Source organism: Aquimarina sp. 433, from assembly GCF_054054605.1.
In genome coordinates, this window is record NZ_JBSWZK010000003.1 from 173,015 (window position 1) to 230,685 (window position 57,671).

Annotated in this window: 8 protein-coding genes (1 of these 8 cut by a window edge); all 8 read left to right on the top strand. The window is 33.5% G+C overall.

The genetic code is table 11. The features are described 5' to 3' along the window. Positions 1-142: 142 nt before the first annotated feature. Positions 143-12,424 (top strand): SDR family NAD(P)-dependent oxidoreductase, encoded by a 12,282-nt coding sequence (locus ACWNT5_RS07615; protein ID WP_456517016.1) that lies wholly within the window; start codon positions 143-145, stop codon positions 12,422-12,424. A gap of 63 nt (positions 12,425-12,487) precedes the next feature. Next, positions 12,488-27,403 (top strand): SDR family NAD(P)-dependent oxidoreductase, encoded by a 14,916-nt coding sequence (locus ACWNT5_RS07620; RefSeq protein WP_456517017.1) that lies wholly within the window; start codon positions 12,488-12,490, stop codon positions 27,401-27,403. 72 nt (positions 27,404-27,475) lie between these two features. Beyond that, entirely contained in the window at positions 27,476-38,062 is a 10,587-nt protein-coding gene (locus ACWNT5_RS07625; protein ID WP_456517018.1) for an SDR family NAD(P)-dependent oxidoreductase, read from the top strand. Between the two features lies 1 nt (position 38,063). Then, positions 38,064-51,512 carry an SDR family NAD(P)-dependent oxidoreductase gene (locus tag ACWNT5_RS07630; protein ID WP_456517019.1) on the top strand — a complete coding sequence of 4,483 codons (13,449 nt, stop codon included), beginning with the start codon at positions 38,064-38,066 and terminating at the stop codon, positions 51,510-51,512. Between the two features lie 49 nt (positions 51,513-51,561). Beyond that, on the top strand, positions 51,562-53,058 hold the full coding sequence (locus ACWNT5_RS07635) for a trehalose-6-phosphate synthase (protein WP_299608345.1): 1,497 nt from the start codon (positions 51,562-51,564) through the stop codon (positions 53,056-53,058). 214 nt (positions 53,059-53,272) lie between these two features. After that, positions 53,273-54,181, top strand: coding sequence for a DUF6734 family protein (locus tag ACWNT5_RS07640; RefSeq protein WP_299608343.1), 909 nt, complete (start codon positions 53,273-53,275; stop codon positions 54,179-54,181). Between the two features lie 65 nt (positions 54,182-54,246). Then, entirely contained in the window at positions 54,247-55,527 is a 1,281-nt protein-coding gene (locus ACWNT5_RS07645; RefSeq protein ID WP_456517020.1) for an MFS transporter, read from the top strand. 30 nt (positions 55,528-55,557) lie between these two features. Further along, positions 55,558-57,671, top strand: the 5' portion of a protein-coding gene (fabD, locus tag ACWNT5_RS07650) for an ACP S-malonyltransferase (protein ID WP_299608339.1). 178 nt of this gene lie beyond the right edge of the window; the window shows 2,114 of its 2,292 coding nt (coding positions 1-2,114); the start codon lies at positions 55,558-55,560; the stop codon falls past the right edge of the window.

Here is a 57,671-nt window from a genome sequence, read left to right on the forward strand (position 1 = left end):
TTAGTTTTATTGAAGTATTATTATTATTTCGAATGTTTGAAAATATATTTTTTAAAAATTCAAGAAAATTCAAATTTTAAGGTAACATTATTCCCCGTTGCGTAACTAAGTAATACGGAACTTATATTTAAATTCTACTTAGATGCTAAAACTATTGAACTCTTGGAGTCATGGCTATGTTGTTATTCCTGTAATTTGCGCTTTACAAAAAAGAGGTTTTTTTAAGTCAGTAAATAAGATTGATTTTTCTTTGGAAGAATTGTCTGAAATTATATCGTTCAATTCCGGATACATGAAAGCCACCTTAAGAATTCTATTATCTATGGGGTGGTTTAAGATCACTGAAAATGGTAAGTATCAATTGGTAAGCCAAAAAACGGAAGACGTTCCAATCTCCTTGTTAGAACTAATTAAAAAAGATTGTTTTAGTAAGGAGTCACCAATTGAAGATGTACAACTGTATTCGGATATACTAGATGACTTGAAAAAAGGATGGAATTGTAAGGACCCTTTTTTAATATCTATGCTCGATGGTATTACATTAATACCAATAATGCTGAAATTAAGAGCATGTTCTGAAAATTATAAGTATCAATTCGATAAAGAAATATTTCACGGGAAAATACAGTCTAAAATTGTTGCTTTATTTTTTGAAAGAGGATGGCTGATGAAAGAAGGTGATAATATCAGTTTTTCCGATTTTGGTAATACACTAATTGACAAAGCAATGAATTTCGGAACAGTAGTTTCCTATACGTCGTTGCTTTACAACATGGAATCGTTACTTTTTGGAAATCCAAAAGAACTTTTTGAATATTCTGATGAAGGTCATGAAGTACACGTCGATCGAAGCTTAAATGTCATTTCTAGCGGTTTTCAGCATCAAAGATATTTTAAAGAAGTTGACGATATTATTATAGATATCTTTAATAAACAACCTTTTGATAATCAACCGTCTTACGTTGCTGATATGGGATGTGGCGACGGTACCTTTTTGAAGAGAATTTATCAAACAATTACAGAAAATACTGAGCGGGGTAAGGTACTTGATAAGTACCCACTAAGATTAATAGGAATTGATTTTAACAAAAAAGCACTTTTAGAGACAGAAAAAACATTAGGAGAGATTCCTAATTTGCTGATTACAGGAGATATCGGAGATCCGGAAGCTTTATACGAATCACTATCTGAACGAATTGATGACCCTGAAAATGTATTACATATAAGATCATTTTTAGATCATGACAGACCATATATTCCTGCAAAAGAGGAATTTCCTTATGTAGATTCTGAAAGTTTTAGTATTGATAAAAATGGTCAACTAATAGATGAAAAGTTAGCTTTTGGAAGTTTAGTAGAACACTTTGATAGATGGGCAAAGTTGAAGTCCAGATTTGGTATTATTATCTTAGAAGTACATTCTTTGCCTTTCTCCATGGTGAATAGGTTTTTGAATGAATCCGAAAACTTACATTTTGATGCATATCATGCCTTTTCTCACCAGCATTTAGTCGAAGCATCGACATTTTTGTTAGCAACTGCAAATGTTGGGTTATTTCCTGATGAAAATTTTTCTAAAAAATTTCCAAGTCAATTACCTTATTCTAGAATTACCTTAAATTATTTCAAAAAAGAAAACTACGCTATACGAACTGCATCCGAAAAGGACCTTGATGAACTGTATCAGTTAGAAAAAGATTGTTGGCCTAAAAACCTTAGAAAAAGCCAGCGTATAATAAAAGAGAGAATTAAAAAAAAACCTACGAATCATTTTGTGATCCAATTTGAAGGGAAAATAGTAGGTGCAGTTTATACACAGTATATCGAAAGTGTCGAGGTTCTAAAGAATGCTAAGTTTGAAGATATCGATCAACTGAATCAGTCCAGCTCTGATATTATTCAATTATTAAATCTGAATATAACCCCTTCCTGCCAGCATATGGGTTTAGGAGATAAGCTATTGAAGTTTCTAGTAACACATTTGAAATTAAAGGGTGTTGTAAAACGAATTGTTGGAGTAAGTCGTTGCAGAGATTTTATTGAGGAGTCAGGCATTACCTATGAAGAATATGTACGAACAGAAGACCAAAGAGGGCTTCCACTTGACCCTATTTTAAGATTTCATGGCTTACACGGCGCAACAGTTTCGGATATTTTGTTTGGATATCGAAAAAGGGATAAAGAAAATTTAGGAAATGGAGTCCTTATAAGCTATGACTTGTTAAACGAATCTAAAAGTTCTCAAAATAGAAATGAAGAAAAGAAATTTTCGGGAGATAAAATGTTGGAAGGAATTAAAAATGATATCTATCAAAAAATAAATAAACTATTACGTTCTTCTTCTGATTTTGATTTTGATGTTCCTTTAATGGAAATGGGACTTGATTCTGCTGATTTAATGGAATTAGGCGTTTTAATAGATAATACATATCAAATTAAAACACCATCCACATTTTTTTTCCAATTTAACACACCTAAGGCTATTGTAAATAGGTTATTGGAGCTATCTCCTGAAACCATACTTGATAAAGAGGAAAAGCATACACGATCAAGCGATTCTCAACAATTGAATGAAGAAGGGATTAAGGATACGTCTGATAGCAATGAGGTAGCCATTGTTGGGTATAGTTTCAGACTTCCAGGTGCTTCTACAAATAAAGCACTCTGGGATATTTTAGAAAAAGGAAAGACGGTAATAAGCGACACACCAAAAGATAGATGGATCTGGCCAGAATGGATTGATATATATGAAGAGCATAAGGGTATAAACCTGGGAGGATATGTTGAAGATATAGATAAATTTGATGCTTCTTTTTTTAGAATAACACCAAGAGAAGCTGAATTAATGGATCCTCAACAAAGATTATCGCTGGAGTTAGTATGGGAGTTATTAGAGAATTCGGGTTATAAGCCTTCCAAAATAAAAGGGAGTAATACTGGAGTATATGTAGGAGTAAGCGGGAGTGATTATGAATTGTTGTTAAGAGATAATAAAGTAGAAGAAACCTTATCAGGAACAGGAACTTCTACAGCAATAATCGCCAATAGACTTTCTTATTTCTATGATATTGAGGGACCGAGTATACAGATCGATACCGCTTGTTCATCTTCTCTTGTAGCTTTAAATGAGGCTGTTAAATCAATAAAAACTGGAGAAAGCGATCAAGCAATCGTAGGAGGTATAAATATCATATGTCATCCCTCTCGCAGTATTTCTTATTATAAGTCCAAAATGTTGAGTAAAGATGGACGGTGCTTTACTTTTGATGAAAAAGCAAATGGATTTGTAAGGGGAGAAGGAGCGGTATATATGTTGCTTAAACCTTTAAAAACAGCTCTAAAGGAAGGAGACAAAATACATGCTGTTATAAAATCTACTGCGGTAAATCACGGTGGTCAATCAGGTGGTCTCACTGTTCCAAATCCGGAAAAACAACAGAAACTTATTGAAAAAGCATATATAAACGCCAAGGTGCCAATTGAATCCGTGGACTATATAGAAGCACACGGAACTGGAACGGCATTGGGAGATCCAATAGAAATTTCTGGGTTATCCGAAGCATTTAAAAACCTCATACATGCTAAATCAAACAACTCCTATGCTAGTAAAAACACTAAACACAGAATAGAAATAGAACCTTGGTGCGCATTAGGTTCGATTAAAACAAATGTAGGTCATTTAGAAGCTGCATCTGGAATAACTGGATTGCTAAAAGTGCTATTGTCAATAGAAAAAAAGAGCCTACCCTCTTCTTTAAATTTTGATGTATTAAACTCTAAAATAGTATTAGACAATACACCTTTTTATATTCAGAATGAAACAAGTAATTGGATAAGCAAGAACGATAATAATATTTTAAGAGCTGGTATAAGTAGTTTTGGACTGGGAGGCGCTAATAGTCATGTAGTTATAGAATCTTATCCGGGTCAAACGAAAATACAAGACACCATAAAAAACCAACCTTATCTTTTCATTTTATCAGCAAAAAATGCAGATAGATTGAATGAATATATAGATAAAGTTATATTTCATTTGAAGGAAAACCCACTTATCAATCCTCTAGATCTTTCGTATACTTCACAAGTAACAAAAGAGGATTTGGCCAATAGAGTAGCTATAATTTACAAAGACTTGGCAGGTTTAACTCAGAAATTAATTGATTATAGAAATCACAAAGAATCAGAAAAAATTTATAGAAACACTGGTCTAAGGGAAGAAAATCCAGTTTCGATGCCAGATGGTTTTAGAATGAATTCTGATGAAGATAATTTAGTTAAAATTGCTGAATATTGGTGTAATGGGGCTATAATTGATTGGAGTCGATTGTATTCGAACTATAGACCAAATAAAATTGAATTTCCCTCCTATCCTTTTGAAAAATTACGTTGTTGGATTCAGAAGGATGACTCTTTGGAAGAAAACAAAAAAGAAATCCATTCCTTAATACACATTACCAAATCCGATAGAGAACAACCAGGGTATAGCAGCGAATTTAATGGGAACGAATATTTTTTTACCGATCACATAGTTTCTGAAGAAAAAGTATTTCCTGGAGTTGCCTATTTGGCGATCGCAAAAGAAGCGGGTAAAAGAAGCTTTCACAAAAGGGTTACCGCTTTAGAAAATGTTAATTGGTTTCAACCAATATCGGTGTCGAAAGATCATCAAAAAGTAAGTGTCAAAACTCACATCAATAAAGAAGGTTCTTACGAAATTATAACGGAATATGATGGAACCAAAGTGCTACATGGATCTGGGAATATTCAAACTACCGTTTCTAGGTTGGAAAATAGGTTTTTTGATCTAAATGCAATCAAAGGAAGATTGCTAAACTCAAAAAATAGAGAAGAATGTTATCGTTTGTTAGCTAAAAACGGTCTTCGTTATGGTCAAAGCTTTAAGGGGATTAAAGGGTTTTATTACAATGAAAAAGAAGCGTTGTCTAAAATAGAATTGCCTAGTAAAAATGATCCTACTTTACTAGGAATTATGGATTCGGCATTTCAGACTTGTGTATTGCAAAATATGATGATGGATGATGCACCTCGGGTTCTTATGCCGTTTAGTCTTAAGCAACTAAATATACTTAGAGACCTACCTGAAACTGTATGGTGTTATGTTCGAAATCACTCAAACAAACAACTGAAAAAGAACGTATCTACTTTCGAGATAGATCTTTTTAATCAAGAAGGTGAGGTTATTTTTAATTTTAAAGAATTAATACTACTACCACAACCACAGAATAAGAAATTAGTAAATACTATTGGAAACGATAACGGAGTAACGTTATCGAACAATAACCTCTTATACGTTCCTGTTTGGGAAAAAGCTAAAGCACTTCAAATTGAAAAAGGAATTAGTGACGGGGTCCATACGCTGGTAACAGATGGTAGATCAACCAGTTTATCAGAAGCGATAGGTAATTATTTAAGTGATCGGGGATGTCAGTTTGAAGAAGTTGCTTCTTTTGATCAAATTAATACAAGAACAACAAATGTATACTTCTTATCAGGATGGTACGATGAAAATATCCAATATAACAATGTGGATATTTATGATGGAACTGAGCTGTCAATATTTGAATCCATTAAATCCTTGCTACGTTCGGATTGCGATATTCATAACCTTAATATTACCGTTTTTACCAAAAATACAAAGCAAATCTTTGAAAAAGATTTAGCTACTCATCGAGGAGGAGGAGTCAATGGATTAATGAGTTCGTTGGCAAAAGAAATACCTTCTGTGAACATTAGAATTATTGATTTTGAAAATAAAGAGTTCGACCATAAAGAAATAGAAAAAATATTACGTGCTCCTTATATCAATGATGTAGTTGGTTATCGAAACGGTAATTTTTATAAAAGAAAATTATCTAATATCACACTAAACCAAAGAACCGGTACCAGACTAAAAGCTAATCGAGTTTATGTGATTTTAGGTGGTGCGGGTGGAATTGGCAAAATAACAACACACTATTTGGCAGAAAAATACAATGCTCAAGTAATATGGTTAGGTCGTAGAGAATTAGATAAGGATATTCAGAAATCACAAGACGAAATTGAACAAGTAGGACCTAAACCGCTCTATATTCAATGTAATGCAAATAATAAACTTGAGCTGTTACAAGCTTATGATAAAATCAAAAAGTTATATCGATCTATAAATGGTTTGTTTCACTCTGCATTGGTACTCAATGATATGAGTTTGATGAATATGAAAAAAGAAGATTTTATTAGTTCTTTTTCAATAAAAGCAATAGCAAGCCATAATTTAGTAAGTACCTTTAAAAAAGAGCCATTAGACTTTATTTGTTTTTATTCTTCCATTCAATCTTACTGGAATGCACCAGGTCAAGCTAATTACTCTGCAGGTTGTACCTACAAGGATTCCCTATGCAACAGTTTAAGAAATACCCTGAGTATACCTATATACACTATTAATTGGGGGTATTGGGGAGAAGTAGGTGTTGTCGCTTCGGAAATCTATGCAGAGAAAATGAAACAAATGGGGATGGATAGTATTTCTCCAAAAGAAGGAATGGAAGTCTTGGAAAAAGTTTTATCCGGGAAGCAAACCGAGATTATCGCTATGAAACTTAACAGTCAGCGATCCGCAATAGTTCAAAACAAACTAATGGATAAAATGATGATTGATCTAAAGGATAGCTCGGCTCTTTCCCTTGTTACTCCAGAGATTGATGCATATAATAAAAACCAGATGGCTGATACAGAACTTAAACTTGTTTGTAGCAAAGGAATATTACAAGTGTTAATAGAGATGGGGCTTATGGAGTTCACTCAAAGTGAAAGAAATGAGCAATTAACGGATGATATATGTCAGTTTCTGAACATAGTTCCAAAATACAATAAGCTATTTGATGAAATTCTTAAATATCTAGAAGAGTTAGATTACATCCAAATATTAGCAAATGACATTTCAATCGATGAAAAACTCAGGGAAGAACTTAGAGATTATGATATTTCAAGTGAATTCGAAAGAATCAGATTGGAATATAAAGATTTAGCATCTTATATAAATCTTTTAGAAAGATGCTTTACTTCTTATTCAGAAATATTAAGAGGAAATAATCATGCGGTAGATATTATTTTTCCCAATGGAGATTTGAACTATGTTGAAGGTATTTATAAAGGGAATTACAGGTTCGATTATTTTAACCAAACGTTAGCTAAGACTGTAAAAGAGATTGTAAAAAATGGCATAGAAAATAATGGTATCAATAATAAGATAAGAATTCTGGAAGTAGGAGCGGGAACTGGTGCCACAAGTGAAGCTCTTTTTAAGGAATTATCTCAATATAAGGACAATGTTATTTACTATTACACAGATGTTTCGAATCGATTTTTGATATATGCTCGTGATCAATATTCGGATCAGACACCATACATCAGGACCGCTATACTTGATATAGAGGACGAAGAAGTACATAAATCCTTAGATATTGGGTCCTTTGATATCATTATCGGCTCAAATGTTATACATGCAACCAAAAGCATATCTAGTTCATTACTCAATATTAAAAGGCTACTAAAAAAGAATGGGATTTTGGTATTGAATGAGCTGAAAAAGAAAGACATATTTTTCACACTTACTTTTGGATTGTTAGATGGATGGTGGGGATACCAGGATCAAGAATTAAGAATAAAAGGGAGCCCTATACTATCAGAAGAAAGTTGGAAAAATGTACTTGAAGAAGCTGGATTTGATGACTTTATTTCATTAGAGAATAAAGAAGATATACCTCAACAACTTATTTTGGGTAAGAGTAATGGCCAAGTACTTATTCCTGCAGAAAGAGAAAAAACAGACATTACAGAGTTAAATACCTCTCAGTTAACCGAAAAACAATCAAATTCAGCAGAATTAAATTTACAAGAATATGCAGAATCATATCTAAAAAGAGTTTTTTATAAAGTGTTAAAACTTGAAGAAAAATCAATAGATGTTTACGCTTCTTTTGAGTCTTTAGGAATTGATTCTATATTAATAGGGTTACTGTCTAAAGAACTTTCTAGGAAATTTGACAAATTCCAAACTACGGTATTTTTTGAATTCAAAAATTTAAAACAACTTTCAGAATATTTTGTTCAGCAATATGGAGAGAGCTTAAGAAGAGAGATTAATGGAAAGGACAATGATTTACAAAATAGCTTTAGAAACAATTATTTGGATCATGAAGTACTCGAAAAAAAGAATACGCTTTCAGATGAGTCAAAGTTCTATGTAGAAAAAGAGAAGTTTTTACAAGAAGAGATAGCCATAATTGGATTGAGTGGTAGGTATCCCGGTGCAGATAATATGGAAGAGTTTTGGGAAAACCTAAAAACAGGAACAAACAGTGTTACCCAAATACCAAAATCCAGGTGGGATATTGATCCATTTTATGATGTTAAAAAAGGGAAAGAAGGAAAGATAAATTGTAAATACGGAGGCTTTATTAACGGGGTAGAAGAATTTGATCCTCTTTTCTTTAATATCTCGCCAAAAGAAGCAGTGAAGATGGATCCACAAGAAAGGTTGTTTCTTCAGACAACCTGGGAAGCGATCGAAGATGCGGGTTATAAGGCAAGTGAATTATCAAAAGAGTTTTCTGAAGGAAAGAAAACAGGGGTTTATGTAGGCGTAATGTATGAAGAATATAGTTTTTTTGGAATAGAGAAAACTATAGAAGGAAAACCCACTACACTAGGTGGTACTACATCTGGAATTGCTAACAGAGTTTCGCATCATTTGGATTTTGATGGACCAAGCATGGTAGTTAATACAATGTGCTCTTCTTCCTTAACTGCAATTCATTTAGCTTGTAACGATTTGATTTTAGGAGCTTCAGATGTAGCTATCGCAGGAGGTGTAAATATCTCAATTCATCCCAATAAATATCTTATGCTTAGCCAGGGAACCTTTTTATCTAATAGAGGTAAGTGCGAAAGTTTTGGAAGTCAGGGAGAAGGTTTTGTTCCTGCCGAGGGCGTGGGAGCGTTACTTCTCAAAAGACGGGCAGAAGCAGAAAGAGATGGTGATAGAATCTATGGTATAATTAAAGGAACAGCAATTAATCATGGAGGAAAAACAAATGGATATACAGTTCCAAATCCAACAGCTCAATCATCTGTGATCAAAACTGCTATTAAAAATGCTAGAATAAAAGCCGAAAATATCAGCTATATCGAAGCACACGGAACTGGAACCAGTTTGGGCGATCCTGTAGAAATAGCAGGCCTAACAAAAGCTTTTGGAACTCAAAAGAAGCAATATTGTAGCATTGGATCTATAAAGTCCAATATCGGACATTGCGAGTCTGCTGCCGGAATTGCAGGCATTACAAAAGTACTTTTACAGCTTAAATACAAAAAACTAGTCCCTTCATTACACGCATCTCAGCTTAATTCTAATATTGATTTTGACACCACTCCATTCAGGGTTCAGCAACATTTAGAAAATTGGAACGGCAAAAACGATATTCCCAGAATAGCAGGAGTTAGTGGCTTTGGAGCAGGAGGAAGCAATGCCCATATTATCATTGAAGAATATCAATCAAAACAGTCATATCAATCAAAACAGTCTGATAAAGGGAAATTCAATATCCCGGTAATTATTGTTCTTTCTGCAAAAAGAACGGATAGACTGAGACAGTATGTACTAAATTTAAAAACGCATCTAGAAAACTATCCAAACGAAAATCTTTATGATATAGCAGGTACACTGCAAATGGGTAGAGAAGAAATGTCTAAAAGATTGGCATTTACTGCTCACAATATCGAAGAGATAATTGAAAAATTAATAAAATACTTAAGTAACGATACTAACAATATATCTATAGGTAGCGTTAAAAAGAATACTCTTAACTATCCACAAGATTCCAAAAACCTTGATTTCATTGCGGATGCTATTAGGAATAAGAAATATGATGAGATTTCAAGAAGTTGGGTAGAAGGCGTATTTATTGATTGGTCATTACTTTATACAGATTTTCGTCCAAGAAAAATTAGTCTACCAACATATCCATTCGCAAAGGAACATTATTGGATACAAGATAATTTTGATTCGAATATTGTTTTTCCAGAAAAATCATTAGAAGTTGAAGAGTTAAGTGCCTTAATGCCAACCAATGTTTCGCTGATTCAACAACAGGTAGTTGATAAAATATGTGACCTAATTCATAAACTATTAAAAATTGATAAGGCACATATTGAAATTGATGAGGATTTAGGAGATTATGGTTTCGATTCGGTAACATTAACAAAATTTTCTATAAGTCTAAATGAATTTTATGATTTAGATCTTAAACCAACGATTTTTTATAATTATTCTACAATTGAACTTTTAGTTGATTTTTTAATCGAAAATTACTTAGCGAAAGTAAAAATTGTACATGGTGATAGCTTAAATGAAAATAGTCTTCATGCTAAAGAAGATTTATCCAAGGTTAAATCATCTTCAATTGATCTGGCTAACATTGCAGAAAATAGTGTTCCTCTAGATCATAATTTTAAAAAATCATACAAGTATTTAGCTGATTCTTCCCATAAATCATCAGCAGTTGCGGTGGTAGGTATAAGTGGTCGTTTTCCAGGTTCTCCAGATGTAAATACTTTCTGGGACCACATAAAAAATAACCAAGACTTAATCACTGAAGTTCCGGAATCCAGATGGAAATGGGAAAAATATTATGGGAATCCTTATCTGGATAAAAATAAAACGAAATCAAAATGGGGAGGGTTTATCGATGACATTGATAAATTTGATCCAATGTTTTTTGGGATTTCACCAAGAGAAGCAGAACTTATGGATCCTCAGCAAAGAATTACTTTAGAAGCAGTTTATGGTGCTTTTGAAGATGCTTCGATCCCTATTAGCAAAATAAAAGGAAGTAATACAGGAGTATTTATAGGCTGCTCAAGTTCAGATTATTCAACACTACTTAATAAAAATGAATACGCCGCGAGTCAGGCTCAATTTTCTACAGGTATTGCACATTCTATTTTAGCTAATAGAATATCATATTTATTTGATCTCCACGGGCCAAGTGAACCTATTGATACCGCATGTTCAAGTTCATTAATTTCGATTCATAGAGCGGTTGAATGCATAAGACATGGGCAATGCGATATGGCTATAGCAGGAGGTGTAAATGCCTTACTGTCTCCAGAGCTAACTCTTTCGTTTAGTCAAGCAGGGATGTTAAGTGAAGATGGTAGGTGTAAAACTTTTGATGATAGCGCTAATGGTTATGTTAGAGGTGAAGGAGTTGGAATTGTAATCCTTAAGCCATTACATCAAGCTCAGAAAGATGGGGATCAAATTTATGGGGTGATAAAAGGTTCTTCCGAGAATCACGGAGGAAAAGCCAATACCTTGACATCACCAAACATGAATGCCCAAAAACAACTATTATTAGATGCTTATCGTAATTCGAAGGTAGATGTAAGGAATATCGGGTATATAGAAGCCCACGGAACCGGAACCGCCTTGGGGGATCCAATAGAAATAGATGGTCTAAAGGCGGCATTTGATGATTTGTTTGAAGAACAAAATATCGCTAAACCTGAAAAACCTTACTGTGGAGTAGGAAGTGTAAAAACCAATATAGGACATTTAGAAGCGGCAGCAGGAGTAGCTGGGTTTTTAAAAGTATTACTATCCTTAAAACATAAATTAATACCTGGGAATCCTCAGTTAAAACAACCAAATAAATACTTAGATCTAGCGAAAAGCCCCTTTTATTTACAAAAAAGCACAACACATTGGGAAGTCAAAGATCATCAATTGAGAGTAGCAGGGATAAGTAGTTTTGGTGCAGGAGGAAGTAACGCCCATCTAGTGGTTGAAGAATATGGTTCTGATCATCCAAAACAATATAATACAAGCGACCCAGCAGTTATCGTATTATCTGCATCCGATAAAAATGGACTTAGAAATAGAGCAGTTGATATTTTAGAATATATCAAATCAAACGCCGATTTAAACCTTTATGAGATTGCATATACACTACAAGTAGGTCGAGAATCAATGGATGAGAGATTAGGATTTGTTGCAAATACTATTTCTGAATTAAAGGAAAAACTAGAACTGTATTTGGACCATAACTCCAAAAAGTCTATTTCCAACTTGATGTATACAGGTAATAGTAAAGAAGAAAATGCCACTTCTATTTTAAAAGGAGAAGCAGGTAGAGCATTCATTCAGAAATCAATTGAATTAAAAGAGTCCGAGTCGTTGGCCCAGTTATGGGTTAAAAATGTCTTTATTGATTGGAATCTGTTATACGGAATAGAAAAACCAAACAGAATAAGCTTGCCTACATATCCATTTGCAAGGGAGACATATTGGATACCATCAGATATATCAGGGACAGAGAATAAAAAGAAAACAAAATTACACCCATTATTACATTTTCAAAATTAGAAAACAGCGTTTGTTGAAAATGTAAAAATAGGATCAAGTAAGTCAAAAATATAATAAGGTAATATGAAAGAAAAACATTTTATAAGTGTTTACTCAGGAAAGGAATCCTTCTTAGAAGACCATAAAGTCAATCAAGAAAAAGTTTTTCCAGGAGCAGCCTATTTGGAACTGGCCAGAGAAGCCGGAACTAGGGTGTTAAAAAAAGAGGTTACTGAGATTACCGAAATTATATGGTTAAGACCTTTTTTTGTTTCTAAGAGAAGTAACGAATTACACACCAAAATTAGTTTCGATACGGAAAACGCCTTTTTCGAAATATTTACAAAAATAGAGGATGAGGAAATTACTCATTGCCGCGGAAGATTAAACACAACCACAATTCCTAAATCGGGAAATAAGAATGCTGAAAACATTAGAAAACGGTTGTCAAATTCTATAAACAGGGAAGAAAGTTATGATGTTTTTGGAGAACTAGGTCTTACATATGGTCCAAGTTTAAAAGGGATACATCATATCTATTATAATCACGATGAGGTACTTACTAGGATATCGGTTCCTAATACTGAAAACTGTTTCCTGTCTATTGGAGTATTAGACAGTGCATTTCAAAGTTCTATTGGATTCGAGCTTTCTGAAAATCATAAAAATATTCAAATGCCTTATAGTATTGAGAAGTTATCAATTTATGAGGCATTACCCGAATCAATATGGTGTCATATCAAAAAAAATCAATCCCGAGAGAACATAGCATCTTACGATATTTCACTTTTTGATGACCAATATGAGTTTGTGAGGATTAAAAAATTTGTACCACTTACATATAAAGCATCAATTGAAAGACAACCAATTAGTAATGATGCATTATCAAATCAGCCTACTATTAATAACATTTCATATACTCCAGTATGGAATTCTATTCCATCCGGTTACGGGAGTTTTTTAGAATCAGATTGTAAACTTCATGGTTTAATCAATCTAGAAAATGTAACTCCGAGTCACTTTTTAAATACTTTGAAAAAAAGTTTAGTAGGACTAGGAAAAGAAGTTAAAGAAATAGAAGGGCTAAGTGCTCTTAACGAAGAAGTTACAGATGTTTATTTGTTGAATGCTATCACAAACAAGTCTGATAAAGATATTTGTAATTGGCACGAAAGTCCAGAACGCGAGGCATTCAATGTTATAAAGTTTTTACTAAATAATTTTAAGGATAGAGAGTTAAGAATAACTGTATTTACATCAAATGTTCAAAAAGTTTTCCCAGGTGAATCCATGAATATTTTTGGTAGTGGATTACCAGGTTTGATAGGTTCATTATCCAAGGAAAATCCTCGTTGGAGATTACGTTTTCTTGATATTGATAATGCAAAGTTATCTTCTAAAGAGCTTGATAAAATACTTCGGTTTTCAAATTATAGGAATGGAGAAGTGACTGCGTATCGAAAAGGACACTTTTACCAGAAAATGTTATGTCCGTTAAAACTTTCGGAGGAACTTCCTGGTAAAATAAGAAAAAATGGAACTTATGTTATTCTCGGAGGAGCAGGAGGAATAGGAAAGGTTACAAGTGAATATCTTCTTAAAAATTACGATGCACAATTAATTTGGTTAGGAAGAAGTAAGATTGATGATAAAATTGAAAGTAGTCTAAAGACTATGGAAGAATTTGGATCAAAACCAATCTATATACAATGCGATGTTAACGAAAAATCTAATTTGCAAATTGCTTATGATCAAATTAAGGAGATCTGTAAAGGAGTAAATGGTTTAATTCATTCAGCGATTGTATTAAATGATAAGCTTCTTGTCAATATGAGCGAGGACGACTTTACGAAAGCGTATCTTCCTAAATCTATAGGAACACATAATTTTATTGATGCTTTCAAGGACGAATCATTAGATTTTGTTTGTTTTTATTCTTCAGTGCAATCCTTTTGGAATGCTGCTGGTCAATCCAATTATTCCGCGGGATGTACATTCAAAGATTCATATGCAAACTATATCCGAAATACATATAATATACCTTCTTATACAATTAACTGGGGGTATTGGGGCGAGGTAGGAATTGTTCGTTCTAAAACGTATCAGGATCGAATGAAGCAATTAGGAATCGAAAGTGTTTCTGCAAATGAAGGAATGAAGATATTAGAGCTGGTGCTTTCTAATAACTTTGACCAAGTTGCTGCTGTAAAACTGGATGATAAAGGCAAATCTATGGTAGAAAATATCATGGATAAACAGGGATTGACTGAAATAGCTAGAACCACTTTTTTTACTAACGAATCACCTAAAGTAGAGGCTTTCCAGAGAAATGAAAGTATCGAAAAACTTTTCAGAGAAATATGTTTAAAAGGAGTACTACAAGTGTTACTCCAATTAGGTATTGATCGAAAGACACATAAAAATATTGAATTTAAAAACCTGAGAAGTTCTCTGGGGATTTTGGATTTATATGATCGTCTTTTTAATGAGTTAATTAGAGAAATCAAACTAGCAGGGTATGCCAGACTTATTGATGATAAATTAGTTTTGGATGAAGAGATAAAATTAGAATCCGAAAGGTTTTCATTGACAAAATCACTAAAAGACTTTGTAGTCGCAAACCCATCGTATAGTGCATATGCAAAATTGCTAAAAGCATGTTTAGAATCTTTTAATTCTATATGGACTGGTACAATCATTTCGACTGATGTACTTTTTCCAAGTGGAGATATTGATTTAGTAGGTGCGGTTTATAAGGACAATTATCAAGCTACCTATTTTAATGAGTTGTTATCAGAAACTACTTTAAGATTGGTTAAAGAAAGTTTGGAACAAAATGGCACAGAGGATAAAGTTAGAATTTTAGAGATCGGAGCAGGTACAGGTGGAACGAGTCAATATATTTTTGAAAAACTTGAATATTATCTAGATCGTGTTGAATATTGTTATTCAGATATTTCCAAAAGTTTCTTAATACACGCAGAGGATACTTTTAAAAGTGATGTTCCACATCTGTCGACCGCTATTTTCGACATAGAAAGAAACCCAATAGAGCAAAATTTACCATCAGGATATTTTGACATTGTAATTGGAGCGAATGTTATACACGCCACTAAGAACATTAAGAATACACTTCATAATATAAAAAATGTAACAAAAAAAGGAGGAATATTACTACTAAATGAATTAGCTAGTACAGAATTGTTTAGCAGCATCACTTTTGGTCTTTTGGAAGGATGGTGGAGTTATGAAGATGAAGAGATTCGTTTAGAAGGTAGTCCTGGACTTTCTCCAGAAAACTGGATACACATCTTACAAGAAGTAGGTTACGAAATGCCAAAATCTTATCCTGAACAATATGGATTACCACAGCAAATAGTTTTGGCTAAAAGTGATGGTAAAGTTCTTTTGCCTTTAGTTTCTGCAAGTAAGACTCCAAGCCAACCGACAAGTGAAAATTTGGTCAGAAAAAATGATAAAACTAATGCTAATATCACTTCAGAAATAGTAACCTATTTAATTCAAATTTTTTCTAGGGTATTAAAATTAGAAGAGCATAAAATAAACCCAGATATCTCATTTGATACTTTGGGGATAGATTCAATTTTGATAGGCGAATTGACTAAAGAGTTTTCAAAAGACTTCTTATCCATTACAACTACAAATTTTTTCGAATATCAAAATATCAAAGAACTAAGTACATACTTTTTCAAAAATCATCTGGATCATTTCACAAAGAGTAATAATAGTTTAGAACCAAGTACAAGTATAGGTCAAGTAGTGGAAGAAGATAGGAATATGCTTCCTAATAAAATCATAGAACCTAAAGTCAGTTCTGATGAAACACAAAACTCTTTTGGCACCATTGAAGATATTGCGATTGTTGGTTTGAGCGGCCGATATCCCGAGGCGCGTAATATGAATGAGTTTTGGGAAAATTTAAAACTTGGTAAAGATAGTATTACCCTAATTCCAAAGGATCGATGGAATATCGACGATTTTTATAATGAGGAAGAAAATCAACATCATCACGTAACCAGTAAATATGGAGGTTTTATTGATGGGATTTCCGAGTTTGATCCACTTTTTTTTAATATATCTCCTAAAGAAGCAGAGTTAATGGACCCTCAGGAACGGTTGTTTTTGCAAACGGTTTGGGAAGCCATAGAAGATTCTGGTTATAAGGTTAATGATTTGTCTAAAAGATCTGTAAATGGTTTAATTACAGGGGTGTATGTTGGAGTGATGTACGAAGAATATCAATTATATGGAGCGGAGAGTACAGCAAACGGACAACCTTTATCACTTGGAGGAAGTCCAAGCAGTATTGCAAATAGAGTATCATATTTTTGCGATTTCAATGGTCCAAGTATGGCTGTTGATACAATGTGCTCTTCATCATTGACCGCAATTCACTTAGCTTGTAATGACCTCCTTAATGAGACTGCAGATGTCGCTATAGCAGGAGGTGTAAATATTAGTATACACCCTAATAAATATTTAATGTTAAGTCAAAGCTCGTTTTTGTCGAAAAGAGGCAAATGTGAGAGTTTTGGCAGTAAAGGAAGCGGTTTTATTCCTGGGGAGGGCGTAGGAGCAATTGTACTAAAAAAATTAAGTCAGGCCGAAAGGGATAATGATCAGATATATGGTGTGATTAAAGGAACAGCGCTTAATCACGGAGGAAAAACCCATGGATATACCGTACCTAATCCTAATGCACAGGCAGAAGTGATAAAAAGAGCAATTCAAAAATCAAAAATAAATGTTGAAGATTTTAGTTATATCGAAGCCCATGGTACAGGAACAAGTTTGGGAGACCCTATTGAAATTTCTGGCTTAATAAAAGCTTTTCAGTCAGATAAAAAACAATTCTGCAGTATAGGATCTATTAAATCAAACATTGGACATTGCGAATCCGCTGCGGGAATTGCAGGAGTTACAAAAGTGCTATTACAGTTAAAGTATAAAAGTTTGGTTCCATCTTTACATTCAGCCGAACTAAATCCTGAAATTGACTTTGAAAATAGTCCCTTTAAAGTGCAGCAAAAACTTCAAGAGTGGAAAACAACAAATAACAAACCTCGTTTAGCAGGAGTTAGCAGTTTTGGAGCCGGTGGAAGTAATGCTCATATCATTATTGAAGAATATAAGCAAGAAAAAGCACAAGCTAATTTCCATGCTACTCCGTTAATTATTTTGCTATCAGCTAAAAATCTTGATGGTTTAAAAAATCAAGTTGTTAACCTTAAGGAATACTTGCTGTCTAATAAAAATATAGATCTTCATAAAGTAGCATATACGCTACAAGAGGGTAGACAAGAGATGTTCGTTCGTTTAGCTTTAATCGTACAAGATAGGGAAGACCTATTGCATCAATTGTCATCTTGTATAGATAAAGGTATGGAAGGTAGATTGTTTGGAGATATTAGAAATAACAAATTGGATTTATTTCTAGCAGGAAACGCAGGAGAAGCATACCTAAAACAAGCAATTGCAGATAAAGAAATACGTTCTATTGCACAATTATGGGTACTTGGTGTTGTAATAGATTGGGGATTGTTATACGCAGACGGAAAACCTGATAAAATTAGTTTACCAACTTATCCTTTTGCTAAAAGTAAGTATTGGTATCCAAAATCGGATGCAAAAATCAACAATCTGGAAAAACCTATTGAGTATTTACATCCGTTGTTGCACACGAATAGTTCAAGTTTTAATGAGCAAAAGTTTACCAGTTTTTTTACAGGAAAAGAGGATTTCTTCCAAGATCACAAGGTTCATGGAGATAAAATATTATCCGGTGTAGCTTATATAGAACTTGCAAGAAAAGCTGCACAATTATCAATTGATAAAAAAGTAACAAGTATTAGGGATCTTACCTGGGTGAGCCCTATAAAGGTTGAAAAGATAGCTAAAGAAGTACAGATTAGTTTATGGGAAGATGGGGATGATATAGTTTTTGAGGTATATTCTGAAACTAAACAAGATAAGCACTATCATAGCCATGGAATTATTGGTACAGAAACGCCTACGGTAACAAACCTGATTGATATTAATGAATTAAAGAGCGGGTTAACTAATTCAAAAAGTGGGGCAGAATGTTATGATTTTTTCAATTCCATGGGATTGTATCATGGTCCAAGTTTTCAGGGAATTCAGAATTTATTTTACAATGAGGAAGAATCACTTTCCAAAATAAGCCTTGCAAAAAATACAGATTACCTGCTTACTCCTGGAGTATTAGATAGCGCATTACAGACTTGTGTTGGGTTCAGCTTTGCTTCAGGAAATACAGAGTTGTTTTTACCATTCAGCGTAAAAGAAATTACTATATACGATGAGTTACCAAAAGATATTTGGTGTCTGGTTAGAAAAGCCCAAAATCAAGAACCCGGCGTAAAAATGAATTGTTACAACATTTATTTACTAGATGAAAATGGACGAATGCTAATTTCTTTTAGTGATTTTGTAACATTACCAGTTTCCGGACTCAATAGTCAAGAAAAGTTTAAAACAAATGACAATCCACAGATTCAACTATATAATAACGCTTGGAAAACTTCAAAAATAGTAGAAACATCTATTGAACCAGATCTTGGTGAAGTCCAAGAAATGATAATTGTTTTAGGTGATTCTGAACAATTAATATATGAAAAACTTGAAGAAAATCTTTCTTTAGAAGTAAAGTGGATCAATGAATCAACTGAGGAACGTTGTTTTCTGGAAATTTTTGAATTACTAAAAGAAATAACCTTAAAGGATCGGAGAACAAATTTATTATTTGTGAGTAAAAATTCTAGTCATTTAAACTACGAATTTTTATCTGGTCTATTAAAATCTGTAACCCAAGAAAATCCTAAAATTAATTTTAAGACGATTGGTGTAGATAGTCAATCGTTTAAAAGTGTAGGTAGATTAGTAGAAATAATAATTCAGGAAAAAACTAATTCGGATGCTGAAGTTCGTTACTCAGGAATAGAACGAAAAGTTAAAGTTTTACATCCATTAGTTCCAGAACCTTCCAAAAATTCCTTATCCATCAAAGAAGGAGGTGTCTATATAATTACAGGCGGCACAGGAGGTTTGGGTAGGATTTTTTCCAGATATATTGATGGTTTCAAGGATACGAAGATTGTTTTAACAGGTAGAAGAAATTTGATTTCTAAAGAGGATACTACTATCAATGAATTTCAAAACGCCTCTTATCTCCAATGTGATGTTGCGAACAAAGAATCAGTCGAAACATTAATTAATGAGGTGAAGAAAAAATATGGTAGGATAGATGGGATCATACATAGCGCTGGGATCACTCGGGATAACTTAATAATCAATAAGACCCATAAAGAAATATCAGAAGTATTTGCTTCAAAAATAACCGGAACTAAAAATATAGACGAAGTTACGAAGAATGAAAAATTAGATTTTGTAGTCTTCTTTTCTTCGATAGCTGGGGTTTTTGGAAATATCGGACAATGCGATTATGCTTCTGCAAATGCGTATATGGATCACTATGCAAACTATAGAAATAAAGAGAAAGTAAAAGGCAACAGGTATGGTCATACAATCAGTATAAATTGGCCTGTTTGGGAAGAAGGAGGAATGAAGGTTACTATGGATAAAGAAGAATTAAGAAGTAGATGGGGTATCATTCCTCTTCCAGAAAAGGAAGGGATATTATCTTTTATCGAAGCTCTTAATACTGGTTTAGTCAATGTTACTGTGGTTTATGGAGTAAAATCAGAATTGGAACAGAAACTTATTAATAGTGAACAAACTGAGAAAATAAAGAAAAAGAATAGTGAACCAATATTAGGTTTAGATATCCAAAAGTTGAAACAATTGTTGACCCAAAAGATAAAGAGCTTAGTCTCTGAATTACTTAAACTGGATTCCGACATTATTAGAATTACTGATGAGTTTGGAAGTTATGGCTTCGATTCAGTCTCGTTAACGAAATTATCTAACCACTTAAATGGTTTCTACAATATTGATTTAACCCCAACTGTATTCTTTAATCATCCAACTATTGATAAGCTTTCAAATTTTTTATTGGAGGATTATCAAGACGAGATATTTGGTAAATATGAGGTTACTGCTCAAAAATTAAATGGAAGCGGCAAGATTACGGAAAATACAACAGGGGATATTAAGATTACAGGAAAAAAAGAAATTCCAAGGTATTCACATATGTCAAAACGAAAAGTAGTCCTAAATAATCAAGAAAATCTTAAAAATGATCCAGTAGCCATTATTGGTGTTAGTGGTCGTTTCCCAGGATCGTCTGATATAAATAGTTTTTGGAATAATTTAAAAGAAAACAAAGACATGATTTCTGAAATTCCATCGGATAGATGGGATTGGGAAAAGTATTATGGGAATCCTTTAAAAGAAAAGAACAAGACACGATCCAAGTGGGGTGGATTTATTAAGGATATTGATAAATTTGATCCCTTGTTTTTTGGTATTTCTCCTTTAGAGGCTGAATTAATGGATCCTCAACAGCGGATTACCCTAGAGACTGTATATGCCTCACTTGAAGATGCAGGAATTTCTTTAAGTACTATTAAAGGAAGCAACACTGGTGTTTTTATTGGTTGTTCAAGTTCAGATTATAATCTTCTTATAAATCAGCATGCCGGATTAATTAATCAAACGCTTTCTACCACAGGAAATTCGCATTCAGTTTTAGTAAATCGAATATCTTATCTTCTGGATATTCATGGTCCCAGTGAACCTATTGACACTGCCTGTTCAAGTTCTTTAATTGCTATACATAGAGCGGTAGAAAACATTAGGTCCGGTAACTGTGAAATGGCGTTTGCCGGTGGTGTCAATGCACTACTTTCTCCTGTACAGACGTTGTCCTTCAGTCAAGCAGGTGTGTTAAGTGAAGATGGTAGATGTAAAACTTTCGATCAAAATGCTAACGGTTATGTAAGAGGTGAAGGCGTTGGTGTTGTACTATTAAAAAAACTAAGTAAAGCAGAGGCAGATGGAGATCATATTTATGGTGTAATTAGAGGTACTGCAGAAAATCATGGAGGTAGAGCTAATAGTATGACCTCACCGAATCCAAATGCTCAAAAAGATCTATTAGTAAAAGCATATGAAGATGCCAATATTGACCCGCGACATATAAGTTATATTGAAGCACACGGTACAGGAACTCCATTAGGAGATCCCATAGAAACAGAAGGGCTAAAATTGGCCTTTAAAAAACTGTATAAGCAACGAAACTTAGAGCAGCCTAGTCAACCTTTTTGTGCACTTGGTAGTGTAAAAACAAATATAGGTCATCTAGAGGCAGCAGCTGGTATAGCAGGTGTGATAAAAGTATTGTTATCCATGAAGCACAATACAATTCCAGGGAATCCAAATCTAAAGAAACCTAATGAATACCTGCAGCTTTCTAAGTCTCCATTTTATTTAGTAAAGGAAAGCAAAGATTGGATTACAGATAATAATGTTCCTAAGATTGCAGGAATTAGCAGTTTTGGAGCAGGTGGTAGTAATGCGCATATAGTTATCGAAGAGTATATAGCTAATAAAAATCATGAAAACACTAAAGTATCTCCTTCAATTATAATATTATCTGCAAAAAATAAATCAAGATTAGAGAAAAGAATCACAGACCTATTAGGTTATTTAGAAGATCATTCAGAAACGAATCTTAAACAATTAGCGTATACGTTGCAATTAGGCAGGGAGCCCATGGAACATAGAGTAGCTTGTATAGCATCTACTATAGAAGACTTAATACAACAATTACGTAGATATAGTATCGATAGTGAGCAGGATTTCTCATATGGTCGGGTAAAGAAGCAAAAAAAGGATGGATTTTCAGAAGGAGAATCGGAAACAAAGTATATTGATTATCTGATTGAAAATAAAGATAATGAGTCGCTTGCACAATTATGGCTCAAAGGAGAAGAGATTGACTGGTCCTTACTTTATACAGATTTCCGTCCCAATAAAATAAGTCTGCCAACTTATCCGTTTGATCGAGTTACCTGTTGGATTCCGCAAAATGAAAATGTAATTTCCGAATTTAAAGGTCAAAATAAATTACATCCCTTAGTACATCAAAATACTTCTAGCTTAGGAAAACTAAAATTTACAAGTGTATTTTCAGGAATAGAATCTTTTCTTAAAGATCACAAAGTAAAAGGAACTAAAATTTTACCAGGAGTAGCATATATAGAACTTGCCCAAAAGGCAGGTGAGCTATCTTTAAATAAGAAAATTACAGGAGTTAAAGATATAACCTGGATAAGCCCTTTTAGTACTTTAGAAAGCCCTAAAGAAATAAATATTCAAATCTATGAGGAAAAAGAAAATATATGTTTTGAGATATTTTCTGGACCCGAAAATAATAAGACAGTACATACCAAAGGAAAGCTACTAACCCTATCCAAAGAATCGAATGTAAAAAAGGATATCAATGCCATAAAATTGAATCTTTCAAATAAAAAAACTAAGAATGAATGTTATATAAAATTCAAAGAGTTAGGCATAGACTATGGCAGCACTTTTCAGGGGATTGAAGAGCTACATTATAATGAAGACGAAGCTTTGTCCAAAATAGTACTTCCTGTAATGGATGGCTATAGGTTATCACCCGGGATATTAGATAGTGCGCTACAAACCTGTGGAGGATTTAGTTTTATCCAAAGTGAGAACAAATTAGAACTACCTTTTAGTGCACAAGAAATTACCTTTTATCAGGAATTATCAGACATAACCTGGTGTCACCTAAAAAAGAACACCACGGTTAATAAAAAGGTAAATAGTTATAACATTGATCTTCTAAATAATAATGGAGAACTCGTTCTAAGTTTCAAAAACTTCACTACGCTACCTATTGATCGAAATGTTGAACCAAATAATGTGTCGAAGAAAGAAAATGCGTCTATACAGTTGTACCAATCTATTTGGAAAAAAACACTAATCAGTCATAAGAAAACTGATCAGAATGATGATGCTACTTCAACGGCTTTGATCCTAGTTTTAAATGGAGCAGCAGCTACAGCGGATTATCTTAAAAAAACAATGGAAATAGAAGTTATAGCTTTAAATGAAGACTCAGAACAGGAATATGTATCCAAAATCATTAAAACAATACAGCCTTTATTAAAATCAAAAAGATTATCTGATCTCACATTACTTTATGATAATACAGAATATGCTGAATTTGGATTTATAGCGGGACTGCTAAAGACACTTCAACAAGAAAAACCTGGTTTAAAAAGTAGGTTAATTGGTGTAAATGAACTCTCAATTACTAACATAAAATCAATCTCATCAATAATAGAGTACGAAATTGGACAATCTGATATAGAAGTACAATATATATCGGAAGAAAGACAGGTGAAATCCTTTATGCCAATCGAACTGCATGACTCTAAATCTGTTGTTTTCAAGGAAGATGGTGTGTATTTGGTAACAGGTGGAATGGGAGGTTTAGGAAAACTTATTGCAAATCATATTAGTAAGATCAAAACTGCTAAAGTTATTGTTGTCGGTCGAAGTCTACCTGATCAGGAAGTACTTAGCACATTATCCGCTTCAGGTAACGTAAAATATTTTCAATGTGATGTAGCACAAAAGAACGAGGTAATCTCGCTCATGAAAAAAATAAAAAGTGCATATAATCATTTAGATGGTATTATACATTGTGCAGGTGTTATCAGAGATAGTCTAATCGAGAATAAGACTGAAAACGAAGTGCTAGATGTGTTGTCTCCTAAAACAACAGGTGTAAAAAACTTGGATGAGGTTACCAAGGATCAGCCTCTTGATTTCTTTGCACTTTTCTCATCTGTTACTGCTATTATCGGAAATGTAGGTCAGGCAGATTATAGTGCTGCCAATGCGTATTTGGATTGTTTTGCAGATGAACGAAATTGTAAAGTCCATGAAGGTAAAAGAATAGGAAAAACCGTTAGTATAAACTGGCCATTATGGGCAGATGGAGGAATTAAAATGGATCCAATCTCCAAAAAATTCTTGAAAAATAAATGGGGCATGGAACCGCTACCCGCAGAATTAGGAATTAATTTATTTGAGTCGATTCTAAAGACCTCTTTAACTCAAGTAATACCAACTTTTGGAGATAAATATAAAATTGAGAAGGTGCTTCTGAGTAAAAAAAATACAGAAGCAGATGTTAAGCCATCCAATAGTACTGGATTTACGGTTTCTGATATAAAAAAGATAGTAGTCGAGATTTGCTCCGAACTATTAAAAATAAATCTAAAGGATATAGAAACCGAAGTTGAGTTTTCTGAGTATGGTGTGGATTCAATAATGATGATCAAAGTACTGGATGCGCTAGAATCAAAATTTAAAATAGCTATCGAGCCTACTGCGATTGTAAGTTACCCTACTATAGATTTGATATCGGAGTATCTAATTTCTGAAATTCAAGAATCTACGGCTAAAGACATATTAACTGAAGCATTTCCGGAAACCAATTTAAACGGCAATCAAGAAGAATCGCCAGAAACGATTTATGTAGAAGAAGAGAATCACGGTGCTCCAAAACAAGTAGCAATAATTGGAATGTCATGTAAATTACCTGGATCCGATAGCCTTGAGGAATTTTGGGAGCATTTAAAATCAGGAAAAGACTTGATTACGGATACACCCGATACAAGGTGGGACCCTTCTTTATATTATGCAAAGGAAGATAGGTTGGATAAAACGTATACAACCAAAGGAGGTTTCATCAATGACCCTGGTATTTTTGATGCAGAGTATTTCGGAATTAGCGATAAAGAAGCTATTTCAATGGATCCACAGCACAGAATTGCTTTACTGCTGGCAAGGGATTTATTTGCACAGGCAGGGTATAAAAAAGAAGAGGTTTATGACACGAAGACTGGGGTTTATATTGGTGCTAAGGATAATAATTACGTAAGAAATAACTATCACCTTCTTCCCGAAGGAGCCCATCAGCATACTGTAGTAAACAATATCAGTAATATGATTGCTGCCAGACTTTCAGACTTTTATAACCTCAAGGGAAAAAGTCAGGTGATTGATACTGCTTGTTCTAGTTCTCTTGTAGCAATTCATCAAGCTTGTGAAGATATATTGAATAACAAAGTGAACTTAGCAATAGCAGGTGGTGTTTCAATTATGGTTGATGCATTTGGACATATTGCTTTTAGTCAGGCTAAAGTCCTTTCCAGAGAAGGAAAAAGTTTTGTTTTTGATGAACGAGCATCAGGCTTTGTACTTGGTGAGGGAGGAGCTTTAATCTTGTTGAAAGATTATGAATCTGCCAAAAATGATGGTGATCAAATATTAGGAATCATAAAAGGGTCCTCGGTAAACAATGACGGTCAAACCATGGGATTAACTGTGCCAAATAAAGAAGGACAAAAAGATGTAATTAAAGATGCATTGCAAAAGTCTTCTATTTCTCCTGATGAAATAACTTATTATGAAGCTCATGGTACTGGAACGTTGTTAGGAGATCCTATAGAAATAAAAGCAGCAACAGAAATATATAATGAAGAAACTGCAAAAACACAGTATTGTGCATTGGGATCAGTAAAAAGTAATCTAGGCCATAATATGACCGCAGCGGGTGTCACAGGACTAATTAAAATTCTGCTACAAATGAAGTATAAACAATTAGTTCCTACGTTACATTGCGAAAATCCACATCCAAGATTTAAGTTTGAAACCTCACCCTTCTATCCAAATACATCCGTAAAAGATTGGAATCATGATCAGAAAATAGCAGCAATATCTAGTTTTGGTTTTGGAGGTACAAATTGTCACATGATTATTGAAGCTCCTTCTTCAGAAATAATATCAAAACGAAAAACACTAAAAACAGAATGGCTTTCCAGAAATTACTATTGGCTTGGAGATGAAATTATTAAAGAAAAAGTTGAAGAAAGTACAAATAAACAAATAATTGGAGAGCAATATTCTTACGGAGAGCCTTATCTAAGAGATCATAAGGTAAATGGAGATAGAGTAATCCTTGGAGTAACGTACCTATCTTTAATTCTAGATAAACTTCGCGAAAATGATAAGCAAATAATTAGCCTGGGAAGCCTATTGTTTAAAGATCCGGTAATACTGTATCCCGATGAGAAAACCATGGTTAGTGTTCATCTCAAGAACAACTTAATAGACGTCTTTAGTGAAAAATCTAAAACCAATCAGTTAAAAGTAGCTGAAGGAAAAATTATTGAAACGATCCCATCAAGAATAAAAGAAAATCTGATTGATGAAATTAATGAAGTCATTAACAATGCAAAAGAAATCATCGAAAAAGATAGCTTTTATGAAGAAGAAAATAAAAAATCGATTTATCAGGGAGATAGCCTAAAGGTAATCGATAAAATTTATGTTTCTGATAAGGGGTCCGTTGGAAAATTAAGACTTCCTGTAGGCGATGACAGTCATACCTATTCTTTGGTTCATCCTGCACTAATAAATGGTGCTTTAGTTAGTTGTTTAACATCTATTTCTGGTGAAACTCCATTTGTTCCATTAATGATTAAAAGTGTAAACATGTTCCATAAGGTGCATAAAGAATGTATATGCTATGGAACAATTGTAAAGAGTAACAGAGAAGTAATCGAGGTAGATATCGATATATGCTCAAGTCAGGGAGAGGTTCTCCTCGAAATAAGAGGTTTTGTATGTAAACGCATACCAAAAGTAAAGAAAACTATAGAGAACACTAAAGATGAGTCGATATCAACTAAATCAGAGATAAATGGTGAAAATTCTGCAGAAAACTTTATAAGAAATCTTCTTCAAAAAGTGGTAACAAAAGATATGAGTAAGGTTTCTTCTAAAAAGAATTTTATGGATATGGGGATAGACTCATCAGAACTGATTCAGTTGGTAAAAGTTATGGAGGATTCATTAGAAATAGAGTTATATCCAACTTTGTTTTTTGAATATCAAAACATTGCTGAATTGGCAGGCTATCTATCAGAACATAGTCAGGTTGATACCATGAATTAAATCTTTATGTAAGTGAAGAAACCAATGAAAAAGTAAAAAAGTTGATGTAATTCTTTGAAATAATCAAAAAAAATGAAGCCATTACAATTCGGTAAAAATATATCAAGCCAAAATCTTTGTGCAAAGTCAAATCAAATACAAGACGTAGCTATAGTGGGTATTCATGGAGTATTTCCTGGTGCTAGAAATAAGGATGATTTTTGGAAAGAACTCTATAATAAAACAGATTTAATCAAAGAAATCCCAACAGATCATTTTGATTATAAAACTTGGTTTGATCCACGACAAGGTATCGAGGATAAGATGTACTCGAAGTGGGGTAGCTTTATTGATGATATTGATAAATTCGATGCTGATTTTTTCAATATTACTCCTATAGAGGCAGAAGTAATGGACCCGCAGTTAAGGTATCTATTACAGGTTTTATATGGGACAATAGAAGATGCTGGAGCGATTAATGATATAAAAGGAAGTAATACAGGTTTGTATGTAGGAGTTTGTTTTCATGATTATGCACAAGAAATGAGCAGATTGAAAACAACAGTTAATCCACATGACGGAACTGGAAATGCTGCTACCATGTTAGCTAACAGACCTTCTTTTTATTTTGATCTAAAAGGACCTAGCATGGTAATAGATACTGCTTGCTCCAGTTCTTTAATTGCTTTGCACACTGCATTCAAAGCAATACAACAAGGAGAATGCGAACAAGCTCTTGTCGCAGGAGCAAATTTATTGCTCACATCATTACATTATCGATATTTCTGTAGTATCGGAGCATTATCTCCAACAGGTAGATGTCACACTTTTGATAGTCAGGCAGATGGGTATGTTCCTGGTGAAAGTGTTGCGGCAGTAATGATGAAACCTTTAGAGAAAGCTATAGCCGATAATGACAACATATATGCAGTTATTAAAGGAAGCGCAACTACGCATGGAGGATATACCCCTTCAATAACAGCACCTAGTGTTGACGGAGAAGTAAATGTTTTATTAAAAGCTTGGGAAGATGCAGAAATAAACCCGAATACTATCGGATATATTGAAGCCCATGGAACTGGAACAAAATTAGGAGATCCTGTAGAGATAAATGCATTAAAAAAGGCATTTAAAAAACATACTGAAAACACCGATTTTTGCGCAATTGGATCTGCAAAAGCACATGTTGGACATACAGAAGGTGCAGCAGGAATTGTTGGAGTAATAAAGGCTATTTTATCCATAAAGAACAGGGAAATTCCTGCCATGCCAAAGTTTGAGAGTTTAAACCCGTATATAAATTTAAATGATTCTCCTTTCTATATTAATCAGGAACCTATCGACTGGATTACAAATGATCAGCATCCTTTGAGAGCAGGGATTAGTAGTTTTGGTTTTGGAGGAGCTTATGCTCATATGGTGATAGAAGAATATTTACCAAAACAAAACCACAGTTATAGAAGTGAGGAACCTGCGGTAATTATTCTATCAGCTAAAAATAAAGATCAGCTAAGTGCGAATGTTAGAAATCTTAAGTTATTTCTAGAATCTAATAAAGATCTGAATATTCATGATATAGCTTATACCTTGCAAATTGGAAGGGAGCCAATGGAAGAAAGGTTTGGTGTTGTGGTTTCTAATACTAATGAATTGATTCAAAAATTAGAAACCTATTCCGAGGGAATACAAAATAATGCACCAAAAAGCAATAATATTTCTGAAAACGAGTCAGCGCATAAAAAACATGGGGAGCTATTGGATTCCTGGTCTAAACGAGTATCAATAGATTGGAGTTCTTTATACCCAGAAGAAACACCTTCCAAGATAAGTTTGCCAACCTATACCTTTGCTAAAAACAGGTATTGGTTTTCCAACTCAAACATAGTAGAATCGGAAGATAACCAAAAGATACATCCACTATTACATATAGGAAAAGAGAATACAGAAAACTTAATTTTCGAAAGTACTTTTAATGGAAACGAATCTGTTTTTAACGATCATCAGGTAAGTGGAGATAAAGTCTTACCAGGAGTAGCTTTTATTGAGTTAATAAGAGCAACAGGAGAAGAAGTTAGTAAAAATGAAGTTTTTCAAATCAAAGATTTAACCTGGACAACTCCAATTGTCGTAGAAGACGACTTTAAGCAAATACAGATTAGAAATACGACAGGTAGAAAAAACATTAATTGTGAAATAACCAGTATTGCTGATCATAAGGAAATTCTACACTGTACCAGCAAAATAGTCCTAGGTAATATCGACAGAAACCCCAAAAGAATTGATGTAAAAACGATAATTTCCGAAAGTTTAAACGAAATTTCAGGAAAAGAAGTTTATCAAAATTTCTATGAAGAAGGACTGCATTTAGGCGAAACATTTCAAGGAGTAGAACGAATTTATGTAGGTGATTCTTATGCTTTTTCAAAGATAAACCTTCCGTTAATTGACGGTTATAAATATACGCCAGGAATCCTTGATAGTGCATTGCATACGATTTATGGGCTGGCTACATCACATGGTGCATCTTATTCATTATCCTTTCCTTATCACGTAAATGAAATCAACTTTTATAAAAGTTTTGAAGATGTTTCTCAGTTTTGGGGACTAGTAAGAAAAAGCAATGGTGTTACATCTGATGAGAATATAACATCTTATGACATAGATTTAATGGATCAGGACGGACAGGTGCTCTTAAGTTTTAAAAACTTTGTAGCCTTACCGGTTGATGCCGCTATACAAAACTCAGAAGATTCTGGTCAATTCTCAAAAACTAATAAAGAATCAATATGTTACATTCCTATTTGGGATGAGATTCGTCAACGAAATAAATCGGTAGAAGATAAAAACGAAAAGATAGTACTTCTTGGTCATAATAATATAGATGATGAGTTTGTACAATCTATGAAGAAATCTCTTAACGATCTGGAATCCGAAATTGTTTTTCAAGAAAAACTAAATCATATTCCGGATCGAATAAGTAATATCTATTTTTTACATGGCATTTCTGAGTATAAGCACAAAAGAGATTTCAGTTATGTAGAAAAATCACTATTTCAAACAATAAAGTACTTGATATCTAATCATAGTCAGGATAGGTTGAAATTAACATTTTTCACGTGTAATACTCAAAAAGTTTCTGTAGAAGATAAATCATCAGTTTTTGGAGCAGGTATCCCAGGATTAGTAGGTTCATTAGCCAAAGAACAGACAAATTGGAAAATCAGAATGATTGATTTCCAGGGTGTTCATCAGGATTTTAACGACATAAAGAAATCTTTAGAATTGCCTTATGATCGCTCGGGTGAATTAATTTGTTATAAGAGAGGTTCCTTTTTGGAAAGAAAACTATATCCAATGGATCTTCAGGATCATTATCCTAGTAGATTTAGAAAAGATGGTGTTTATGTTATTCTGGGTGGTTCTGGAGGAATTGGTCAGGAAACCACAAAGTATTTGGTGAAAAAATATAATGCTCAAATTATTTGGTTAGGCAGAAGTCCTCTAAATAAGACGATAGAAACAAACCAAAATAAAATTGAACTTCATGGAAAAAGACCACAGTATATACAATGTGATGCTTTAGAAAGACTAGATGTATTTAAAGCTTATGATAAGATCAAGGCAAACTTTCCTACTATTCATGGATTATTTCATTCTGCATTAGTTCTTAATGATATGAGATTGGAGAATATGGATGAGTCAAATTTTGCAAAATCATTTTTACCAAAATCCCTTGGAAGTCATAATTTTATAGAACCATTTTTAAACGAGCCACTTGATTTTATATGTTTTTATTCTTCAGTACAATCTCAGTGGAATGCCATGGGGCAATCAAATTATTCTGCAGGATGTACCTATAAAGACACCTATGCGAGACATATAGAAGAACATTATGGAATACCTGCTTATGTGATTAATTGGGGGTATTGGGGAGAAGTAGGTGTTGTAAGCTCTAAGGATTACGAAAGTAGGTTTTCTCAAAGTGGTATAGGTAGTATTTCTGCAAATGAGGGGATGGAAGTATTGGAATTGGTTTTGTCCAATAAGAAGCGACAGATAGTATCGATTAAACTAAGTGAAAAAGCAAAATCATTAGTCGATAATATTTCAAGAGACAAAAAATTCAAAGAATTATCAGGTTTATCATCCCTATCACTTGAGAAAATGGATATTCCATATTATTCTTTTGATAAAAATATTCAAGATCAATTTCAAAAATACTGTTCTAACGCTTGCTTTCAGGTTTTGATTGATATGGGATTAAAGGATGCTTTTGAAACCAGAAATAGTCTTAGTCAATATTTAGAGTTTTTAGGGATAGCACATAAATATGAGCGTTTATTTAAAGAGCTAATCAGAAACTTCTTGGAGATTGGATACGTTGTAGAAGAAAAAAATATAATTAAAATTGATCCTATCGCTTTCAAAGAACTTAAAAAGTTTGAAACAGAAAATGATACTTTTTTACCAGGATATAAACCTCATAAAAGGCTTGTTGATCAATGCATTACATATTTTGATAAAGTACTAAGAGGAGAAATAGCAGCTACGGATATTGTTTTTCCTAATGGTAGTTCAGAATATGTTAGTGAAGTCTATAAAGATAATAATCAAGCGGATTATTTTAATAATCTCATAGCGGATAGCATTGTAAAAACAGTTTCAGAAAGAATAAAAAAAATAAAGAAAGGAGAAAAGATTAATATTCTTGAAGTAGGAGCTGGTACAGGAGGAACAAGTCAGGTAGTTTTTGATAGATTACAACCCTATGCCCAATTTTTGAATTATGTATATACAGATATTTCAAAGAGCTTTTTACTTCAGGCTGAAAGTAACTTCCAGCATAAGGCTCCCTATATGTCTACAGCTATTTTCGATATTGAAAAGCCGGCTTCTTCTCAGAATATTCCTCTAGGTTCATTCGATATTGTCATAGCCGCTAATGTTGTCCACGCAACTAAAAATATTAAAAACACATTACATAATATTAAAGCTGTTCTTAAAAAGCATGGACTACTATTTTTAAATGAACTTAAGGGAAATGAATTGTTTACAACATTAACTTTTGGTTTGCTAGATGGATGGTGGCTTTTTGAAGATGAAGAAATAAGAGAAAAAGGAAGTCCAGGCCTATCACCCGATAATTGGTTATTCGTTTTGGAATCAATAGGTTTTATGGACACTTCTATTTATCCTGAGAATAATAATTTGTCGCAACAAATGATAATCACCAAAAGTGATGGATATATAAGAACCATAAATGACACTATAAATGATCAGAAAATCGCAGAAGAAAAGGTAAATAAGCCACGAAAGCATGCCAATGATGTCGACCAAACCTTACAAGATAGATTAAAGAATATTGCCGCAGAAACCATAAAATATGATAAGGATAATTTCGAGATTAGTAAACAATTTATGGATTATGGTTTTGATTCTATTCTGGGGGCATCCCTTATTAAAAATATAAACGAGCAATTAAAAATAGAATTAAGTCCGGTAGATATTTTTAATTATCCTAATATCCAAACATTATCAGAATATATTGGACAGACATATTCAGACGCTATTTTATTCAATGATGATGCAGTACCTAATGTAGAAGTTACGAATCAGCAGAGCATCGAGGACCTTAATACAATGGTTCCTCCTGAAACTAGTACGAGTAGTTTTTCCAATAATGGATCAAAGACAAAAAACAATAGTGATATTGCTATTATTGGAATGAGTGGTCAGTATGGACGAGCTAGAGATCTTGAAGAATTTTGGACTTTTTTAAAAGAAGGGGAAAGTTTAGTAGAAGAGGTTCCAAGTAGTAGATGGGATTTTAATCAACATTATAGCCCAGATAAAGAAGATAAGGACAAAACTTATAGCAAGTGGGGTAGTTTTTTAAGAGATATTGATAAGTTCGATCCTTTATTTTTTGGTATCTCAGGTGCGGAGGCAGAAATGATGGACCCACAGCAACGGCTATTTTTAGAACATTGTTGGAAAGCAATTGAAGATGCTGGAATAGATCCTAAAACATTATCAGGAACTAAATCAGGAGTCTATGTTGGAGCTAGTACCGGAGATTATTTGTCATCAGTTGAGGATATACCAGCTTCTGCATTTTGGGGCAATTCTAGTTCAATTTTGGCTTCTAGAATTTCTTACTTTTTGAATTTAAAAGGACCGGCTGTACCTATTGATACTGCATGTTCCAGCTCTTTAGTTGCTCTCGATATGGGCTGTAAGAGCTTAATTAATATGGAGTCTGATCTTATTATAACCGGTGGGGTGAATGTAATGACTACTCCCAATTTTTACAAGCTTTCAAGTCGAGCGGGAATGTTATCCCCAGATGGAAAATGTTATTCATTTGATAGTAGAGCTAATGGTTTTGTCCCGGGAGAAGGAGTAGGGGTTATCGTTATGAAGCGCTTATCGGATGCCGAAAGGGATGGGGATCGAATTTATGGTGTTATAAAAGGAAGTGTAACAAATCAAGATGGTACTTCAAACGGAATTTTGGCTCCAAGCGTATTATCTCAAACTTCCTTAGAAAAAGAAGCGTACGAAAAGTTTGCTATCAACCCAGAATCTGTTACGTACGTAGAAGCACACGGTACAGGAACTGAATTAGGAGATCCAATTGAATTTGAGGCACTTAAAAACACTTTTGAATCATATACAAGTAATAAACAATTTTGCTCTATTGGAAGTGTGAAAACTAATATTGGTCACACGCTGATGGCGGCAGGAATTGCTGGGGTTATAAAAGTGTTATTATCTATGAAATATCAAAAGATACCCCCTTCTCTAAACTTTAGCCAACCGAATCCGTTAATAGATTTTGAAAACAGCCCTTTTAAAATACAAGATAAACTGACGTTTTGGGAACCAGCTGGTGCAAATGCCAGAAGAGCTTCAGTTAGTAGTTTTGGGTTTAGTGGTACAAATGCATATGTACTATTAGAAGAATATCTCCCGAAATCTTCCTATAAATACGCTAGCTCAGAACAAGGGATTTTTATTTTATCTGCAAAAAATAAAACGGGATTAAAAAAACAAGGGTCAAACTTATTGAACTTTTTAAACGATAATCCTAATACTTCTTTTTTTGATATTGCTTACACCCTGCAATCAGGAAGGGAGTCCATGGATGAAAGGTTGGCCATAATCGCTAATAGCATTGAGCATCTAAAGAATCAACTTAAAAAGTATGTTTCTGATACATCTGGAACATTGATTTTTACAGGAAATGTAAAGAAATCTATTCCTGGTTTTCAACCTGAAAAAAAGGATTTAGAAAAATATATTGAGAATAGAGAACTAAGTGCTTTAGCAGAGTTTTGGATAAATGGAATCAACGTTGAATGGGAAAAGCTATATAATAACCCAAGACCAAATAAAATAAGCTTACCAACCTATCCATTCTCAAGAGGTCGATTCTGGAAGCATAGTTCATTAGAGTTAGATCAGTTAAAAAATGAAAATGTAAGTAATGAAGATCACACTGTAAAGAAGCTTCAGTTATTTCAAAAAGAATGGGTGCCATTTACCCTGGAACATACGAAAAACTTACCAGGTTTGACATTAGTAGTAAGTGACGGTTCGAGTACATCATTGATAAAAGAATTAGAAAGGAGTATAGAAAGAATTTTAGTTGTTTCATCGATTGAGGAGGTTTTGGAAATAGAAAATGTGGTTGGACTTATTGATATTACTCCTTTAGAAGACCAAAAGAAAAATAACTACAGATCCGTAGAGCTACTACAAAATATCATAAACCAAACTAAATACGATAAATTGAAGTTGTTGATAGTTAGTTCTTTGGAAGGAAGACTTACTGGTGCAGTATATTTTGGAGTATACCATATGCTTCAAGCAGAGTATTCAAAAGTTTGTAGTACGCATATAGAAATTGAAGAAAATTCTCCTCTTAACCAAAGTCAACGAATAGTAGAGGCCTATCAAAGTAATTCAGAGTATACACAACTTAGATTTAGAAATGGAAATTGGTTGCATCCGATTTTAGAAACTGTTCATACAGAAAAAAAGAAAAGAGTAGAAATTACAGGGACGGTTTTAATAACTGGAGGAACAAGAGGTTTAGGAATGGCCTGCGCTAAACATTTAGTAGAACAGTACAATATCAAAAAACTTGTTCTGATGGGTAAAGAAAGGCTTCCAGATCGAGATCAATGGAAAGACTATATGAATACCAATTCTAGAATAAGCTCGAAAATTAAGGATATTGTTTATTTAGAAAGTAAAGGAGCTAGAGTTAGAGTTTTGTATGATTCTTTATCGGATAAAGTTCAATTGTCTGATTCATTGAGAAGTATTAAATCAGATTGGGGAAATATAGAATTATTGCTGCATGCTGCTGGTAGTGTGGATACGGATACACCTGGATTTCTAAATAAATCGATTGAGAATATAGAAAAGATATTGCAGCCCAAAGTGTCTGGCTTAAATAATCTTCATGAGGTACTAAAAGATCATGATCTTAAGTATGGAATTTTATTTTCTTCAATTTCAGCACTGATACCGAGGTTAGGAACCGGACAAAGTGATTATGTGATGGCCAATAGCTATATGGATTATTTTGCCAATTATCAGCAAATGAATGGTCATAATTATATGAGTATACAATGGCCAAGTTGGAAGGAAGGAAGCATGCAAGAAATCAAAGGGAGTATCTATGAGAGATTAGGTTTTTTATCTATTTCAAAAGACGCAGGGTTAGCTGTTTTGGATAATTTATTATCGGAGAACTTGCCTTACCCAGTTGTTTTTCCGGCAGTATATAACACCTCAATATTCAATAAAGAAAATATATTAAAAATCCCTGAAAGAAAGAAAATAAGGAATATCCAAGTAAGAAAAAAGAGTGAATTTAAAGCAGCAGAATGGTTACAAAATTTAATAAGTGAAGTCTTAAAATTACCGGTTGAAGATCTGGGCCTAAATGTACCTTTTCAGGAATTTGGAGTTGATTCAATCTTGTTGGTACAACTTATCAAAAGCATAGAATCTAAGATGGGAAATATTAGTATTTCTCCAACCGTTGTTTTGGAAAACCCAACTATTTCTGAGCTGAGTGATTATTTACTAAAAGAATATCCAAACTTTTCGGGTAATGATGATCAAATAAATATTTCCGAAATACCGAAAAACTCTATAAGTCATGATAAAACTAGAGAAGAAGAACAGTTAGCAAAATCACCGGAAACCACCCCATCTAATGAATCTATTGCAGTAGTAGGGATGGCATGTCATTTTCCGGATGCTAGAAATATCAATGAGTATTGGAATAATCTTAAAAAAGGAAGAGATAGTATTAAGTTAGTTCCTAAGGAAAGGTGGGATACTAATGAGCATTATGATAGTCAACCGAATACCGAAGGTAAGAGTATTAGTAAATGGGGTGGTTTTTTGGATAATATTGAGGATTTTGATCCAGCGTATTTTGGAATCGATGAAACTCTAGCATCACAAATAGATCCCTTACAAAGACAATGGTTGGAGGTAAGTATAGAAGCAATTCAAGATTCAGGACATTCTTTAAAACAACTTTCTGGTAAAAAGATAGGTGTATATGCAGGAAGTAGAGTAAGTACTTTTAAAGATAAAATAACGGATCCTTGTAAAGATTTTATTGTTGGAACGGGTCAAAATTTTATTGCAGCCCACCTAGCTCATATATACAATTTTAAGGGACCAAATATGGTAGTTGATACTGCCTGTAGCAGCTCTATAACTGCTATAGACCTTGCGGTTAAAGGGCTCTTAAATGGGGAAACTGAAATAGCCTTGGCAGGAGGAGTTGATATTATTTTAGATGAAAAAATATTTATATCTCTTACCAAATCTGGTGTGCTTTCTCCAGACGGAATAAGCAAAACATTTGATGAAAGTGCCGATGGTACAGGTTTAGGAGAAGGTTGTGGTGTCTTAGTTCTGAAAAAAATGAGCGATGCTATTAATTCTGGAGATAAGATTTATGGAGTAATCGATAGTACATCATTAAATAATGATGGAAGAACTATGGGTATAACTACTCCTAACCCAAAAGCACAAGAATCCTTGTTGGAAGATGCGATCACCAAAAGAAGTATAGACCCTACTTCGATTAGTTATATCGAAACTCATGGAACTGGGACACTAATTGGAGATCCTATAGAACTAAAAGGTATAACCAGAGTTTTAGAGAAATATACCGATCAAAAACAAATATGTGGAGTAGGAAGTGTAAAAAGCAATTTTGGACATTTACTAAGTGCTGCAGGAGTAGCGGGAGTGATTAAAACACTTTTGTCTATAAGTGCAGGACAGATTCCGCCAACCCTTCATTGTACCAGACCTAATCGTAGATTCGAATTTAAGAATTCTCCCGTATATCCCGTTAGAGAACTTCAAGATTGGACAGGAGTAAACAATATAAGAAGAGCTGGAGTAAGTGCATTCGGGTTAGGAGGGAATAATGCTTTCATATTACTAAGTAATGAAGGAATTCCTGAGAACAACAAAATCAAACCGCCTTTTCAAGTTCCTGACATAAATTATAACCGAAAAAGATATTGGCCAGAAGAAAAAACCAGTGCCGAAATAGATACTAATATGGATGCGGAGGCTATAATAAAAGAAGAGGAAGCTTTTAATAAATACTTGAATTTTGAAACAAACTGATATGAATAATAAGACCTTAACTATAGATTTTGATCATGATAATTTTATTCTTCGGGATCATAAAGTGTACGGTGTTAGAATCGTACCTGGAGTGACTTATTTAGATTTAATACTGCGTTCTGCGAAAAAGCTTTTTTCCAAAGAGTTTAGCGTAAGTAAGGTGTTATTTATTGAACCTCTTTCCACAACAAAAGATTATAATCGAAAACTCGAAATTAGATATAGTGAAGGGAGTCAGTCTTTGTTGGATGTCGAATTACGTTCTAAAAAAACAAATCATAAAGGGGAGGTATATGGAGAGTGGACAAAACACCTGCAAGGACGCTTGGATTATGCCACAGGGCAAAACAAGTATCCAACTTTTGACATAGAGAATTTTATCCAGAATAGCCAAAGAAGCTATAATATGGATGAGGTATATGCTGGGGCGAGAACGATAGAGATATGTCATGGGGAATTTATGCAAACCTCTGGAGTAATATACCAAAAAAACGATGAGGAGCTCATGGTTTTGGAATTGAGTGAGTTAGCAGAAGGTTATCGCAATAAAATGATAGTCCATCCAGCGTTTTTAGATGGGTCTACTTTTGCAGGAAGTTCTTTTAAACTAAAAGATGATCAGGATGGAAAAATATCCTCGACAACGGGAATTCCCTATATACCATTTTCTATTGAACAATTTGAAATATATAAATCTTTTCCCCAAAAGATCTATGTCTACAGTAAAAAACAAAACATTCCAAGTGATAAATTACCAGAAGTTATTTCCAATGAGATAATAATTTATAACCAAGATGGAGAAGTACTTGCTGTCTTTAAAAATATTGTTAGTAAAAGAATTAGGCAACCAGAATCCATTAAGAACATAGTTTCAAAACCAAAGGCAAAAAAGAAAAAGAAAATAAAAAGTTCACCAGCTTCAAATCAAGTCAATGAAGTAGTTACCTCCGGTAATTCTGCTGTTCAAACAATTCGAGAATACTTAAAAAATATTATCAGTGCTAAAATTGATAAGAAAGTAACCGAAATAGATGAGAAATTAGGGTTTTATGATTTAGGATTAGATTCTAATTCAACCATGGAATTGGTAGGAGAATTAGAAAACAAATGTGGTCATGATTTTTATCCAACTTTACTATTCGAGTATCAGACGATTGAAGAACTTAGTGACTATTTATTAGAAAATGAAGGGCAACATTTCTTGGATTTTAAAAAAGAAGAAGCCCCTGACTTTTTAGAAGTAACAACAAATCAAACAGTAAAACCGGAAGATACGGTAAAAACTTCTTTGCCACTAGAAACCTCAAAAGAAGATATTGCAATTATTGGTCTTAGCGGGAGATATCCTGACGCAAACAATATACCAGAGTTTTGGGAAAATCTTAAAAATGGAAAAGATAGTATAACCAATAAATTACCTCCCAGGTTAAGAATTGATGCATCAGATAAAACTTTTTGGGGAGGTTTCATAGAGGAAGCAGAAACCTTTGACCCGTTATTTTTTCAAATTTCTCCAAGAGAAGCAGAAAAAATGGATCCTCAGACTCGATTGTTTTTGGAAGAAAGTTGGAATTGTGTTGAAGATAGTGGGTATAAAATCTCCCAATTAAGTAAAGATGAAAAAGTTGGTGTTTTCGCTGGAGTTTTTTGGACAGATTATCAATTGTATAGGGTGCAAAAAGGGAATAAACCTATATACCCAAGTAGTTTTGTTTCCCTAGTAGCTAATACTGTATCTTCGTGTTTTGGATTCAAAGGACCAAGCATAGGGTTGGATACGCAGTGTTCTTCTTCACTAACAGCTATTCATTTAGCTTGTAACAGTATTCGTAATAGAGAAAGTTCAGTGGCGATTGCCGGAGGAGTAAATCTTACTTCGCACCCTAGTAAATACTCGTGGCTATCTAACTCATTGTTTTTATCCTCTAAAGGAAGATGTGAAAGTTTTGGAGAGGGAGGAGATGGATATGTTCCAGGCGAAGGAGTTGGTGTCATTTTGCTAAAAACTTTGTCTAAAGCTATAAAAGACGGAGATCAGATTTATGGGGTTATCAAAGGAACTGCAATAAATCATGATGGAAGGAGTACTGGGTTTACCGTGCCTAATCCAAAAGCTCAATCAGAAGTAATTAAAGAAGCAATTAGTAAAGCAGGTGTGCTGCCAGAAGATTTCAGCTATATCGAAGCACACGGAACAGGCACAAGTATTGGCGATCCAATAGAAATGTCGGGCCTAAAAGGAGCATTTAAGACTGATAAAAAACAATACTGTAGTCTCGGCTCTGTTAAATCAAATATTGGACATTGCGAATCAGCTGCTGGAATTTCTGGCGTTACCAAGGTTTTATTACAGATGAAGTATAAAAAATTGGTTCCTTCTTTGCATTCATCAACACTCAATTCTAAAATAGATTTTAAAAACTCTGCTTTTGTAGTGCAGCAAAAATTACAAAAATGGTCTACACCTGATAATAAATCAAGACTGGCAGGTGTCAGTAGTTTTGGAGCTGCTGGTAGTAACGCACACGTAATTATTGAAGAATTTAAGTGCCAAGACAAAAAAAAGAATGACAATTTCAAAAATGGATTAGTTGTCTTGTCAGCTAAAAATACTAATAGCCTAAAAAAACAAGTGTCAAATCTTGCCAAATTTCTAAGTGAAAACAAAAAAAGTAGACTAATCGATATCGCATATACCTTGCAAACCGGACGAGAAGAAATGGAAGAAAGGCTTGCTTTTGTTGTTTCGGACAAAGAAGATTTAGCAATAAAACTTTCCAAATATCTCGAAGGGGATTTAGATGGTTTCTATTGTAATAATGTGAGAAAAAATAACCGGTTAACCGATGATATTACAATTGATACAATAAAACAGGATCCATTAACTTCGAAAGAAGAAATTAGTGTAATAGCTCAAAAATGGGTTTCAGGTATAAACATAGACTGGGAATTACTTTATGCAAATGAAGACCCTAAAAGAATTAGTTTACCATCGTATCCGTTTACGAAAAAGAAATATTGGATTCCACAGGAAAGTATAAATCGATCAGTCGAAATCCATCCACTTATTCATCAGAATACGTCTAATCTTACCGAACAGCGTTTTACAAGCTGGTATTCTATAACGGATTTTTTTATAAGAGATCATAAAATTAATAATGACCACATATTACCTGGCGTAGTATATCTACAAATGGCATTAATAGCTGGCACATTATCAACGGATAAAAAAATAACACAGCTTAGTAATATTTATTGGTTGAAACCTTTTATCGGAACGGATACCAATCAAGAAATCAATATCAGATTATATTATAGAGAGCAAAGTTTGTCTTTCGACGTCTATTCTGGATCACATAAAGAAATACATTGCAAAGGAAATATTGATACTAAAGAAAAAACATTTTCTAAAAGCATAGACCCGAATAAGATCAAAACTAGACTCCCTAAATCAATTGATAAGTCGGCTTATTATGAGATGTTTAAGGAGAAAGGATTTGATTATGGATCAAATTTTAAAGGGATTGATAAGGTTTATTATTCAAAAACCGAAGCCTTGTCAAAAATTAAGTTTTCTTCTGAAGATGAAAATCAGCGCATTCTTGGAATTATTGATAGTGCCTTTCAAACATCTGCAAGTCTATACTTGAACCGTGAAGAAAATATGATCTTTATTCCTTACAGGATCGAACAAATTAACCTTTATGAAAAACTTCCATCAAAAGTTTGGTGTCATGTTACAAGTAGACTACAATCAGAAAATAATGACAGAAAAAATATCAGTGATTTAGAAATATATGATAAAAAAGGAGAATTACTGATTGAGATAAAAGGTTTTTGTTCGTTAGCCATCCCTAGTAAAAAGAAACCTGATCAAGACAAAGTACTAAAAGAGGATAAAATTCATTTATTCGATTATGTATGGAGAGAAAAATCTTTGGTAGATCATAAAAACGATCTCCATAACGACAACTCCAAATTAATTATAGTCGCAGGAGGAACCCCCGATTTATGCGACAAATTAAAAGAAAGCTTAGTTCTAAACGTAGAATATATCAGTGAATATTATGATGAGGAGGACTACTTCATTACACTTTTAGAAAAAATAAAAGAGCGTAAGCACCCTAAGGAAAATCTAGACATAGTTTTGATCTATGAGAATCAAGATTATTTGAAATATGGATTTGTTTCTGGACTGTTTAAAACAGCAAATTTGGAAAACCCTAAGATAAATGGCAAAACCATTGGTTTTGACAATTTATCACTTAAGAATTTTGGTTTTATCTCAAATGTTATTGATACAGAAGTGGCCTTTTTAAGTGAGGAAATAAGATATAAGGCTGGGAAAAGGGAAATCAAAAAAATAGAACCTTGGCAATTACCATCAAATTCGACTACAGTTCCAGTATTAAAAAAAGGTGGAGTTTATGTAATCACTGGGGGAGCAGGAGGACTAGGTGAAATTTTTGCGTCCTATTTGAATCAATTTAAGAATACAACATTGATTTTGATTGGTCGAAGTGAATTAGATAATAAGAAAAAAGAGAAATTATCTGGCTTGCATAGTTATGAATATTTTCAATGTGATATCAGTAATAAAGATGAAGTTTCTAAGTTAATCCCATACATCGTAGCCGAATATGGAAAGATTGATGGTGTAATACACAGTGCTGGAGTTATAAAGGACAGTTTTATACTAAAGAAAACTAAGAACGAGGTAGCTAAAGTACTTTCTCCAAAGATTAGAGGAATAAAGAATTTAGATGAACTTACCAAGAATGAATCGCTCGATTTCTTTGTTATTTTTTCATCTTTAGCAGGAGTTACGGGCAATATAGGTCAAGCCGATTATGCCTCTGCAAACGCATATATGGATAATTATGCGTCGTATCGAAATGAATTAGTTTCTCGTGACTTAAGAAAAGGTAAAACAATTAGTATTAATTGGCCTCTTTGGAAAGATGGAGGTATGCAAATCTCAGAACAATCTGAGAAAATATTAAAAGAAAAATGGGGTTTTTCACCACTTAAAAAAATAGACGGGATTAATGTTTTTAATGAATTACTTTCTAACAAAAGTGGTCAATGTCTGGTAGTGTATGGAAATAAAAATAAAATCAACCAAAACTTTCTTGGTAAAATAAATAAAGTTGAAATTTCTCCTCCTGATAACACTACCTCTAAAACTTCACGGTATGATTCACCAGAAAATAATGAAAAATTGTTTAAAAATTTAGTGTTTGAAGAATCACAAATTTATCAAGACAAATTTGAACAAATAATAGTGACCAACGATTTTAAAAATAGTGTACACAAATCAGATAATGTACAGTTTAAAGGTGCGAATATGATCAAAAAACAAAACAAGCAAGAAAAAATTACGCTCTCTGTGATTTCTGATCCTATTTCCTCAAATGAGATAAACAATCTCGATGATCAAAAAAAAGTCAATATGATAATTAATAATAATTCTGAGTATAACTCACTTACCGATCAGGAAAAATACGCCATAGCAGATCAATTGACGCAAATGGTAAAAGAATCATTATATATTGATGATGATATCGAAAAAGATATAGCTTTTCAGGAACTAGGAATGGACTCTATTATTGGAGTAGAATTGATTAAAGAGATTAATGAGCATTTTGATCTTGATCTAGAAGCCATAATTCTATATGATCATCCCGATGTTAACTCCTTATCAGAACGTGTTATTACGGAAATAAACAAAAAAAATCAACAACTTGATGAAGCTAACACCAAATCAAGTTTTATTGAGGAAACGATAAGTACTGAAGATCATAAAATAAAGTTGGAGACAATCGAAACGGATAGCTCAGAACCGGAAGAAACACTAGTTGTGAAAACCGATGTAGATAAGGTAGTAGTTGTTGATAATCCAACTATAATCTTGGAGGAAAAACCCTTAATTAGCTCTAAATCTATAGTTGACGCTACAGAGCAAACTAGTACTGAAGAGAGTCAACGAATTGCGATTGTAGGAATGAGTGGAAGATATCCTAAATCTAAAAACTTAAATGAGTTTTGGGAAAATCTTTCTCAAGGGTTGGATTGTATCAGTGAAGTTTCAAAAGATAGATGGGATGTCGAAAAGTACTATAAAAAGGATGGTGAAAAAACTGGTGATATCTATTGTAAATGGTTAGGAGAATTGGAAGATATTGATAAGTTTGATCCTCTTTTCTTTAATATTTCCCCAACTGAAGCAATATTAATGGATCCGCAGCATAGAATATTCCTACAAGAATGTTGGAGGTCCATAGAAGATGCAGGGTATCAAAAATCAGATCTAGATGGTATAAAGTGCGGGACCTATGTAGGAATTATGACAAGTGAGTATATCCAGAAAATTAAGGATACGAATGTAAAAGAAAATCTAGCACAAGTAATGGTCGGGAATGCATCTTCAATATTTGCAGCACGCCTAGCGTATTTATTGAATCTCAAAGGTCCGGCTATTGCAGTGGATACGGCATGTTCAAGTTCTATGGTTTCTATTCATTTAGCGTGCCAAGCTCTTATGAATGGAGAGGTGGATATGGCGGTTGCAGGAGGAGTTACCTTGTATCTAGGGGTAGAATCTTACCAACAAATGTGTGCTGCAGGGATGTTATCTAAAGAAGGGAAATGTAAAACGTTTGATAATAGTGCTGATGGATTTGTTCCAGGAGAAGGTGCAGGTGTAGTAGTGCTAAAAAGACTTGAAGATGCAATATCTAGCGGGGATGATATCAAAGGGGTAATTATTGGAACAGGAATTAATCAGGACGGAAAAACAAATGGTATTACCGCCCCAAGTGTTGGCTCTCAAATGAATTTAATAGATAGTATTTACGAAAAATATCAAATCGATCCGGAAACTATCTCATATGTTGAAGCACATGGAACTGGCACTAAACTTGGGGATCCAATAGAAATAGATGCACTTAGTAAAGCATATAATAACTTCACTAACAAAAAGAATTTTTGTGCAATAGGATCTGTAAAAACCAATATAGGCCATACTTCTGCTGCGGCGGGTGTTGCAAGCCTTCAAAAAGTGTTATTGCAATTTAAACATAATAAGATAGCCCCGTCCATAAATTATAAAAATGAAAATTCCCTGATAAGTTTTGATAAAAGTGCGTTTTATATCAATACGGAACTTCAAGATTGGAAAAATGATTCGAATCAACCTAAAAGAGCTGCTATTAGTAGTTTTGGTTTTAGCGGCACAAATTCACATATGGTTGTGGAAGAATACCACCAACCGTCAGAACAATATCCTCACCATGGAACCGCTATTATTCCAATATCTGCTAAAAATTTGAATAGGCTAGAAGAGCAAGTCACAAATTTGCAGGAGTTTATAAAATCATACTCCAACATAAATATACACGACCTGGCTTATACTTTGCAAATAGGAAGAAGCCCAATGCAAGAAAGAATAGTGTTTTTAGCCGATGATTTAGATAAGTTGCAATTAGAGTTATCCAGATATTTAAAAGACAATACCTCCGGATTTATTAAAGGAAACATAAAGAAAGAAAAATTAGATTTCTTTTTAAAAGGAAAAGCTGGACAGGCCTATATTAGAGAGGCTATCAAGGAAAAGGAACTGGAATCACTTGCTCAATTATGGGTTAAAGGGTTGGAAATAGATTGGAGTTTATTATATAATAATCAGGTTCCAAAAAAGATCAGTTTACCAACGTACCCCTTCGCCAGAGAAAGATATTGGGTGGCAGAAGATAAAAAACAAGTCTTAGAAATAAACACAAATCAATATCTGCATCCGTTGCTCCATCAGAATGAATCAAATTTAGATGAACAAAAATTCGTAAGTAGTTTTTCTGGAGATGAAAGTTTTATAAATGATTATGGATTTACTGAGAAAAAAATGGTTCCATCGATTTCATTTTTGGAAATGGCTAGAGAGGCTGGGGAACGATCATCAAATTTAAAAATTAACCAAATCACCAATATTAATTGGTTAAACTCAATAGGTATTCATAAGAAAACACAAGATGTTGGAGTATCAATTTATAGGGAAGAAGATGAAATCTCGTTCGAGGTATATAATGCAGATTTAGATACAGAGTATGTAAGCTGTACAGGAAATATCAGTGTAATCACTCATAAAGAAATCGATGTTTTCGAAATAGAGAAAAATAAACAAGCAATGTCGGACATTCTTACCGGCGAAGATTGTTACAATATCCTGAAAAAAAGAGGTCTTGAGTACAAGAAAAGTTATCGAGGTATTTCATCTATGTATCTTAGTAGATTTGAGGGATTATCTAAAATAACCATTGCTAAGGAAAAAGGATATGTTTTATCTCCCCAGGCATTGGAAAGTATATTGCAAACCTGTTTAGTCTTGGATAATAGTATTCAGTTTTCTGAAAAATATTCTTTAAATCATATTGATCAAGTTAATATTTATAGGCCTCTTACTGAGACATTTTGGTGTAGTGTGAAAAAAGTAACCACTGAAGGTGCAAATCAAAATAAATTACAGTTCGATGTTATTTTGATAAATGAATTAGGAGAAGCTTTGGTAGAATTTTCAAACCTTTCTATTCTAAAAGAAAAAAGCGTGACTACAACTGAGTTTGTGGATATAAAGGATGATTTGATGTTTTACGAACCAAATTGGAACACTTCCTTGCTGACCGACGCGAAAGAGGTGTTAACTCCCAAAGAACAATTAATATTGTTAGTGGATAACCAGAGGGATCATCAAAATTTAAGCATCAGTCTTGAGACGTTAGAGAATACGAAGGTGCAGGTCATAGTTTCAGAGAACTCTCTTGATTATAGCGTAGTTCTTTTCGATAGTGTTCAAAGTGCGCTAAATAGTGGAAAGCCAAAACATATTGTGGTTCTTCATCAGAATGAAGATTGGACTAATTGTGGTTTCGCTACAGGTTTGTTTAAGACTTTTCAGTTAGGGAATCATCAGTTAAGTGCTAAATTAATTGGTGTAGATTCCTTCTTAATGGAAGAGGATAAACTATTGGATATTGTTTCAAAAGAAAGGCATAATAAAGATATTGAAGTAAGATATACAAATGAAACACGAAAAGTCAGAGGTTTTACATCCCCAACAAATTCAGTTTCAGAAAAGCCTTTAGAAATAAGAGAAGGAGGAGTGTATCTAATTACTGGTGGAGCTGGTGGTTTAGGAATTATGTTTGCAGAATATTTAAGCAAAAAAGCAAATGGAATTAATTTAATCCTAACTGGAAGAAGTGAATTGTCTGAAGAAAAAAAATCAACAATTTCTAAAATACCGAGAGCTACATATTATCAATGTGATATAAGTGACCCGGAATCAGTATCCCAATTAATGCTTTCTATAGATAAAAGTTTTGGCAAAATTAATGGGGTGATTCATAGTGCAGGTGTTTTTCCGTCAGACAATTCAATTCTTTCATTAAATAAAGCATCAATAGTATCTTCCAAAGTCTTATTACCTAAAATAAATGGAACACAATTAATAGATGATTTCACCAGCAATCATCCTTTAGACTTTATGGTGTATTTCTCCTCAATCTCGGGAACATTGGATGGAGTTTTATCCTTAAAAATGTCAGACTATGCATTAGCAAATTCATTTTTGAACTATTACTCGGTTAAAAGAAATGAAGATGTGGCAAAAGGAATAAAAAGCGGTGCTACCATAAGCATTAATTGGCCATTGTGGCAAAATAGCGGCTTGTACGAGGCACAAAGTGATCATTGGATGGATGAGATATGGGGAATTAAATCACTTGAACCGGAGAAAGGATTTGAAGCATTTGATAAAATCTTGGAATATGGTAGTGATCAACTAATGGTATTATATGGCGAGAAAGATAAATTATCGAAGCATTACTGGAAAACGAATCATAAGAAAAATCAAGAGGATAGCAAAGAGATAAGACATAAGTTTGAACGAAATTTGATATCTCTTGCAGCTAAAATTTTAACTTTATCAAATGAGGATATAGATCCTACCGATCAGTTAGGTGAATATGGTTTTGATTCCATTTTACTAACTGAATTTTCGAAAGCGATTAATGATGATTATCAATTGGACATTATGCCAACTGTGTTTTTTGATCATCCTACTATTGCTGAATTATCAAGTTTCTTAATAGAAGAGCATTTTGATATCGTATCTAAAAAGTACGTTACAAGTCAATCTGATAAAATCAAAAGTGATATCGACAATGATACATCTGATCATTACGAGAATCGAATCCCTAAAAGAAAAATACCAAAGGGTAGGCAGATTTCCAAAAAATCCTCAGAACCTAATAAGGATATTGCAATTGTCGGAATGGGAGGGCTATTTGCAGAATCTAATAACAGTGATCAGTTGTGGTCACAGATCATATCAGGTGAATTGATGAATCCTATGTCCTCTTCTGATAATGAGGAATTAAATTACGGAAAGGTTCAAACAAGCTATGACCTAGAAAATCTAAAGGTCCTAGGAATATCAGAGGATCATTATACATCAATGAGTCGTCAACAAAAGTTAGTATTTAGTGCTTTAGGTCAGGCAATGAATCAGAGCAAAATATCGAAAGGGGATATTTCTAAACCATCCACAGGAGTATTTATTGGAGCAGAACAGGAGTCCTTAGATCTGGATAATTTTGCTCAGGCACAAGAGTACCAAGAAAAGAGATCTTATCTGATCCCAAATAAAATTTCTTTTCACCTCAATTTAAAAGGGCCAAGCGAGGTAATAAATACTTCATGTACAAGTTCTTACGTCGCATTGCATAGAGCGATTCAGAGCATACGACTTCAAGAATGTGAACAAGCTATTGTTGGTGGAGTAAATGTAATTTCCGAAAAGCTTTTCAAAAAAGTAGAGCATTTACAACCCTCTTCTGTGTTAAGTAACGGCACTTATACTAAAAGTTTTTCGGATGAAGGATCTGGTTTTGTGAGTAGTGAAGGTGCTGGTGTTTTGATTATCAAAAGCTTGGAAAGTGCAGAACGTAATAACGATAATATTCTTGCAGTAATTAAAAGTAGTTCTGTTACTCACGGAGGGAGAGGTTTCTCCTTAGAAGCTCCTAGTCCCGTTGGAATAAGAGAAGCGATTCATAACAGTATTAAAACGGCCAAAGTGGATCCTACTCATATTGATTACATAGAAGCTCATGGTATTGCAAACCCATTTGCCGATGCAATTGAATTAAAAAGTATTAATGATGCTTATAAAGAGCTTAGTCACGATACAACAAAACAATGGCGTATAGGAAGTATTAAGCCAACCATAGGTCATCCGGAGTTTGCCTCGGGAATTGCTTCTTTGATTAAAGTAATTAAGGCATTTCAAAATAAGGTCATTCCTGGAGTTTCTGGACTAGAAAATATCAATAAAGGTTTAGATCCAAATCACGCTTTAGTTATTACATCAGAACCTTCACCTTGGGAGTCCCCAGGTCGAGCACGCTTGGCAGCATTAAACGGATATGCAATTGGTGGTGTTAATACCCATATTGTTCTTCAGGAATACAAAAATATCGATGAGAATGTTACGCCAGATAGAACACCCCAAAAAAGTAGTGTAGTTCCAGAAGAAAGGATGGTATCCAAAAGCACTGATTCTTTGCACAATCAAAAAACATCTTTGACAAGAAATGAAACCGTTGTCGCCAAATTTAAAAGTGAAATTAAAGAGGAATTGCTTTCAATTTGGTCTGGTGTTTTAGAAGTAGATAAGGAATCCATATCGATCGATACAACCTTTTTTGAATTAGGAGGGCAGTCGATTAATGCAATGAGCCTATTTAATAAGATTAATGATACCTTCAATATAGAGTTGCCCTTACACGAGATTTTTTCTGTAAATACGATTAGATTAATGACTGATTATATTTTAGAAAAGCTCGATAATGATGAAGATGGGAAACCCTTACTGAGATTAAATAGTAAAGAGAATCAGAATTCAAAGGAGTCCTTATTTAAGAAGTTTAATCTTAGTGAAAATATTGACTATGGAGAACAACAAGAATTTGAAGTATTTCATCAGCAAGAAAAGGAATTTGTAAGAAAAAGAATTATTGGCGCGAACTCTTACAATATGTCATTTATGGTACCATTTTCTGACTTAAATACTGAAACATTAGAAGATGTAATTGAAGAGCTTGTGCAAAGACACGAAAGTTTAAGAACAACTTTTAAGTTTGAAAATGGTAAGGTACTACAATATATAGCTAAGAAGATATCAAAAATAGAAATCGAATACATAGACCTTAAAGAAAAAGAAAACAAAGATCAACTTGTTTTAGAAATTCGCGAGAATATTAATGATGTATCATTTGATTTAACGAAATCACCACTTTTTTACTTGCGTGTTGTTCACTATTCTAAGGAAATGTCTGGTTTACTTTTTACTATAAATCATACCATCTCCGATGCACTGTCTATGAATGTATTGAAAAATGAGATCGAAACGCTGTATAAAGAAAAGATAACCAATTGTAATTCTTCCTCATTACCAGAACCAAAGTTTCAGTATAAAGATTATGCTATTTGGGTGAATAGATTTTTAAAGAGTGAGGATGGGATTAAATTAAGAGATAGTTATTTGTCAAAAATCAAAGAAAGCATAGAAAGCTCTCTATCAGAAAATGATAAACTTTCTACCATATCTTATAGAGATCACCTTACCAAGGAACTTAAACAGGAATTGAAAGGGAAAGATATTTCAGGATATTCGGATGCTTATGGAACCATCGTAAAATTATATCCTGGATATGGAGCGTCCTACAACTTTTTCATGCATAAATCTGAATCTTTAGAGCTAAAAAATATTGCAAAGAACAATGAATCAAGTTTATTCATGCAATTAATTTCGGTATATGCACTGATGTTATATAAAACAGGCGGTTCTAAATATTTACGATTTTATATTCCTTTTTCCAATAGAATTTTTAAAGAGTTTGAAAATATTGTTGGTTGGCTTAGTTCCGAAATTGTGTTGACACTGGAAATTAATGACTCGTTATCATTTAATGAATTTGTGAAACAGGTTACAAAAGAGGTATTCGAAACCTCAAAGAACAGGTTTTATCCATACGAGAAAATATTAAATGATTTAAATGTTCAATTAAGCATATTGGCACCTTCATTTTTCAATTATATCATAGAATCTGACACCGTGTTGGAGAACCCAATAACTGGTCATAGTCCTGAAGGATCGGCCCATTTCAATTTTAAAAACACCATTATTGAATATAAAAATGGAATTTATTTTCAACTAGAGTATGATAAAGAGGTTTACAATGCTACGGATATTGAAAATATGTTTCAAACTTTTTTAAAGATTATAGAGAGTTTAAAAAACAACCAGGAAATCACAATTGCACAGTTATTGAAAACTATTCCCTCTGGAGAACTAGGATACCCATCCAATATTTCAGATACCCTAGAAAAATAGAATGCCCAACCAATATTCAATTAATTATAAACAAGGTAATACCGAACTTATGAGATTAGTTATTGTTTCAAATAGACTTCCGATTACACTTTCAGACGCTAAAAATTCTAAGGGCAAAAGAAGTGTTGGAGGATTGGCCACTGGAATCCACTCATATTTGGAAAAGATAAAAAATGGAGAAACCAAATTTACCGATTACAGGTGGCTAGGTTGGCCAGGTTGTGAAATAGGAGCAGGAGAAAAAACAAAAATCCGTAATGAATTCTTATCCAATTATAAGTACGATCCTGTTTTTTTGGAAAAGGAATTAATTAAAGGGTTTTACGATGAATTCTGTAATCAGATTATCTGGCCATTATTTCATGGGTTTCCAAACTTTATAGAAGATAATAATTCCAATGCTTGGGATATCTATGTTAAGGCAAATATGGTCTTTTATGAATCTCTTCGTCAAACATTAGCAGACGGAGATGTCGTGTGGATTCATGATTATCATTTAATGTTGTTACCAGCGTTAATTCGTCGGGACTATCCCAAAATAAAGATTACATATTTTCTTCATATTCCTTTTCCGGACTTGAATAGTTTTAAGCGATTACCAAATAATCAAAGAATTAAAATTTTAGAAGGGATTTCTGGAGCAGATTTAATAGGCTTTCATACGAATGAATATGCAAAGAATTTTTTTAAAAATGTAAAAGAGATTCTCCAATTAGATTGTATTGATAATAAGATTTTGTTGCCAGACAGAAAAAGTGAAGTGGGGGTGTTTCCAATGGGTATTGATTATAATGGCATTAAGGCAATTACCCAAACTGACAAATGCGTAAATCTTAAGGGAAAATCTATGGCTCAAAATGATAACAAGAAGATCATTTTATCCGTAGATAGGCTTGATTATACAAAAGGTATTCTAAATAGATTAAAAGGGTTTAATAATTTTTTGGATCAGTTTCCAGAATGGAAAGAAAAAGTAGTATTGAAGCTTATTGTCGCACCATCAAGAAGGGATATACCAGCCTATAAGGAAATAAAAAATGAAATTGATAAATGGGTAGGTAACATAAATGGAACTTATAGCACTAACACATGGATACCTGTTGTTTATTGGTATAAGCAAATAGATATATATGAGATATGTGCATTATACAAAACGAGTGATATTGCATTGGTAACACCTTTAAAAGATGGCATGAACCTCATTGCAAAAGAATACCTGGCGGCTAACAATTTAGATAAAGGAGCTTTGGTATTAAGTGAGTTTGCAGGAGCCAGTGATGAACTGAAAGGAGCCATTTCCATAAACCCGTACAATGTGGATGAAATTACCTTGGCGATTCATCAAGCATTGACTTTTAGTAAGGACGAATTGTTAACTAGAAATAGAAAAATGCACGATCGGTTACAATCTTATAACGTTGTCCAATGGGCTAAAGATATTTTTGATGCTCTGTTGATTAAAGAAGAAGAGCGTCAGTTAGAAGCACTGAGTTTTGACATATTGGTGCGCAAAATCAATCAATATAAAAGTGGATATGATATGTGAAAAGAAATACAAATTAACTCAAAATTCGTGGAGAGTTATCGATAAATAAACCTAGGTAGAGCAAAAAATAAACATATATAGGTTTTCAAAATAATGAATTAGGTAATAAGCAATTCTAACGAAGTCTTTAAGATCATTTGATTTTTGAGATTTTAAAACGATCAAATCAATAAAATAACAATTAATATAAATTTTTAAACATTATTCAAGCTGTATGAAAATAATACAAAGTTATTGGACTAAACCGGTACTAAATGGAATTATGGAATCTGAAAGTGGACGGTATTCAGGTGGTTGGCTATATGAAAAAACACATTCACTAAGTTGGATTTTTAGCTGCTTACAATTAAAAAAATATTATGATAAAGTAGAACTGGTTACTGATAAACTGGGAAAAGAAATACTGATAGATCAGTTAAAGTTACCATATACCAAGGTTCATGTGATACTAGATGATCTAAATGAATATCATCCGGATTTATGGGCATTAGGTAAGATTTATTCTTATAGTATCCAGGATGAGCCATTTATACATGTGGATAACGATGTTTATGTTTGGGGTGCTTTTTCGGAAAAACTTCATAACGCTAGATTGGTAACACAACACTTTGAAAAAGGATACCCTTTTTATGAGAATCTGTACAAAAATCTCAAAACTAATAACGTCGTATTTCCAGAAGTGATTTTAGAAAACAGGAAAGTAGAAGAGAAAATTCATGCCTATAATGCTGGAATTATCGGTGGGAATGATATCGCTTTTTTCAAAAATTATAGCAAAGAAGCCTTCAAATTTGTCGATAACAATGTTGATAAACTATCAAATATAGATATAGGACGATTTAATACAATATTCGAACAGTATTTATTTTATTGCTTAACACAATCTCAAAACATCGATGTAGCCTGTTATTCGGATATAGTAGGAGAGCAAAAGCTCGATATTTTCTTCCAAAACTTAACCAGGTTCAAAGAAGCTCCTAAGGATGCAAAATTCATTCATTTGTATGGTGAATACTGCAAAAAGCATAAAGAATTCTGTGACGAACTAGAAAATAAAGTTAAAACTCATTATCCAGAATACTATGAGAATGTAATTCCGTCAAAGATTAAAGTAACTGAATAAACGCAATGATAAATCAAAAGAACTATTGCTAAAATAGGTGCTAGCTTTTGTTTAAAAATCGTAATATGAAAAAATATTCAATTCTGTTATTTTTTGCAACAATATCTATTTTAGGTACTGCGATGACTTCTTTCTCCCTTGGTTTGTGGATTTTGAATTCCTCTCAAACTACCTTTGTGTATGCATTAATTAGCTTTCTTACAGTGTTGCCTCCAATTCTTTTAGGGCCCTTTATTGGAGGTTTTATTGATCGTTTTGATAAAAGAAAGATAATTATTTATGGACAACTCTTGGCCGGATTTTTCAGTATTGTTTTGATGACCTTATACCATCTGGATTTTATAAAAGTTTGGCACGTATTGTTGATTACCTTTTTGAACTCTATTGTCAATGGTTTTATAGGAAAGGCATTTTATGTGTCGACTGTAGTACTGGTTCCGAAAGAAAAAATTAGTAAGGCAAAAGGATTGGAAGAGACTTCTATTGCCTTGACAACAATACTGGTGCCGATCATAGTGCCTTTGATTTATAATCTTATTGGTTTAGAAGCAGTCTTTGTGATTGATATTCTTACTTTTTCTGTTTCGATTATAGGTTTCTTAACTATAAAGTATGGACTTGATACCGCAACAAAAAAGAAGTTTACAGTTCGAAATGATTTTAAGGAAGTTAAAGACTTCTTTACATCAAAAAAAGGAATGGTAGAAATACTAGTCTTTTATTCTGTAATTAGTTTTTTCCTTGGAGGATTAGGAATATTAATTACTCCAATGGTTTTAGGGTTTTCTGATGAAATTGGATTAAGTATTACGATGATTCTTGCTGGGATAGGAAGCTTTTTAGGTGGTGGATTAATGAGTTTTTTTAAGGGGTTTATGTATCCGATGAAAAGCATTCTTAATTTATTAATGATCGTTAGTTTTATTTTGGTCTTGTTCTTATTCATACCGATTAGTATTACTTCGGTGTCAATATTATGTTGCCTTTTTATGTTTTTTTCATCTATAATGATGATCTGCGATCATACTTTTTGGCAAAATACGGTGCCTTATGATTTACAAGGAAGAGTTTCTGGTTATAAAGGTCTAATAATAGGTATTTGGGTACCAGTATCTTTTTTAATAACAAGTGTTTTAATCGATTATGTATTGATCCCTGTTGCAGATCAGATTCCATTAAATAGAAATTATTATCCCGGTACAGATAGAACTTATGTCATTTTGATATTGTTTTCTTTGATTGGAGGGTTAGTATTTGTCTTCACTGGCTTTATCAAAAGGAAGAAAATTTTTAAACAGATAGACTTATTATATATAAAAAAACTAAAGCATCCGGCAGATAGTTAAGGGTTGCTTGTGATAAAAACAATTTAAGTTATGAAAACAGTAATGTTCCCTGGTCAGGGTTCTCAATATAAAGGAATGGGTAAGGATTTATTTCCAATGTATCGATCACAAACAGAACTTGCATCATCGATATTGGGTTATGACCTGGAAGAACTTTGCCTTTCAGACCCAAAAAGGCTATTAGGTAAAACTCAATTTACACAACCTGCTTTATACGTTGTCAATGCGTTTAGGTATTACGAACAATATAAAAATGAAATACCTGACTATCTTATTGGACATAGTTTAGGAGAATATAATGCGCTATTAAGTGCCGGAGTCTTTGACTTCGAAACTGGATTAAGGATGGTGCAAAAAAGAGGAGAGCTCATGGCTGCAGCATCTGGAGGAGGGATGATTGCCGTATTAGGTTTAGATAGTAAAGAGCTAAGACAACAACTAGATGACTCTGATTATGATGAAGTAGATATTGCAAACTTTAATTCGCCTTCTCAGATCGTAATTTCCGGTAAAAGTGAAGTTATGGAAAGTGTTTTGAAAAACTTTGACGGGAAAGGTATAAAAGCGATTCCATTGTTTGTAAGCGCACCGTTCCATTCAAGATATATGAAACCGGCAGCTGATGAGTTTAAGGAATTTATAAAAGGTTTTGAATTTTCACCAACCAAAGTACCAGTGATAGCAAATGCAACTGCATTACCTTATAATCCAAACGACATAAAAAACTTACTGAGCACACAAATCACAAGCTCTGTTCAATGGATAGATTCTATAAGATTTCTGATGGGAAAAGGAGTTTCCCAATACGAGGAAATTGGAGGCAGCATCCTTACCAAAATGGTTGGTGAGATTACTGAAAAGTGTAGCCCAATTAAAGAGATAGCGAACATTAAAACATCTTCTACGCCTATAAATTCAGAGAAGAGTACTACGGATAATGATAATTTATTGCAAATAAATAATGATAAAGTAGCTGCCATTCAATTAGGGAGTAAGGCTTTTCGGGATGATCATAATGTTAAATATGCATACATGACTGGTAGTATGTATAGGGGGATTGCTTCTAAAGAATTAGTTGTGAAAATGGCAAATTCCAATATGCTTAGCTTTTTGGGTACTGGTGGGATGTCAATTCAAGAAATAGAAGAAAACATCAAATACATACAAAGCAATGTGGATAAAACTGCAAGCTATGGTATGAATTTGTTACATGATATGGCTTGTCCTTCAAATGAAATGGATCAAGTTACCCTTTTCTTAAAATATAAGATAAGAAAAGTCGAAGCCTCAGCTTTTATGCAAATTACTAAATCACTTGTTTATTATCACTTAGCTGGTTTAGAAAGAAATAGCGAAGGAATAATCGAATGTAAAAATAAGATTATTGCAAAGGTTTCTAGACCAGAAGTTGCGGAAGTTTTTATGAAACCAGCACCAAGAAAATTTGTCAATCAACTTTTAGATGAAAATTTAATTTCTCAAGAACAAGCGGTAATGTCAGAGTCGGTACCGATGTGTTATGATATTTGTGTAGAGGCGGATTCTGGAGGACATACAGACGGAGGTGTGGCATTCGTATTATTTCCATCTATCAAACAGCTCAAAAACCAAATAGAATCTAGTTATAATTACAATAAATCTATTCGAATAGGCCTTGGGGGAGGCATAGGAACACCTAGTGCCGTAGCTTGTGCCTATATTATGGGAGCCGATTTCATAACTACCGGATCTATTAATCAATGTACCGTTGAGGCAGGAACTAGCAATACTGTAAAAGATTTACTTCAAGATATAAATGTTCAGGATACGGACTATGCACCGGCAGGTGATATGTTCGAAATAGGTTCTAGAATTCAGGTGCTGAAAAAAGGAGTTCTCTTTCCTGCAAGAGCCAATAAGTTGTTTGCCATCTACAGGCAATATGATTCATTAGACGATATTCCTCAAAAAATACAAACTCGTTTAGAGAAAAGTTATTTTAAGAAATCTATATCCGAAGTATGGGAAGAGACAAAAGCTTATCTAATTAATAATAACGAACGAGATGAGGTTGCTAAGGCTGAACAAATTCCTTCGCATAAAATGGCGCTTGTATTCAAATGGTATTTTGCATATTCTAATCGACTTGCATTTGAAGGGAATAT

Excerpts from the sequence above, each read along its gene's own strand:
- ACWNT5_RS07615 (WP_456517016.1), top strand. The coding sequence starts at position 143 with ATGCTAAAACTATTGAACTCTTGGAGTCATGGCTATGTTGTTATTCCT.
- ACWNT5_RS07620 (WP_456517017.1), top strand. The coding sequence starts at position 12,488 with ATGAAAGAAAAACATTTTATAAGTGTTTACTCAGGAAAGGAATCCTTC.
- ACWNT5_RS07625 (WP_456517018.1), top strand. The coding sequence starts at position 27,476 with ATGAAGCCATTACAATTCGGTAAAAATATATCAAGCCAAAATCTTTGT.
- ACWNT5_RS07630 (WP_456517019.1), top strand. The coding sequence starts at position 38,064 with ATGAATAATAAGACCTTAACTATAGATTTTGATCATGATAATTTTATT.
- ACWNT5_RS07635 (WP_299608345.1), top strand. The coding sequence starts at position 51,562 with ATGAGATTAGTTATTGTTTCAAATAGACTTCCGATTACACTTTCAGAC.
- ACWNT5_RS07640 (WP_299608343.1), top strand. The coding sequence starts at position 53,273 with ATGAAAATAATACAAAGTTATTGGACTAAACCGGTACTAAATGGAATT.
- ACWNT5_RS07645 (WP_456517020.1), top strand. The coding sequence starts at position 54,247 with ATGAAAAAATATTCAATTCTGTTATTTTTTGCAACAATATCTATTTTA.